General features: G+C 36.8%; 49 protein-coding genes (1 of these 49 running past the window's edge). 24 read left to right on the forward strand and 25 right to left on the reverse strand.

The window, feature by feature from the left end:
* The 8 genes from GNP81_RS15630 to hutC all read right to left on the reverse strand — a co-directional run.
* Positions 1-759, reverse strand: a 759-nt coding sequence (locus GNP81_RS15630; protein ID WP_155675067.1) for a HAMP domain-containing protein, incomplete at its 3' end; no start/stop codon positions are given.
* A 218-nt stretch (positions 760-977) separates the two neighbouring features.
* Positions 978-2,606: a methyl-accepting chemotaxis protein gene (locus GNP81_RS15635; RefSeq protein WP_155674393.1), complete on the reverse strand. Its 1,629-nt coding sequence runs from the start codon at positions 2,604-2,606 to the stop codon at positions 978-980.
* Between the two features lie 183 nt (positions 2,607-2,789).
* Positions 2,790-3,035, reverse strand: a complete 246-nt coding sequence (locus GNP81_RS15640; protein WP_054775833.1) for a DUF2164 domain-containing protein — start codon at positions 3,033-3,035, stop codon at positions 2,790-2,792.
* Positions 3,036-3,145: 110 nt separating this feature from the next.
* Positions 3,146-4,678 (reverse strand): histidine ammonia-lyase, encoded by a 1,533-nt coding sequence (gene hutH, locus GNP81_RS15645; protein WP_155674392.1) that lies wholly within the window; start codon positions 4,676-4,678, stop codon positions 3,146-3,148.
* 41 nt (positions 4,679-4,719) lie between these two features.
* Positions 4,720-6,414 (reverse strand): urocanate hydratase, encoded by a 1,695-nt coding sequence (hutU, locus tag GNP81_RS15650; RefSeq protein WP_155674391.1) that lies wholly within the window; start codon positions 6,412-6,414, stop codon positions 4,720-4,722.
* A gap of 18 nt (positions 6,415-6,432) precedes the next feature.
* On the reverse strand, positions 6,433-7,470 hold the full coding sequence (gene hutG / locus GNP81_RS15655; RefSeq protein ID WP_196587414.1) for a formimidoylglutamase: 1,038 nt from the start codon (positions 7,468-7,470) through the stop codon (positions 6,433-6,435).
* Positions 7,460-8,686, reverse strand: coding sequence for an imidazolonepropionase (hutI, locus tag GNP81_RS15660; protein ID WP_155674389.1), 1,227 nt, complete (start codon positions 8,684-8,686; stop codon positions 7,460-7,462). The genes hutG and hutI overlap by 11 nt, the downstream gene beginning before the upstream one ends.
* Before the next feature lie 183 nt (positions 8,687-8,869).
* Positions 8,870-9,571 carry a histidine utilization repressor gene (gene hutC, locus GNP81_RS15665; protein WP_155674388.1) on the reverse strand — a complete coding sequence of 234 codons (702 nt, stop codon included), beginning with the start codon at positions 9,569-9,571 and terminating at the stop codon, positions 8,870-8,872.
* A 160-nt stretch (positions 9,572-9,731) separates the two neighbouring features.
* Here hutC and GNP81_RS15670 point away from each other — a divergent pair, with 160 nt between their 5' ends.
* Positions 9,732-10,352, forward strand: coding sequence for a class I SAM-dependent methyltransferase (locus tag GNP81_RS15670; RefSeq protein WP_196587413.1), 621 nt, complete (start codon positions 9,732-9,734; stop codon positions 10,350-10,352).
* A 60-nt stretch (positions 10,353-10,412) separates the two neighbouring features.
* On the opposite strand, the gene GNP81_RS15675 is transcribed toward GNP81_RS15670, so the two are convergent.
* The 5 genes from GNP81_RS15675 to GNP81_RS15695 all read right to left on the reverse strand — a co-directional run bounded on the left by GNP81_RS15675 (position 10,413) and on the right by GNP81_RS15695 (position 16,679).
* Positions 10,413-10,892: a BamJ family beta-barrel-assembly machinery protein gene (locus GNP81_RS15675; protein ID WP_336495493.1), complete on the reverse strand. Its 480-nt coding sequence runs from the start codon at positions 10,890-10,892 to the stop codon at positions 10,413-10,415.
* Positions 10,893-10,916: 24 nt separating this feature from the next.
* Complete coding sequence (locus GNP81_RS15680; RefSeq protein WP_196587412.1) at positions 10,917-11,540, reverse strand: thiol:disulfide interchange protein DsbA/DsbL; 624 nt, start codon at positions 11,538-11,540, stop codon at positions 10,917-10,919.
* Positions 11,541-11,658: 118 nt separating this feature from the next.
* Complete coding sequence (locus GNP81_RS15685; protein ID WP_155657948.1) at positions 11,659-12,549, reverse strand: peptidoglycan binding protein CsiV; 891 nt, start codon at positions 12,547-12,549, stop codon at positions 11,659-11,661.
* 89 nt (positions 12,550-12,638) lie between these two features.
* Positions 12,639-16,094: a transcription-repair coupling factor gene (gene mfd, locus GNP81_RS15690; RefSeq protein ID WP_155674386.1), complete on the reverse strand. Its 3,456-nt coding sequence runs from the start codon at positions 16,092-16,094 to the stop codon at positions 12,639-12,641.
* 15 nt (positions 16,095-16,109) lie between these two features.
* Positions 16,110-16,679, reverse strand: a complete 570-nt coding sequence (locus GNP81_RS15695; protein WP_012535462.1) for a hypothetical protein — start codon at positions 16,677-16,679, stop codon at positions 16,110-16,112.
* 167 nt (positions 16,680-16,846) lie between these two features.
* Between GNP81_RS15695 and lolC the strand changes: the two genes are divergently transcribed.
* From lolC to gnd, 9 genes are all read left to right on the forward strand, one after another.
* On the forward strand, positions 16,847-18,055 hold the full coding sequence (gene lolC, locus GNP81_RS15700) for a lipoprotein-releasing ABC transporter permease subunit LolC (protein WP_155672729.1): 1,209 nt from the start codon (positions 16,847-16,849) through the stop codon (positions 18,053-18,055).
* Complete coding sequence (gene lolD / locus GNP81_RS15705) at positions 18,048-18,764, forward strand: lipoprotein-releasing ABC transporter ATP-binding protein LolD (protein ID WP_155674385.1); 717 nt, start codon at positions 18,048-18,050, stop codon at positions 18,762-18,764. The genes lolC and lolD overlap by 8 nt, the downstream gene beginning before the upstream one ends.
* Positions 18,764-20,008, forward strand: a complete 1,245-nt coding sequence (gene lolE, locus GNP81_RS15710) for a lipoprotein-releasing ABC transporter permease subunit LolE (protein ID WP_155672731.1) — start codon at positions 18,764-18,766, stop codon at positions 20,006-20,008. Before lolD ends, lolE begins: the two co-directional genes overlap by 1 nt.
* A gap of 166 nt (positions 20,009-20,174) precedes the next feature.
* A complete protein-coding gene (locus GNP81_RS15715) occupies positions 20,175-21,524 on the forward strand; it encodes a TackOD1 domain-containing metal-binding protein (RefSeq protein ID WP_155674384.1) in 1,350 nt (449 codons plus the stop codon).
* Positions 21,524-22,837, forward strand: coding sequence for a glycosyltransferase family 2 protein (locus tag GNP81_RS15720; protein WP_155674383.1), 1,314 nt, complete (start codon positions 21,524-21,526; stop codon positions 22,835-22,837). Before GNP81_RS15715 ends, GNP81_RS15720 begins: the two co-directional genes overlap by 1 nt.
* A 5-nt stretch (positions 22,838-22,842) precedes the next feature.
* Positions 22,843-23,889, forward strand: coding sequence for an HlyD family secretion protein (locus GNP81_RS15725; protein WP_155674382.1), 1,047 nt, complete (start codon positions 22,843-22,845; stop codon positions 23,887-23,889).
* A 137-nt stretch (positions 23,890-24,026) separates the two neighbouring features.
* Positions 24,027-25,529 (forward strand): glucose-6-phosphate dehydrogenase, encoded by a 1,503-nt coding sequence (gene zwf / locus GNP81_RS15730; RefSeq protein ID WP_155674381.1) that lies wholly within the window; start codon positions 24,027-24,029, stop codon positions 25,527-25,529.
* Positions 25,526-26,248 (forward strand): 6-phosphogluconolactonase, encoded by a 723-nt coding sequence (gene pgl, locus GNP81_RS15735; protein WP_155674380.1) that lies wholly within the window; start codon positions 25,526-25,528, stop codon positions 26,246-26,248. Before zwf ends, pgl begins: the two co-directional genes overlap by 4 nt.
* A gap of 37 nt (positions 26,249-26,285) precedes the next feature.
* Complete coding sequence (gnd, locus tag GNP81_RS15740; RefSeq protein WP_155674379.1) at positions 26,286-27,734, forward strand: decarboxylating NADP(+)-dependent phosphogluconate dehydrogenase; 1,449 nt, start codon at positions 26,286-26,288, stop codon at positions 27,732-27,734.
* Between the two features lie 73 nt (positions 27,735-27,807).
* Here the strand turns inward: gnd and GNP81_RS15745 are convergent, their stop codons facing one another.
* Positions 27,808-28,473 carry a DedA family protein gene (locus tag GNP81_RS15745; RefSeq protein ID WP_065623737.1) on the reverse strand — a complete coding sequence of 222 codons (666 nt, stop codon included), beginning with the start codon at positions 28,471-28,473 and terminating at the stop codon, positions 27,808-27,810.
* Between the two features lie 623 nt (positions 28,474-29,096).
* Here GNP81_RS15745 and GNP81_RS15750 point away from each other — a divergent pair.
* From GNP81_RS15750 to GNP81_RS15795, 10 genes are all read left to right on the forward strand, one after another.
* Positions 29,097-29,720 carry an outer membrane protein gene (locus GNP81_RS15750; RefSeq protein ID WP_155674378.1) on the forward strand — a complete coding sequence of 208 codons (624 nt, stop codon included), beginning with the start codon at positions 29,097-29,099 and terminating at the stop codon, positions 29,718-29,720.
* Between the two features lie 310 nt (positions 29,721-30,030).
* A complete protein-coding gene (gene tcpP / locus GNP81_RS15755; protein WP_011263335.1) occupies positions 30,031-30,642 on the forward strand; it encodes a toxin-coregulated pilus transcriptional regulator TcpP in 612 nt (203 codons plus the stop codon).
* Positions 30,639-31,028, forward strand: coding sequence for a toxin-coregulated pilus protein TcpH (gene tcpH, locus GNP81_RS15760; RefSeq protein WP_011263336.1), 390 nt, complete (start codon positions 30,639-30,641; stop codon positions 31,026-31,028). The genes tcpP and tcpH overlap by 4 nt, the downstream gene beginning before the upstream one ends.
* A 52-nt stretch (positions 31,029-31,080) precedes the next feature.
* Positions 31,081-32,772 carry a bifunctional diguanylate cyclase/phosphodiesterase gene (locus tag GNP81_RS15765; protein WP_155672740.1) on the forward strand — a complete coding sequence of 564 codons (1,692 nt, stop codon included), beginning with the start codon at positions 31,081-31,083 and terminating at the stop codon, positions 32,770-32,772.
* Positions 32,773-32,840: 68 nt separating this feature from the next.
* Entirely contained in the window at positions 32,841-34,115 is a 1,275-nt protein-coding gene (locus GNP81_RS15770; protein WP_236781359.1) for a sensor domain-containing diguanylate cyclase, read from the forward strand.
* Positions 34,116-34,234: 119 nt separating this feature from the next.
* A complete protein-coding gene (locus GNP81_RS15775) occupies positions 34,235-35,587 on the forward strand; it encodes a TackOD1 domain-containing metal-binding protein (RefSeq protein ID WP_155674377.1) in 1,353 nt (450 codons plus the stop codon).
* Positions 35,587-36,900 carry a glycosyltransferase family 2 protein gene (locus tag GNP81_RS15780; RefSeq protein WP_155674376.1) on the forward strand — a complete coding sequence of 438 codons (1,314 nt, stop codon included), beginning with the start codon at positions 35,587-35,589 and terminating at the stop codon, positions 36,898-36,900. Before GNP81_RS15775 ends, GNP81_RS15780 begins: the two co-directional genes overlap by 1 nt.
* A gap of 5 nt (positions 36,901-36,905) precedes the next feature.
* Positions 36,906-37,949, forward strand: a complete 1,044-nt coding sequence (locus tag GNP81_RS15785) for an HlyD family secretion protein (RefSeq protein WP_155674375.1) — start codon at positions 36,906-36,908, stop codon at positions 37,947-37,949.
* Between the two features lie 23 nt (positions 37,950-37,972).
* Positions 37,973-38,212: a hypothetical protein gene (locus tag GNP81_RS15790; RefSeq protein ID WP_155674374.1), complete on the forward strand. Its 240-nt coding sequence runs from the start codon at positions 37,973-37,975 to the stop codon at positions 38,210-38,212.
* A gap of 74 nt (positions 38,213-38,286) precedes the next feature.
* On the forward strand, positions 38,287-39,915 hold the full coding sequence (locus GNP81_RS15795; protein ID WP_196587411.1) for a methyl-accepting chemotaxis protein: 1,629 nt from the start codon (positions 38,287-38,289) through the stop codon (positions 39,913-39,915).
* 58 nt (positions 39,916-39,973) lie between these two features.
* Here GNP81_RS15795 and gltS read toward each other — a convergent pair whose 3' ends face one another.
* From gltS to GNP81_RS15835, 8 genes are all read right to left on the reverse strand, one after another.
* Positions 39,974-41,197 (reverse strand): sodium/glutamate symporter, encoded by a 1,224-nt coding sequence (gene gltS, locus GNP81_RS15800; RefSeq protein WP_005422625.1) that lies wholly within the window; start codon positions 41,195-41,197, stop codon positions 39,974-39,976.
* A 157-nt stretch (positions 41,198-41,354) separates the two neighbouring features.
* Entirely contained in the window at positions 41,355-42,452 is a 1,098-nt protein-coding gene (gene rodA, locus GNP81_RS15805) for a rod shape-determining protein RodA (RefSeq protein WP_005422639.1), read from the reverse strand.
* A 186-nt stretch (positions 42,453-42,638) separates the two neighbouring features.
* Positions 42,639-44,345 (reverse strand): RluA family pseudouridine synthase, encoded by a 1,707-nt coding sequence (locus GNP81_RS15810; RefSeq protein WP_196587416.1) that lies wholly within the window; start codon positions 44,343-44,345, stop codon positions 42,639-42,641.
* A 4-nt stretch (positions 44,346-44,349) separates the two neighbouring features.
* Entirely contained in the window at positions 44,350-46,050 is a 1,701-nt protein-coding gene (locus GNP81_RS15815; protein ID WP_155674371.1) for an RluA family pseudouridine synthase, read from the reverse strand.
* 134 nt (positions 46,051-46,184) lie between these two features.
* On the reverse strand, positions 46,185-46,421 hold the full coding sequence (locus GNP81_RS15820) for an RNA recognition motif domain-containing protein (RefSeq protein ID WP_005422642.1): 237 nt from the start codon (positions 46,419-46,421) through the stop codon (positions 46,185-46,187).
* A gap of 145 nt (positions 46,422-46,566) precedes the next feature.
* Entirely contained in the window at positions 46,567-47,490 is a 924-nt protein-coding gene (locus GNP81_RS15825; protein WP_155674370.1) for a porin, read from the reverse strand.
* Positions 47,491-47,663: 173 nt separating this feature from the next.
* Positions 47,664-48,539, reverse strand: a complete 876-nt coding sequence (locus GNP81_RS15830; protein ID WP_155674369.1) for a (2Fe-2S)-binding protein — start codon at positions 48,537-48,539, stop codon at positions 47,664-47,666.
* A 165-nt stretch (positions 48,540-48,704) separates the two neighbouring features.
* Positions 48,705-49,637 carry a LysR family transcriptional regulator gene (locus tag GNP81_RS15835; protein ID WP_155674368.1) on the reverse strand — a complete coding sequence of 311 codons (933 nt, stop codon included), beginning with the start codon at positions 49,635-49,637 and terminating at the stop codon, positions 48,705-48,707.
* A 108-nt stretch (positions 49,638-49,745) separates the two neighbouring features.
* Here GNP81_RS15835 and GNP81_RS15840 point away from each other — a divergent pair, with 108 nt between their 5' ends.
* Both GNP81_RS15840 and GNP81_RS15845 read left to right on the forward strand, forming a co-directional pair.
* On the forward strand, positions 49,746-50,741 hold the full coding sequence (locus tag GNP81_RS15840) for a DUF1254 domain-containing protein (protein WP_155674367.1): 996 nt from the start codon (positions 49,746-49,748) through the stop codon (positions 50,739-50,741).
* A gap of 9 nt (positions 50,742-50,750) precedes the next feature.
* Complete coding sequence (locus tag GNP81_RS15845) at positions 50,751-51,755, forward strand: DUF1214 domain-containing protein (RefSeq protein WP_155674366.1); 1,005 nt, start codon at positions 50,751-50,753, stop codon at positions 51,753-51,755.
* A gap of 71 nt (positions 51,756-51,826) precedes the next feature.
* Here the strand turns inward: GNP81_RS15845 and GNP81_RS15850 are convergent, their stop codons facing one another.
* On the reverse strand, positions 51,827-52,930 hold the full coding sequence (locus GNP81_RS15850) for an anhydro-N-acetylmuramic acid kinase (RefSeq protein ID WP_155674365.1): 1,104 nt from the start codon (positions 52,928-52,930) through the stop codon (positions 51,827-51,829).
* Between the two features lie 172 nt (positions 52,931-53,102).
* On the opposite strand from GNP81_RS15850, the gene nagZ reads away from it, so the two are divergent.
* Positions 53,103-54,098, forward strand: a complete 996-nt coding sequence (gene nagZ, locus GNP81_RS15855; RefSeq protein WP_155674364.1) for a beta-N-acetylhexosaminidase — start codon at positions 53,103-53,105, stop codon at positions 54,096-54,098.
* 78 nt (positions 54,099-54,176) lie between these two features.
* Here nagZ and pyk read toward each other — a convergent pair whose 3' ends face one another.
* Positions 54,177-55,622, reverse strand: coding sequence for a pyruvate kinase (gene pyk, locus GNP81_RS15860; protein WP_155672755.1), 1,446 nt, complete (start codon positions 55,620-55,622; stop codon positions 54,177-54,179).
* Positions 55,623-55,724: 102 nt separating this feature from the next.
* On the reverse strand, positions 55,725-56,405 hold the full coding sequence (gene queE, locus GNP81_RS15865) for a 7-carboxy-7-deazaguanine synthase QueE (RefSeq protein WP_155674363.1): 681 nt from the start codon (positions 56,403-56,405) through the stop codon (positions 55,725-55,727).
* A 183-nt stretch (positions 56,406-56,588) separates the two neighbouring features.
* Here queE and mlc point away from each other — a divergent pair, with 183 nt between their 5' ends.
* Positions 56,589-57,671, forward strand: the 5' portion of a protein-coding gene (mlc, locus tag GNP81_RS15870) for a sugar metabolism global transcriptional regulator Mlc (RefSeq protein WP_005422660.1). 132 nt of this gene lie beyond the right edge of the window; only the first 1,083 of its 1,215 coding nucleotides appear in the window; it begins with the start codon at positions 56,589-56,591; its stop codon lies off the right edge, out of view.

Consider the following 57,671-nt stretch of genomic DNA (forward strand, 5'->3'; position numbering starts at 1 on the left):
GATGTCTTGGCTTAATTGAGCAATTTCGTTTTCGCCATCAATATCAGTACGAACCGTTAAGTTGCCTTCTGCTAGTTTACGGATAACTAATTGAAGTTTTTGGATAGGGTGAACGATCAAGCCTGATAACCACCAAGATGTTACTAATGAAATAACAAAAACAATAAGAACAGTGATAATTGCATTATGTTGAACTTGTGTGTTTCTTTCTGTGCTTTTGTTTATTTCATTGGTAGAGGTATCATTAATTTTTGCAGATAGCGTATTAATTGACTCTGCCATGATATTCCCTAATTTGCTGTATTGAGCAATTAGTGAATTATAATTATCGCTTGTTGTAATGCCTTGTTCTTTTTGCTCTTGAAAGTTAAGGATCTTTTTAGAGAAATCTAAATAATCATGAACAGCTTTTTTAACTATTGCAGCGTCAGAGCTGAATGTTTTATGGGCAGAGATTTCAACAAGAAGTTCGTTTAGGATCTTCTCATTTTGGCTTAAATTCTTTAAGAATTCGATTCTACGCTCGTGATCATAGATAGCATAAACAGCACTGATACGCATTGGATACATATGGTCATCAATTTTTGCTAATTGATCTTTATAAAAAATAAATGAAGTCGTGTTGTTGTTTAAAATATCTTGTTCTTTATCTAGGCTTACTGATGTATACCAAAGAGAAAAGAATAGGGCTAACGCTGTAAATAAAACAGGCAGTAAAACTTGGACGCGAATAGACGTATTTTTAAGTGAAAATTGCATTTTCAGCCTCTGTAATTCGAAAAAATATCGTTAGATATGTCTCATTGTTAGAATTTTCTCGAAATATAGACCTTTGTCACATTCTTGTCGATTGAAATTGTAACTAAATGTGTATTTTTAATTGATCTAGATTAATTGAATGCAAATTCATTTTCTATAGATACAAAAAAGCAGCAAGAGGTTAACCTTGCTGCTTTAATTCATCATGGATGCTTACATTATAACTTAAAGAATGATAACTGTTCTTTTTGTTGTTCTGCTAGCTTTGATAGTTCATTACTTGCACTTGCGCTTTGGCTGATGCCCGTAACATTTTGATTGACTAATTCAGACATATTTACCACGTTGCGGTTAATATCTTGAGTTACTTGAGATTGCTCTTCAGCAGCCGTTGCCACTTGCGTATTCATATCATTGATGGATGCTATCGAATTGGTAATTTGAAGTAGGGCATCACTAGCTTTTGCTGTAAGCTCTTTATTTAATTCCAGTTTATCTAAGCTCGATTCCATGCTTGCATTCGCAAGTGTAGATTGCTCTTGAAGTGATTCAATAATCGTTTGAATTTCTTGAGTTGAATCTTGCGTGCGAGCTGCAAGCATACGAACTTCATCAGCAACAACCGCAAAACCACGACCAGACTCACCAGCACGAGCAGCTTCAATTGCCGCATTTAAAGCGAGTAGGTTAGTTTGATCAGATACGCCGCGAATAACTTCAACGACATTGTTGATCTGTTCAGATTGTTCTTTTAAGCGATTAACAACCACTGCCGCATCTGTTAGTGCTGACCCCATTTCTTCACTTGCTTTGTTACTTTGAGTAAAGATATCTAGTCCATTATGAGCCAATTCATTTGTTTCACGTGCTGTTTTATCTGCCGCTAATGCATTATCGCTCACGTTATTAGCTGTACTTGATAGTTCATTAACAGCAGAAGCGACTTGTTCGATTTCGCTTAGTTCTTGCTGTGAGTTGTTTTCCGCTTCAGTCATCACTGCCGCTAGTTCTGTTGATGCTGCTGCAACATCTTCACTGATGCGTGACAATGCTTCTACTGTAGTTTGTAGTTGAGATGCTGTGGTATTGATGTCTTTGCTCAATGTTGCAATCTCATTATCACCATCGGCATTAGCTCGTACTGTTAAGTCACCTTCAGCTAAGCGACGGATAATTAATTGAATTTGTTGAATTGGATTAACAATTAAGCCTGAAAGCCACCATGCAGTGATCATCGACATAATAAAGACAGCTAAAATAGTTAGACCTGCTGTGGTTTTCACTTGAGTGTTTTTCTCATAGCTTTCTTTCATTGCAATATCAGAAAACTCATTTACACGTTGAGAAAGAGCATTGATAGAAGAAACCATGCTATTACCAATATTACGGTATTGCGAGATAAGCGCATCGTAACTTTGAGAAACGGCCTGACCACTTTCTTTTTTATTTAGATATTCAATAACCTTATGGGAAAACTGAACGTAGTTATTGATATTAGTACGAACTAGATTAACTTCTTTAGCGAATGTTTTTCTTGCTTCTAGTTCATCCAGCAATACATTGATGTCATCTACTTTATTTCGTAATTCATTCGTGAAGTTTGCACGACGATCCGTATCATAAATGGCATAAACAGCGCTGATACGTAGGGGGTAAACTTCGTCATCAACTTTTGCAAGTTGGTCTTTATAGAAGACGAAAGAATCAGTATTGTTAGCAATAATATCTTGTTCTTTTTCAAGTGTAGAGGCAGTGAAACCTAACGAAATGAACAACGCAAGTGCGGTGAGTACAACGGGTAGTAAAACTTGAATACGTATAGACGTATTTTTTAATGAAAATTGCATTAAAGCCTCTTAAATTTGAGAAAATGGTTGTAAATTTACATTTATTTTGCATTTTCTCGAATTTTAGACTTTTGTCACACTTTTGTCGATGGTAAATGTAACAATTTATGGTTTTTTTTGTCTTTAGATTAGCTTTTACTGGTTAACCTGCTGTTTAAATAAGAGTACTTTATTTACATTTATTTAGTTTTCCGCCATTTCAATTTCATATATTTCATCAGCAATATCTTGAGTTTTACGTTCAATAATAGCTTGAGCATCGGCTAATCCCTGATTATAAAAGACAGGTCCTGTTTGCTTAATAATGAAATCTAATAAGAACTCCCCATCAAATTGGCCTAATTCATGATCAAGTTCTTGTTCAAAATAGCGCTGAAATTGTTGGATTAATTCGTCACGTTTGTTCTTAGGAATATCAATCGTTGGCATTGTACTTCCTTGATTTATTGAATGTATTGATATTGTACTGATAAAAAATGAAGACTCAAATTGGGAAAGAATACCCTTAGAGATAGTATTACCTCCAAGGGTATGAGTTTTTATATACTAGGAAGTAAGGTATCGGGCATTAAATGATTATATACGGCTTCTTTTAATAACGAGTTGGCTTTTTCGATATCTGGTGCGAAGTAACGATCTTTATCATAAAAATCAACACGTTCACGTAGCAGTTCTTTTGCTTTTTCTATTCTATTTGAGCTTTTGTTTGGCGCTCTAAAATCGAGACCTTGAGCTGCGGCTAATAGTTCAACGGCCAAAATACCACGTGTGTTTTCTGCCATATCGCCTAATCGACGTCCTGCAAATGTCGCCATAGAGACATGATCTTCTTGGTTTGCTGAAGTTGGTAAACTATCAATTGAGGCGGGGTGTGCTAGCGTCTTGTTTTCACTAGCTAATGCTGCAGCGGTTACTTGTGCAATCATAAAGCCAGAGTTTACACCACCATTATCCACCAAAAATGGAGGTAATTTGCTTAATCCATTGTCAATTAAAAGCGCCATTCTACGCTCTGATAAACTGCCTATTTCTGAAATGGCTAAAGCAAGATTATCTGCGGCCATGGCGACGGGCTCTGCATGAAAATTACCACCAGAAATAATGTCGCCATCATCCGCAAAGACAAGTGGATTGTCAGAGACTGAATTGGCTTCAATCTCTAATATATCAGCAGAGTTTCGGATCTGCTGTAAACAAGCTCCCATTACCTGTGGTTGGCATCGAAGTGAATAGGGGTCTTGTACTCGTTCACAACATTGGTGAGACAGGCCTATGTCACTGCTTTGACCTAAAAGGTGTCGATAAGCAAGTGCGGCATCCATTTGGCTGCGATGACCACGTACACGATGAATTCGTGGATCAAATGGTTTACGACTACCAAGAGCGGCTTCTACAGACATGGCACCACAGACAGTGGCTGAAGCGTAAAGGTCTTCAGCCGCAAATAAACCTTCAAGTGCAAATGCAGTAGAGGCTTGGGTGCCATTAAGTAGGGCTAGTCCTTCTTTTGGTGCCAGTGTTATTGGAATTAATCCAGCTATTTCTAATGCTGTTTTTCCTGTGATTACTTCACCTCGATAGCGAGCCTCACCTTCTCCTAATAGAACGGTACTCATGTGAGCTAATGGGGCAAGATCCCCAGAAGCACCAACAGACCCTTTTTTGGGTATGCACGGATAGACTTCTGAATTGACTAATTGTACTAAAGCGTCAATAACTAAAGGGCGAATACCTGAATAACCTCTAGCAAGACTATTTATTTTGAGTACCATCATCAAGCGAACAGTCGCATCCTCCATAAACTCACCAATACCAGCTGCATGAGAAAGCACGATACTTCGCTGTAGTGTTTCTAAATCTTTTTCAGCAATACGTGTATTAGCGAGTAAACCAAACCCTGTATTAATACCGTAAACGGTTTTATCTTCTTTAATTACTTGAGCAACAACATTTGCACTGATGAGCATATCTGGCAGAGCGTTAGGATCTAACGATAATTTTGTAGGGTGACGGCTAACTTCACGTAACTGTTTCAGGGATAACTTACCTGGAGTAATGTCTAATGAATACATAATTTTCTTCTCATTATAATTTTATTTTTATTAGTATTAATTTATTTGTTAGGTACAGATAACATAGGTAAATCTAGATTTTGCTCTTTTGCACAATTGATCGCTATATCATAACCTGCATCAGCATGTCGCATTACGCCCGTTGCCGGGTCATTATGTAATACTCGACTGACACGTTCAGTAGCTTCGTCAGTGCCATCACATACGATGACCATACCTGAATGTTGTGAGAAACCCATGCCTACGCCTCCACCATGGTGTAAGGATACCCACGTTGCTCCAGAGGCAGTATTGAGCAGGGCGTTTAATAATGGCCAATCGGAAACAGCATCAGAACCATCCATCATGTCTTCGGTTTCACGGTTTGGACTGGCGACAGAGCCTGAATCAAGATGATCACGACCAATGACGATAGGAGCTTTTAACTCTCCATTTTTTACCATCTCATTGAATGCTTTACCGAGACGAGCACGATCTTTTAGTCCAACCCAGCAGATACGTGCAGGTAATCCTTGAAATTGAATGCGTTCACGTGCCATGTCTAACCAATTGTGAAGGTGTGGATTATCAGGGATCAGTTCTTTTACTTTTTGGTCGGTTTTGTAAATATCTTCAGGATCACCAGATAGAGCTGCCCAGCGAAATGGTCCTATACCTTCACAAAATAGAGGACGAATATAAGCTGGGACGAATCCAGGGAAATCAAAGGCATTAGTGATGCCTTCTTCAAAAGCCATTTGTCGAATATTGTTGCCATAATCTACCGTTGCTGAGCCTGATTTTTGAAGAGATAGCATTGCCTCTACTTGAACTGCCATTGATTGTTTTGCTGCATTCACTACATTGATTTCATCTTTTAAGCGCATTTTTGCTGCGTGATCCATTGACCATCCCTGAGGTAAATAACCATTAAGAGGGTCATGGGCAGATGTTTGGTCAGTGGTAATGTCAGGAACAATTCCACGTTTTACAATTTCAGCATAGACATCAGCAGCATTACCTAATAAACCAACAGAAATAGGAGAGCCAGAACGTTTTGCTTCTTCAATGATAGAGAGGGCTTCACTGAGTGTTGTTGCTTTACGGTCTACATAGCCTGTACGGAGACGGTAATCGATACGAGATTCATCACACTCAACCGCTAGCATTGAGAAGCCAGCCATGGTTGCAGCAAGAGGTTGAGCACCTCCCATACCGCCAAGACCACCAGTTAGGATCCAGCGACCTTGTGTATCACCATTAAAATGCTGCTTTGCCATTGCAACAAAAGTTTCGTAAGTTCCTTGAACAATACCTTGTGACCCAATGTAGATCCAACTGCCAGCCGTCATTTGACCGTACATCATTAAACCTTGTTTATCGAGTTCATTAAAATGCGCCCAGTTAGCCCAATGTGGAACTAAATTTGAGTTCGCAATTAATACTCGTGGTGCATTAGCATGAGTTTTAAAAACTCCGACGGGTTTTCCTGATTGCACCATTAAGGTTTCATCATCTTCTAGACGAGTTAATACTTCGATGATTTTATCGTAGCATTGCCAGTTTCGTGCAGCACGGCCAATCCCCCCATATACCACCAAAGCGTGGGGGTGCTCTGCAACGTCAGGGTGTAAATTATTCATTAGCATTCGAAGTGGGGCTTCTGTTAACCATGATTTAGCCGTTAACTCGACTCCTGTCGGTGCAATGATAGTACGAGATTCATCCAGTCTAGGGTTAGATGATGTTTGTGTCATTATTGCTTCTCCTTGCTATTACATATTTGATTTCATGCCGTGAGCGATGGTCCAAACGAGCCGAGCAACTAAACGTGCCGTTTGATTATCAATATCAAAGGTAGGATTAAACTCAGCGAGATCCGCCAGTAGTAATTTGGATTCGCCGTGTTGGTTTTTAGCTTTTAAAATATCGGGTAACAGTGATTCTATAATCTCTAATGAAACACCACGCACTGCAGGAGCGCTAACACCCGGTGCGCATGATGCTGGAAATACGTCGATATCGATAGTGAGATAAAGAAAATCGTTTTGTTCAATGAATTCGGAAAGGGCTTGTTTAATTTGAGGTAAATTTGAGAGATTCATTTCAATATCATCGAAATAAAGCACATCTAACTGTTTCGCTTTGTGGTAAAGAGCTTGAGTGTTACTGCCTTTATTTAGACCTAAACATGCATAGTGGAAAGGCCAATGTTGAACATGACAAAATTCTGATATTTGGTGGAATGGTGTTCCAGAGTTGCCGTATTGTTTACTTGATTGAGACGCTGAAGTTGATGGTGATTGAGGTAAGTTCCTCAAATCAAAATGTGCATCGAAATTAATGATACCAATACATGGTGGAGTAATAGGTGATGTTAAAACAGCTCTGTTTTGTAAATATCGAGCAATGCCTTGAAATGATCCCCATGCTACTTCATGACCACCTCCGAGAACAATAACTTGATGCCTATTGGTTAAGGCTGATTTTATTTTGATCCCGAGTTGCTTTTGAGCTAATTCAAGGTCGCCATCATTACACTGGATATCACCTCCATCATAAACATCGCTTTGATGGTGCCAAGCTAAATTAGCTAATGCACGACGAATGACCTGAGGAGCGGCATAAGCTCCCTTACGTCCTTTATTACGAATAACGCCTTCATCACAGGCAAAGCCTAATAGCATTATGCCATCTTGATTTGTACTGTTTGCCCCTTTTACTTTTTGATGCCATCGTAAACCAAGTTCACCATCTTCATGATCTACTCTTCCGATCCAGTTTGTCATGTGGCTCGATGTATTATTTTTCATGAAAGATCTCTCCATCGACCACCCTCGCTATTAGGTCAGGTACCCCTAATCGATAGGAAAGTTCAGCTGGTGAATCCAACTGCCAAATGGCAAAATCAGCCTCCATACCAACCGCTATTTTCCCTCTGAAATGTTGTAACCCAAGTGCTTGAGCTGCATGACAAGTGACGCCACGTAATGACTCTTCTGGCGTTAATTTAAATAAGGTACAGGCCATGTTCATTATTGTTCGCAATGACGCAATAGGAGAGGTTCCGGGGTTAAAATCCGTCGCAATAGCCATTGGTACCTTATATTGCCTTAATAAAGGAATTGGGGGGAGTTTGCTTTCGTTTAGATAATAGAAGGCTCCGGGAAGTAGAGTTGCTACGGTATTATTCTTTGCTAATGCTTTAACACCATTTTCATCAAGGTATTCGATGTGATCGACAGAGTCTGCCCCCATAGAGGCGGCTAGTGCACTTCCTCCAAGATTGGAGAGCTGCTCTGTATGTCCCTTAATTCTTAATCCATGTTTGAGTGTCGCACGAAAAACACGTTCACATTGTTTGGGTGAAAACCCAATGCCTTCGCAAAAAACATCAACATGATTGGCAAGGTTCAATTTAACCACTTGAGGAATGATGGTGTCGCAAATTAAGTCTATATATTCATCCGAACGGTTTTTGTATTCTGGAGGAACAGCATGTGCAGCAAGAAGTGTAGAGGATACTTTCATGTCAGGTAACTCAGATATACGTTTCGCTACCTTAAGCATTTTTATTTCATCATCAAGAGTTAGGCCATAGCCAGATTTGATCTCAATGGTTGTTACACCGTCACGCTTAAGTCCTTCTAGGCGGTGAATCGCTAGGTGATAAAGCTCATCCTCACTTGTTTTACGTGTTGCTTGTACGGTCGATAAAATTCCGCCACCTTGTTTTGCTATCTCTTCATAAGGTACACCTTGTAAACGTTGCTCGAATTCATTTGCACGGTTTCCTGCAAAAATAAGGTGTGTATGACAGTCAATAAAGCCGGGAGTAACTAATGCGTGCGCACAATCAATAATATCAGGGTGGCCATGTAAAATAGACGGACAGGGTTCACCAACATATTCAACTTTCCCGTTTCTTACTCCTATCATGGCATCTTTCAGCACTTGGTAGCCATCAGAACCCGTCTGCTGTTTATCCACCATAGAAACAAGATGTAAATTAATAAAAACTTTGTCCATACGTCATGTCCATTTTTATCTGGTTGTCTTGATAAAAAACTATATGTATATACAAATAAATAGTCTGTTTTTTATGAAAAGACAAGATGGGATGTAATGGAGTTGTGATCAAAAGTGCAATTATTGACCATTGCACTTTTAGAATTGTGAGGAGGAGAATCGATGAAGCACGAGCTTAGAAAATTAAACTTTACTGCGAGACGTCAGTTTATATCTGTCACCGGGGTGGTATAGAAGTGCAATGCTAACTAATTTGTCTTCACTCCAAGTCCGGCGGTTCAGTAATAGACAGGGGGTTTTATTGTCCATATGCAAAAGTTCGGAGACGTGCTCATTTGGAATGATTGCCTCTACAGAATGTTCTATATCACTTAAAGGGCAAATCTGAACCAAATATTCATTCGGCGTTTGAGTTGTAAAATCTTGTTTTAGATAATCTTTTACAAATAACGGATTAACCCATCGGTCTTCTAATTGAATGGGGACATCATTTTCGTAATGAACAATTTGAGTAAAATAAATCGAAGTATCATTACGAACCCCAATCTTTAAAGCAATATCATCTTTAGCTATTACTTCTTCTTTTTTAATTACTTTACTACTGTAATGGTGGCCACGTTGGTGTACTTCTGTTGCTATATTACGAATTTCCATCAGAGGTGATTCAGCTTTTTTATGGCAAACAAAGGTGCCTAAGCGTGGTGTTCGCTCTAATAAGCCTTCATTTACAAGCTCTTTAATGGCTTTGTTTGCTGTCATACGACTGACAGAGAATTCATTAGCAAGATCTATTTCTGTTGGTATTTTATAGCCAATAGGCCAAGTTCTTGTTTGAATTTTTTCGTTCAGATATTGCTTTATCAGTAAGTAACGAGGTTGGCTCATAGTGTTCTACTTTTAAATTGACTATACAAATAAAAGCAACTTTTTGAGTAACTTTCAAGTTAAATTGTCATTTATTAGATCAGAGTAAGTTAGATGAAATCATTTCATACACAGAGTAAACTGTGCCTGAAACCAATTCAAAATGATTAGAGCATTATCAATGCATTTATTAGACAGATTAACGATTCGTCTTTTTCATGATGAAAGACAAAAGCAGTTTTCAGGTGATCATGCGAGAAGTTTAGGATGGAGCTCTACTGAATCGCAATTTTTGCGTTTTAAAACGATGACGCAAGTAATCAACTTTGAGCAAAAAACGGTGTTGGATTTGGGCTGTGGTTACGGTGATTTTAAAACATTTTTAGATATGAGTTGTTGTATTAAGAGCTATACCGGTGTTGATCAACAGAGCAGTTTTATCAAGCAGGCGAAATTATTATTTAAGCATCATACAAATTGTGAGTTTATTAAAGCGGATTTTTCTGCGACGACATTGCCAAAAGCCGATATCGTTGTTGCAAGTGGCTCTTTAAATTATCGAGCTAGAAATAAAACTTATCATGCAAAAGTGATTAAAGATATGTATGAGAGAGCGGAAGAGGCCGTTATTTTTAACTTATTGAATAGTGAATACTTTAAATCGTCGAGTTTATTAGAAGCGCATGACCCACAGCAGGTGTTGAAATACTGTTTAAGCTTTTGTCCAGACAGTGAATTAATAACCGATTATGCAGATGAAGATTTTACAATCGTAATGCGTCACTCCCATTGCAGTCAGTGAGCAGAAATAACGAATACAAAAATGGCTAATCGAGTGATTAGCCATTTTGTTGGTATCTTTTTAAGTTGATTTAAAATCAAGTAACTCAACATCGAAAATAAGCACTGAACCCGGTTGGATAGAGCCTGCTGAGCGGTTACCGTAAGCTAAATCACTAGGGATAAAGAAACGCATCTTTTGACCCACAACCATTAATTGAACACCTTCAGTCCAACCTTTGATCACTTGATTTAAACCGAATTCAATTGGCTCGCCACGCTCAACAGAGCTATCAAACACTTTTCCGTCGATAGTTGTACCATGGTAATGTACTTTCACTTTGCTTTTTGCTGTAGGGTGCTCAGTACCTGTCCCTTCTTCAAGAACAAGATATTGAAGGCCTGAAGCCGTAGTTTGAACACCTTCTTTTGTTGCGTTTTCAGCAAGAAAAGCATTACCAAGCTCAATATTTGCTTTCGCTGCTTTTGGATTATTCACAAAGTGTTGAAATAGCATATAACCCAATACGATTACTGCTAGTGTGATAATGATTTTAGACACATTATTTCCTTATATTTAAATCAATTATTTTTCTAATAGGTAACGGATTGTATCAGCGATTTTCTTAGGATCATCATGACCACCGATTAATACGTTGTATTTTCCGTTAACAACAAATGTTGGTACAGAGCTGATACCTGATTTTTCAGATAACATTTTCGCGTTATCTACTTTTTTGATCAGAATATCGCGTTGCTCTTCATTGAAATCGTAAGGGCTTACTAGGCCACGCGAAGTGAAGGCTTTAGAATACGCTTCTTGCTGTTCTGTTAATGTTGTACCTTCGCCCATCTGTGTTGCTGCGAATAAATCTTCCATGAATGCATGATCGGGTGTGCCATCTACTTGCATTTCAGCTGCATAGTAAAACATTGATGCGATGTGTGCTGATTGGTTAAAAGTAATGTGCATTTTACCAATGTCAGTTCCAGCTTCTTGGCTGATCACTGGTAAGAAGTTTTCCATATTACGGCAATGACCACAAGATAGGGCAAATACTTCAGTAACAGGAGCCATGCCATCATTTTCTAATGATGTTGATAGAACTTCGTATTGTACGCCTTCTTTTGGATCGTTATTGTCGCTACACGCTGTTAAGAAAAGAGCAGAAGAAAGGATTAGTAACAGTGGTTTGATAAAGGATTTCATAAGAATTCTCATAGTTTATGATTTCGAATGAAAATAGCATGAAATGGGACAAGTAGAAATGAAATAGGACAACAAATGTTGTCCTATTTTGGTAAATATGTGTAAAGATTTTATATAATTAGACTTTACGCACTTGAATGATCATTCCCATAAGAGGGTGGTCGATGTAGTGAGTTTCGCCACTACGCATCTGACGCTTCTCTTTCATGCGGTAAGATTTAAGAAATTCTTTAATCTCTGTATCTGGAGTTACATCTTCAAGGTGACCAAGTTGAATGTTTTCATTCATTGGTTGAGCTGGTTCTAATTCTGCTGCAGTAACTTCAACGGCTTCTTCGTTGTTTTCTTCATTTACAACAACATCTGTTGATTCTTCAACTACCGCTTCTTTTTCTTCAGGCGTATTTACAATAAATTCATGCTTACCTGGAACTTTAAGATCTAGCTCCGTTTTTACGTATAAATAATGTTGTACGTAAACTTGCATTGTTCCATCAAGCTCTAGAATTGGACCAGATTGAACCGTTGGTGTTTCTGGTGCTAGATTTTCATCACCTTCAACAAGCGCTGGTGTCGGTGCCGGAGCATCTAAAGGCACTAAAGATAAGTCTGCTTTAGCATCAGCAATGGTTCGGCCATCCGCAACAAAACGATCTGAGAAATCTTGACCTGCTTGAATATGGAAAATAGGAGAGCGAGAAGAGCCAGAATCGCCTTGACGCCAAGCCACATGCACTAATGGTTTAAAACCAGCATGATTCTGAAGTTTTTGATAAACGTCATTTAGCTTGTATTGCGAAATTAAAAAAGCCCCATTTTTGCTCATCATGGCTTTGTCACGATATGAGAAAGCACGATCCAAATTAATTGGATCTAAAACATCAGGCCAAGCCTCTTGATAAGATGATGGTTCTACGTTGCGTTTAAAAATAATAACTTCAATATCAAATTGGCGAGCAAAAGAAGGCCAACTTGCTAGTAAAATCAACGCGTAAATTATTTTTTTCATTCATACTCCGGTGAAAAAGGGCTCTAAAGCTTCAATCATCCATAAGTGAAGCTATAAATTTGGTTTTTCTTATAATTTAAACCTAATAACTAGATTCTATTTTCGTTGAACAGTTTGAGCAAGTCCATTACGTATTTAATTCGTGTTTGTCTCTCTGTTAAGTCTTTTATAAATTTGACTTTGGTTGGGCCATCTAGAGCAAAACCCGTAGGATCTTTCTGTAATAATGACACAAGGAACATAGGGTTTATGTCAGCAGTAGGTTCAAATTCAATGTAACCACCATTACCATGTGCTTCTAATTTCTTCACTTTTAATGAAGCGGCTAACATTTTTACTTCAGAGCTGATTAATAATGTTTGCGTTGCTTCTGGTAGAGTGCCGAATCGGTCAATGATTTCTACTTTCAGTTCATCTAATTCACCGTTGCTCGATACACTTGCAATACGTTTGTATAGAGATAGGCGAGTATTAACATCTGGTATGTAATCTTCTGGAATTAACGATGGCAAACGTAGTTCAACTTCGGTTTGTTCACGTAGTAGATCATCTAAAGAGGGCTCTTTACCTTCTTTTAATGCTTCAACGGCTTGCTCTAACATTTCCATATAAAGCGTAAAGCCAACGGATTGAATTTGACCACTTTGACCATCACCCAACAATTCACCTGCACCACGAATTTCTAAATCGTGTGTTGCTAAGGTAAAGCCAGCACCTAGATCTTCAAGTGAAGCAATTGCGTCTAAACGCTTTCTTGCATCTTTGCTTAACGCTTTAGGATGCGGTGTTAATAAATACGCGTACGCTTGGTGATGCGAACGACCAACACGGCCTCGTAATTGGTGTAGTTGTGCTAAACCGAGCTTGTCAGCTCTATCCATAATAATGGTGTTGGCTGTGGGTACATCAATACCGGTTTCAATAATGGTGGTACAAACAAGTACGTTAAAGCGTTGGTGGTAAAAATCCCCCATGATTTTTTCTAGCTCGCGCTCACGCATCTGACCATGAGCCAAAGTAACACGAGCTTCTGGGATCAGTTTTTCAATCTCTTCTGCTGCATTTTGAATCGTATCAACGTTGTTGTGCAGTACATAAACTTGGCCACCACGCTTAATTTCACGCAGGATGGCTTCTTTAATCACATCATCTGCTTTTTCACGAACAAACGTTTTGATAGCTAAGCGTCGAGCTGGTGGTGTAGCAATGATAGAGAGATCACGCATGCCACTCATTGCCATATTCAATGTACGTGGGATCGGTGTTGCTGTTAGCGTTAAAATATCAACGTCGGCACGCATGGCTTTTACTTTTTCTTTTTGACGCACACCAAAGCGGTGTTCTTCATCAACAATAAGTAGGCCTAAATCATCAAATTTGATGCTATCTTGCAGTAATTTGTGCGTGCCGATCAGAATATCCACTTTACCTTCGGCGGTTGCAGCTAGGATTTCTTTTTGCTCTTTGGCCGATTTAAAGCGAGAAAGCACTTCAACACGAATAGGGAAGTTTGCAAAACGATCTCGGAAGTTTTCAAAGTGTTGCTGAGCAAGTAAGGTTGTCGGAACTAATACGGCAACTTGTTTTTCATTGTGCGTTGCTAAGAAAGCAGCACGCATGGCAACTTCTGTTTTACCAAAACCAACATCACCACACACAAGGCGATCCATGGCTTTGGCTTGGCACATATCAGATAACACCGCATTAATTGCTATGTCTTGATCGTGGGTTTCTTCAAATGGGAAGCTAGCTTTAAAATCAGCATAGGCTTCGCGATCTTGTTTGAAGGCAAAACCCGGTTTAATGGCGCGTTTTGCGTATACATCCAACAGTTCAGCGGCAACATCACGTACTTTTTCTGCGGCTTTACGACGAGCTTTGGTCCACGCTTCACCACCTAATTTATGAATAGGGGCAGTTTCATCAGCACCGGCTGAATAGCGGCTGATGAGGTTTAATGAAGAAACAGGAACGTACAATTTTGCTTGGTCTTGGTACTCAAGCATCATGTATTCTGCTGGCATGTCACCAACATCTAAGGTTTGAAGTCCCATGTAACGACCAATACCGTGGTCTAAGTGAACAACTGGTTGTCCAATTTTTAGCTCAGCAAGGTTGCGAATAATGGTGTCGCTGCTAGCAGATTGCTTATCACCACGACGGCGGCGCTGTATGACACGCTCACCCAATAAATCACTTTCACAGATGAAAGCTACGCATGGATCTTGAAGAATAAAACCACGCTCGGCAGAGCCGATAACCAAGGTCGCTTTGTTTTTATGCGACATGGCTTCTTTCATGGTTTCACAAATAGCAGGCTTTAGTTTAATGCGAGCTAACAGTTCCAATAACGCTTCACGGCGACCTTCTGATTCAACAGAGAAGATAACCTGTCCGCTGAATTTCTCGTAAAATTGACGAAATTGAGCAAACGGTTCTTTATTTTGATGCTGAATTGCAATTTCAGGTAGCTCAAGCAGATCAGGATTAAAACGACCTGCTTTTTCTTTCTCTGGTTCTTTAGACAGTTTTACGCGCGGATAGTGTTTAAATAAAGCAAACATATCAGCGGTATTTAGCCAAAGTTCATTAACAGGAAGAAGAGGGCGAAGTGGGTCAACTCGACGCTGCTCGTATCGATACTCTGCATCGGCTAAGAAATCGTCTGCAGCCTTTTCAATGTCACCAATAGTAACCAATAATGTGTTGTCTGGTAGGTAATCAAACAAGGTTTCTGTTTCATCAAAAAACAATGGTTGCCAATATTCGACACCAGCAGGCCATGCACCTTTACTGATTTGTTGATATACCGATTCTGGTTCACGTCGCGCATCAAAGCGTTGACGCCAACGAATACGAAAATCTTCTATTGCTTCATCATCAGTTGGAAATTCATGAGCAGGCAATAGGTTGATCGATTTAACTTCTTCAATTGTACGTTGATTTTCAGGATCAAATTGACGAATTGAATCAATTTCATCATCAAAAAAGTCGATTCTAAATGGGTGACCATTACCCATAGGGAAAAGATCAATAATGGAACCACGGCTTGCATATTCACCATGACTCATTACTTGATCGACATGCAGGTATCCAGACTTTTCTAATTGCAGCTTTAATTTGTCGAATGATAGACGATCACCAACATTAACCACTAACGCATGTTTGTGTAGAAATGATTGGGGAGACTGACGTTGCAGTAATGTACTTACTGGAACGATCAGAGTCCCATTCTTCTGTTGTGGAAGATGGTACAGACGCGATAGACGATCTGAAATGATATCCTGATGCGGCGAAAAACTGTCGTAAGGCAAGGTTTCCCAATCAGGAAAAACATCTACTGCATTTTGAGAAAACTGGTTAATTTCATTTTGCAGACGAAATGCCAATTGAGGCTCAGTAACAGCAATGATGATAGGTCCTTGATGCTGCTGCTCGATCTCAGCAATCGCGAGAGCAAGAGAAGAACCAGTAAGATTACCAACAGAGCGAGTATCATTCGCTTTGGTTGGTAACGAGAGAGACAGTAAATTTTTAATAGGCATCAGGATATTCAATTATTAAGTTAAGTTTCTTTCTTGTGCGCGAAGTTTTAATATTTTCTGTTGCTGGAAAAGTGCCGCTTTGATCAATAAGTCTTGATCGATATCACGGAGCAATTCATAAGCCATTTCGATGTTAAAACCGTTGTCAGTTTCAGTGCACTGCGTCACCGTAGCGTAGCAATAGATAGCTGAAGGCGGGTGTTCTAAAAACAACTTAACTTTGGCTTTTTGACCGATAGTTAATGCAGAGTCTGTTTGGTAAGTAAACTTACTTGCACCAAAGCTTAACGTTTTATGGCGATAATCAGCGTCATCTTGTTGAATTAACAAGTAAGAAAGAAGTAGGTTAAGTTTTTGATTTTGATTATTTAAATAGTTAGCTAGACGCTTTCCATCATCTTGTTTTAAAAAAGACAATTCGCTTTCAGACACATCGTCTAAGGCGCTGCATTCTTGAGCAACACGAAATGGAGCGGGGATTTCTCGCTCAAACGTTTCCATGTTTGGTAGTGAAGTATCAACAGCAAGTGGCTCTACATTGATGGTTAAATCATAGTGAACCGAAAAATATTCATCGTGCGACATAAGCGTCCCTCTATTTATTATTCATTAATTATGGCGAACTCACTGAGTATCAGCAAGTGTTTAATCTTTTTGAATGAGAGGAAGAAGTGTAAAAAAGGAATAAATACCAGTATTTTACGTGATAGACTATAGGATTATAGCTTGTATATGCGCGATTGAGAGAATTTATGTTTCATCCAGTATCAGTATTTATAGGATTACGGTATTTAAGAGGTCGTTCTGGCGATAGATTTAGTCGCTTTATCTCTTATATGTCCACAGCCGGTATCACCATAGGCGTGCTTTCTTTGGTGACAGTATTGTCTGTGATGAATGGTTTTGAAGGTCAATTAAAAGACCGTATTTTGGGTGTGTTACCGCAAGCGGTTATCTCTAGTACAGATAATCAAATTACGCCATTAGATGAAGAGCGTGAGTATGCAGCAAGTTTGCCTCATGTGACTCAAGTTACCCCCGTTGTACGTGGTGAAGCCATCATTCAAAGTGCTCGTGGATTAAGTGCGGGAATGTTGGTTGGTATTGATCCGAATGAATACGATCCTATCGCTTATGAATTAATTTCAGGAAACGTTCGCCAATTGGCCGCGGGAGAATACGGCATTTTCTTAGGTTCAAAATTAGCGCGAGAATTAAGCGTTCGTTATGGTGATACGGTTCGTATTATGGTGACTAATGCGAGTCAATATACACCGTTAGGACGTATTCCTAGTCAACGTAATTTCAAAGTTGTTGGGGTATTTAATACCGGTTCTGATGTTGATGGCCAGTTAATGGTTGCCAATATTCAAGATACCGCTCGTTTAATGAAGCTGAAAAAAGGCAACATAACGGGTTGGCGTTTGTTTTTTGAAGACCCATTTCAAGTGACTGAATTAGCGAAAATGCCATTAGAGCACGACATGACATGGAGTGATTGGCGTGATCAACGTGGTGAATTATTCCAAGCAGTAAAAATGGAAAAAAACATGATGGGATTGATGCTAGGGTTAATCGTCGCTATCGCTGCGTTTAATATTATCTCAGCGTTGATTATGGTTGTTATGGAGAAACAAGCGGAAGTTGCTATTTTAAAAACTCAAGGCATGACGAGCAATCAGGTGTTGGCGATCTTTATGGTTCAAGGTGCAAGCAGTGGTGTTATTGGAGCGATTGTTGGCGGTACGCTAGGAGCTCTTTTCGCTAGCAATATTAACGTTATTCTTTCTACTTTAGGATTGTCATTATTTACCGTAGGTGGCTCATTACCAGCAGAGGTTGAACCATTACAGGTCTGTGTAGTCATTATCCTAGCAATTTTATTAAGTTTATTAGCGACCGTATTCCCATCTTATCGAGCGGCAGTCGTACAACCAGCAGAGGCATTAAGATATGAGTAATCCATTATTAGTTTGTCAGGGTATTCGTAAGATTTACCAAGAAGGCACAATGGAAACTGAAGTGCTTAAAGGCGTGGACTTTCAGATTAATGAAAGTGAGCTAGTGGCGATTGTTGGGTCATCAGGCTCTGGTAAAAGTACATTGTTGCATATATTAGGTGCACTGGATGAACCAACGGCAGGTACAGTACATTTCCAAGAGAACGAACTGACTAAGTTGAGTGCAAATAAACAAGCGAAAATTCGTAATCAACACATTGGTTTTGTGTATCAATTTCATCATCTATTAGCTGATTTTAGTGCGTTAGAAAACGTAGCAATGCCGTTGTTAATCGGTGGTGTAAATAAGAAAGAAGCAACGAAGCGTGCCACTGAATTACTAGAGAAAGTAGGGTTAGCCCACCGCATTGAACACCGTCCGTCAGAGTTGTCTGGTGGTGAGCGTCAGCGTGTTGCGATTGCTAGAGCCTTGGTGAATAAACCCGCTCTAGTATTAGCGGATGAGCCAACAGGTAACTTAGATCATAAAACGGCATTAGATATTTATAATTTAATGCGCGAGCTTAACCAAGAGTCAGGCACGGCGTTTTTAGTTGTCACTCACGATAATGAATTAGCCGCAAAATTGGATAAGCAACTAAGTATGCAAGATGGTCGCTTTATTACAGAAACCGTACGTTCAAATTTAGCTCAAGAGATGGAGGCGTAATGTTTTCACCGCTTTCTCTTTTTATCGGTAGTCGTTTTGCACGGGCGAAGCAACGAAACAAAATGGTGTCCTTTATTTCGATTTCATCGACTTTAGGTATCGCGATTGGTGTAGCTGTCATTATCATTGGCTTATCTGCTATGAATGGCTTTGAGCGTGAGTTGCAAAATCGTGTTTTGTCAGTTATTCCACATGCAGAGCTTGAAGGTGTAAAAAAACCGGTGACTGATTGGCAATCTATGATGATCCAAGCTAAAAAACACCCAAAAGTTACTGGGGCGGCGCCTTATGTACGTTTTACTGCTTTATTAGAAAGAGGCAGTAAATTAAAAGCAGTAGAAGTAAGAGGTGTTGAACCTTTACTTGAAAATTCAGTATCTAAATTACCTGAGTATATTGATAAAACGGCTTGGAATGCGTTTGAAGCCAATAAACAAAGTGTGATTTTAGGTAAAGGGGTGGCGGACACGCTTAATGTAAAAGTTGGGGATTGGATAACAGCGATGATCCCTGATGAGAATGCGGATAGACAATTGCGTTCTCCAAAGCGTCAGCGTTTACAAGTGGTTGGTTTACTTTCTCTTGGTGGTCAAGTTGATCATGGCTTGGCGATTGTTCCTCTGAAAGATGCACAGCAATACATTAATTTAGGTGACAGTGTCACTGGTGTGTCATTGCAAGTGAGTAGTGTACTTAATGCTCAAGATATTGTGCGTGAAGTGGGAGGTACATTAAGTGAATACGTATATTTACGCAGTTGGATTCAAAAATATGGTTATCTGTATCGAGATATTCAATTAGTACGTTCTATCATGTACTTGGTAATGGTGCTTGTTATTGGCGTGGCGTGTTTTAATATCGTATCTACTCTAATGATGGCGGTGAAAGATCGTTCTGGTGATATTGCTATTCTTCGTACTATGGGGGCTAATGATGGCCTTATTAAACGTATATTTGTGTGTCAGGGGATTTTCTCTGGCGTGACAGGGAGCATTGCTGGTTCTGTTTTAGGATCGGTTGTCGCATTGAATTTAACCCCAATGATTAAAGCGCTTGAATCTCTTATTGGTCATCAGTTTTTATCTGGTGATATCTATTTTGTTGATTTTCTGCCGTCGCAATTGGTGTGGAGTGACGTGGCGATTGTCACTTGTACTGCGATCTTATTAAGTAGTATTGCTACTTGGTATCCTGCTCGTAGAGCGAGTCGATTACAACCCGCAGCTGTATTGAGTTCAAAATAAATATACAGTTTTAGTATTAGCAAAAAGCCCTTAGATATATTCTGAGGGCTTTTTTTATGTGATTTAAAAATTCCTAACTATACTTATAGGATATTTAAACTAGGTATATAAGCAATAAGGAACTGCATTATAGAATTTAGTTAATTCATATTGATAGAGGTTAGATATGGATATACATGATAATAATCGTATTTCAATGTATGTTATTGGAAATGATATTCCAATTAATTGTCAGGACCTTGATTTTATATATGTTAATAATTTAGATGAATTAACATTAGATTCCCCAGCAGTAATAATTTTAGCTTTAGAACCTAAAAAACAGAATCAAGCATTACTCTCTTTACATCAAGATTTTCCTCTCTGGAATAGCCAAGTCTATGTTTTACAAGAGAGTACATTGACTGAATACCTCTCTGATGGCATTTTTGACCCTTTAAAAATTACAGAACAATGGAAGCAGCACCAAAGTAAATTATCTTTAATAAAAGAAGAACCTAGCGATAAATTACTTGCGTGGTTATGGCTTGGATTGGATCGCAGGTTATTACCTTTGTGTCAAAGTGAGAAAAGAGAACTTTATTATTATCCATTATTACATTGTTATTTTGGTGAGGGCTATGAACCTTATCATTATTTTCAATTAGAGGAAAAAAGAGGGTATTTAGAAAAGCTTAATACCGTAGATAAAATAAGATTATGTTCATCTTGTCATAGCGGACATTTAAATTACATCGAGACTTGTCCTGACTGTAAGAGTACAAACATCGAAGAAATATTATCACTGCATTGTTTCACTTGTGGTCATGTGGGCAAAGAGCAACGATTTGTTAAACAAGATAAACTTCAGTGCCCAAATTGTTTTACTAAATTACGTCATATTGGTGTTGATTATGATAGACCGTTAGAGCGTTATCAATGTCGAGATTGCCAATTATCATTTTCTGAATCGGTAGTGAGAGTTCGATGTCTTTCTTGTTTCCATATGAACGAAACCAGTGAGTTAATAGCAAGGCCAATTAATCAATTTAAAGTCGGTGAGCAGGTTAAAGGCCTTATGATGTATGGTCGTCGACCGATAGAGCAAGCGCTCTCGCTTAACGGATTAATTGACCAAAATTCATTTCATAATTTGTTGGTATGGATAAATAAGTTAGCAATAAGGCATGAACAGCACCATTTATTATTAGGGGTTCAATTATCTGGAATTGATAGCTACTCAAAAGAGTTTGGTGAGATAAAGCGGATACAGTTAATCGATGAAATATCATCTCATTTTAATGGGTTACTGAGAGATACAGACATTTGCTGTCAATACAACTCAGAGCTGATGTTACTTCTTATGCCAATGACACCAAGAAGCTCACATAAAATTATTGAAGATAAAATCGCTAATATTGCCAGTGATATTGAGTCTGAACTGGTGACTCTTCATTTGTACATCTGGGAATTGCCTGATCCTTCATTGAATAATAGTGCTTCAGTATGGTTAGCTGATTTGCTTAAGGATATATGATGGCTGAATTTCAATATATTCTTTATTTAATAACCGGTACATTGACGACATATTGGGAGTTAATGTTAACTTTCTTGCCTATATTATTGCTTGTTGAAGTTCCTCTTTTATTGCTCATTTTTATTGGCATTTTACATTGGTCATGGGGAGCGAATGAAGTAAGAAAACATGCACATCCATCAATCAGTTTTATTGTTACTTGCTACGCAGAAGGTAAAGAGATAGAAAAAACCATTGTTACTTTGGTTGAGCAAATCTATCCAAACCACATTGAAATCTTAGTTGTAATTGATGGTGCAAAAGAGAATAAAGAGACGTATAGAACAGCCATTTCTTTGATTAAAAAATACAAAAATATTCCGAATAAAACCATTAAAATTCTTCCTAAATGGCAACGTGGTGGACGTGTATCGACTCTTAATGCTGGGCTATCAGAAGCAAAACATGAATTGGTTATCAATGTGGATGGAGATACCTCTTTTGATAACAACATGGCGCTTAAAATGGCACGAACATTTGCTAATCCCAATGTTATTGCTTGTGGAGGAGCGTTAAGGGTAAGAAATCGAGAGAGCAGTTTCTGGACAAAAATGCAGTCACTCGAATATATGATGTCGATGCAGAGCAGTAAAACAGGGATGGCAACATGGGGTTTATTGAATAATATTTCTGGAGCATTTGGTGGTTTTAGGCGTTCGGTATTGAAACAAGTTGGTGGCTGGAATACACATACAGCAGAAGATCTTGATTTAACGATTCGTTTAAAGCAGTACAAAAAACGATATCCAGGAACTCGACTTAACTTTTCTCCTAGAGCTATTGGGCATACCGATGTCCCTGATACATTTAAAGGTTTAATGAGCCAAAGATTACGTTGGGATGGCGATCTTCTGTTTGTGTATTTACGAAAACATAAACATGGATTACGCCCAAAATTGTATGGATGGGGAAGTTTTGGTTACACCTTAGTTTATGGTGTTTTACAAGCGGTATTATTGCCTGTATTAATGACACTGTTTAATTTTTATATATTTATATTTTATCCAACATCTGTGGTTCTCGCAGTGTTAAGCTGTTTATATGTCATTTATTTAGTATTTATTGCTACTACTTTTCTTATCTATCTCAGCTTGATTTCCGAACGAATCCAAGAAGACCGTGAAATGCTTTTATGGTTATTGATATATCCTTTCTATGCATTGTTTATGCGGTTTGTTACTGCATTTGCGATGATAAATGAAATTGTTAGACGAAGTCATGAGGAATCTAGCATGGCTCCATGGTGGGTACTCAAACGTGGTAAGAGGTTTTAACGATTATGGATGTTAAATTTCATTTAGAAAAAAAGAATAAACCGACCTCGAATAACGGTATGAAAGTGATGTATGGAATGGAGAAACGTGGTGCGTATCGTTTTAGATGGTATCTGATACTAGCTATTATTCTTAGTCCCATATTCTTTATGATTTACACCTTTGCAAAACAACATTTATTTACCGTAGCTCCTGGAATAATTACCACAGGGCCTGTGATCATCACAGCATCTCAAAATGGATCAGTAAAATTAATTGATGTGAAAGACAGTGAGTTTGTTCTTGAAGATCAATTGCTAATGGAGTTGGATGCGCCCATTTTAGAGCAAGAAATTGAATTTATAGAAAATGAATTAGAGCAATTAAACCAAGAACAAACGCAAAAAATTACAGAAGATTTTGGTCCATATATTAGTGCTATTGGGGCAGCAAAGCTGAATTTAAAAAAGATAACGAAAATCAAAGTTAATTATGACCAATATGCAAAAGAGGGAAAAGTCTCACAAGTGGATTACGCCGCAATTGTTGGTATTTATAACACTGCACAAAATAACCTCACTAACGCTTATATTGCATTGAATCAAGCTGAAATTGCACAAAAGCAACGCTTACTAGCTGGAGGTGTTGCTCAAGTTACTCGTGAATTAAACCAAGCATTAACAACGAAAAAAAATCAACTTGACGCATTGTCAATTAAAGCACCATATATGGGGTTGGTGATTGATATTAATGCATTAAAAGGACAACAAATTAGCATTGGTGATCCTCTGATCACAGTATCACCAGATGTTGCTCCTTATGTTATTAGTTATTTAGACCCTAAGCACATTGAAAAAGCAAAACTAGGTGCATTGGTAACGGTTAAACTTCCTAATGGTAAAAAAATAGAGGCGAGAGTGTCATCTGCTATTGGTCTAACGTCAAAACTTCCTATTCAGCTAGCAAAACCTTTTGAAGGAGCTAAAGCTTTACTTAAGGTTAAAATTACGTTTTTAGGTGGCTTATTAGAAAAAGAGTGGGTAGAAGGTATGCCCGTAGAGGTGTATTTTTAGTTTTTTCCTTAAGTTAGTGTAATTAATGAACAACATTAGTTTTTACCTATCAATACAATAACTAAAACTGATTAGTAATAAAGAGAAGTTGTTCTTATCATACAGAGATACTTTGCTGTGTATCGGATAAAAAAATAATGACAATTTCGGACAACAATACCATCGTAATTTTTGGCGCTTCGGGCGATCTTACTTATCGAAAGTTGATCCCGGCTTTATATCATTTGTATGCCAGTAACCAACTTCCTTCTACGTTTTCCATTTTAGGTGTAAGCCGAACTCAATATGATGACGAGTCATATAGAGAAAAAATGAAACAATCATTAAGAGAATTAGAGAAAACGGATCCTGAAATTTTAGATGCGTTTTGTCATCATTTGCATTACCAAGCACTGAACACATCAGACGTTGATGAATATTCAAAGTTGGTGTGTAAATTAGATCAACTTGCTGATAAATACCAATTAGAACAACAAAATACACTTTTTTACTTAGCAACACCGCCAAGTCTTTATGGCGTGATCCCATCATGCTTAGCTGCTCATGGATTAAATGATGAATCTAATGGCTGGAAACGTTTAATCATCGAAAAACCATTTGGTTATGATTTGGCGTCAGCATTAGAACTTGGTAAACAAATTCATCAGTATTTTGAAGAGCATCAGATATATCGTATTGACCATTATCTTGGTAAAGAAACGGTTCAAAATTTATTAGTACTGCGTTTTTCAAATGTGATGTTTGAACCTCTGTGGAACCGCAATTTTATTGATTATGTTGAGATCACAGGCTCTGAGTTTCTTGGAGTAGAAGAACGTGGTGGTTACTATGATGGCTCTGGTGCAATGCGCGATATGTTCCAAAATCATTTGCTACAAGTGTTAGCAATGGTTGGGATGGAATCTCCATCAGCAATTAATGCGGATTCGATGCGTGATGAGATTGCTAAAGTACTACAAAGTCTTCAACCACTGACAGAGCAAGATCTACGTAATAATCTTGTATTAGGTCAATATACGGAATCGGAAGTAAGAGGACAGTTTTTACCGAGCTACCGTGATGAACAGGGTGTTTCGGATGACTCTCGCACTGAAACTTATGTCGGTTTGAAAATGTTTATCAATAACTGGCGATGGAATGGGGTGCCATTTTATGTCCGTACGGGTAAGCGTCTTCCAACTCGTGTGACAGAAGTTGTTGTGCATTTTAAAAAGACACCACATCCTGCGTTTGCAGAAAATGCTCCTGAAAATAAATTAGTGATTCGCATTCAACCTGACGAAGGCATTCAAATGCGTTTCGGCTTGAAAGAGCCCGGTTCAGGCTTTAATGTGAAAGATGTATCAATGGACTTCCATTATCAATCACTGGCAGAGACACAAATGCTGACAGCCTATGAACGTTTGCTATTAGATGCGTTAAATGGTGATGCTACATTATTTGCACGAAGTGATGCAGTAAATGCATGTTGGAAGTTTGTTCAACCGATACTCGATTTTAAACAAGATCCACAAGCCTTATTTGGCTATGCATGTGGCACTTGGGGACCAAAAGAAGCCGATCAATTATTGGAACGTGATAATAGAAAGTGGCGTTTTCCTTGTAAGAACTTAACAGATACGGATTACTGTGAATTATGATTAACCATAAAATATTTGACACACCACAAGATGTAGTAAAAACGCTAGCTGATGAGCTAAAGCAATTGGGTGAACAAGGAAAACCTGTTCACATTTCATTATCTGGTGGTAGTACACCAAAGATGCTTTTTTCACTTTTAGCATCAGAGGCTTACGCTAAAAATATTCAATGGAATAATTTGCATTTTTGGTGGGGGGATGAGCGTTGTGTTTCTCCTACTGATCCCGAGAGTAATTACGGAGAAGCCAATGAGTTATTGTTCTCTCGTATCGATATTCCGTTAGAAAATATTCACCGCATTGAAGGGGAAAATGAACCTCTAGAAGAAGTGAATCGTTTCTCTAATGAAATGAGAAAATTCATTCCGTTAGAAAATGGGATCCCAGTTTTTGATTGGATTTTATTAGGCGTAGGAGCAGATGGTCATACTGCATCATTATTTCCTAATAAGACAGATTATAACGATACAAACTTAGCGGTTATTGCGACTCACCCAGAGTCAGGACAACAAAGAGTATCGAAGACAGCAAAAGTATTAGAAACAGCTAAACGTATTAGCTATCTAGTGTTAGGTAGTGGTAAAGCTGAAATTGTTCAAGAAATTCATACTAAACCAGCAAATGAATTGCCATATCCGGCAGCAAAAATTCACTCAACCTTGGGTGAAACTGAATGGTTTTTAGATATAGATGCAGCGGCTCGCATTATTAATAAATAGAAGTTTGAGCATAACGCAAATTTTTGGAGTAAAAGATATGAAAGGTGATATTGGCGTAATTGGTCTTGCAGTAATGGGCCAGAACCTAATTCTAAATATGAACGATCATGGTTATAAAGTGGTAGCACATAACCGAACTGCTGAAAAAGTAGATGAGTTCTTACAAGGTCCGGCAAAAGGGACAAATATTGTTGGTGCATATTCGCTTCAAGAGTTAGTCGACAAATTAGAATCACCACGCAAAATTATGTTAATGGTACGAGCAGGTGATGTTGTTGATTCATTTATCGATAAGTTGGTTCCTCTATTAGATAAAGGTGACATCATTATTGATGGTGGTAATACAAATTTCCCAGATACTAACCGTCGTGTTGCTGCATTAAAAGAGAAAGGTATCCACTTTATCGGTTCTGGTGTTTCTGGTGGTGAAGAAGGCGCACGCTTTGGTCCTTCGATTATGCCTGGCGGTTCACCAGAAGCATGGCCATTTGTTAAACCAATTTTCCAAGCCATCTCAGCAAAAACTGAAAATGATGAGCCTTGTTGTGATTGGGTTGGTAACGATGGTGCTGGCCACTTTGTAAAAATGGTTCATAACGGCATTGAATATGGCGATATGCAGCTTATCACAGAGGCATATCAGTTCATGAAAGATGGTCTTGGTATGACACACGATGAAATGCAATCTGTTTTTATTGAGTGGAATAAAACCGAACTAAATAGCTACTTAGTAGAAATCACTTCGGACATATTAGGTTATAAAGATACAGACGGTGAACCATTAGTAGAGAAAATCCTCGATACTGCCGGCCAAAAAGGCACTGGTAAGTGGACAGGAATTAATGCATTAGATATGGGGATCCCATTAACGCTAATTACAGAATCTGTATTTGCACGCTGTTTATCATCATTAAAAGATCAACGTGTAGAAGCAGAAGCGTTATTTGGTAAGAAAGAATCAATTGTTGAAGGTGATAAACAAGTTTGGATAGAAGCATTACGCCAAGCACTTTTAGCATCGAAAATCATCTCATACGCACAAGGCTTTATGTTGATGCGTGAAGCGTCAAACGAGAATGGTTGGGATCTAAATTACGGTAACGTGGCATTGATGTGGCGTGGTGGTTGTATTATCCGTTCTGCATTCTTAAGTAATATTCGTGATGCGTACGATATTGATCCTGAACTTTCCTTTTTAGGTTCAGATAGCTACTTCAAAGGTATTCTAGAAAATAGCATGTCAGCATGGCGAAAAGTAGCAGCAAAATCAATGGAAGTAGGTATTCCAATGCCATCAATGACATCAGCATTGACTTTCCTTGATGGTTATACAACAGCTCGTCTTCCTGCAAACTTGCTGCAAGCACAACGTGATTATTTCGGAGCTCATACTTACGAGCGTGTAGATAAACCAAAAGGTGAGTTTTTCCATACGAATTGGACAGGTAAAGGCGGTGATGTATCGTCGACAACGTATAACTCGTAGCTGTTATCTTTCATCGATAAAATAAAAAAGCCCCTAACTTGTGTGAGTTAGGGGCTTTTTATATCGAATTAATTTAACAGATTTTTTTTCGACGGTATTTTTTTAAACAGTAACCACTGATAAAGCTACATACTGCAATCGCGAGTGTGATGACCGGTGCCGCCATTAATGCCATGGTGATATATTTAGATAGTTTTTCAGGTAAAAATGATAATGAATAACCGAAACCGGTTAATAATAAAATCCAAATAATCGCGCTCATCCAAGCAAAATAATGGAAGCGAGACGCTTGCTGCATTCGAAGTCCCATCATCAATGGCAGAAGAGGGCGAACAACAGGAATAAAGCGAGCAACAAAAAGAGCAATTAATCCATGCTTAGTTAATAAAGAGTCAACTGTTTGTAATCTGTGTGCTGGAACAGCATTAATCCATTTCTGAATTGTTGGAAATTTATGTAACCAACGACCTTGTAGAAAAGCCAATTGGCTACCAATTGCCGCAGCCATGATTAGACCAGCAACAATCACTGGATAGCTAATTACATTTGCAGCTGCTAGAGAACCAGCAAGAATAACAACGCTATCACAAGGTAGTGGAGCCGCTGGAATAAAAGCACTTTCTAACCAAATAAATAGAATCAAACAAAAGTAGATCATCGTCATACTTGCTGGGTTTTGCAGAATTGTGAAATCTTGTTGCCATAAAGCCGTTAGAATCGAAATAAATGAATCAAACATCGCCATTCTCCAGACGAAAATTAAGCCGAAACTTGTTGTGACAGATAGGTCGAGAGTAAGGTAAGTGATAGATAAAGTCACTAAGAATTTTCACTGTCATAAAAAGTTCACATAAGGTAGATAAACTAGATGATTCAACAAGTTGGATCAACATTTCCTTACAAATGTGCGTAAATTGTTACTAATAGATGGTAGGCTTATATTTTTGGTGAAGCAATAGAGGCACTTATCGAAAATTAATTATGTTTATATATTTGTTTTTAGGAATAAAATTAATGACAATTATTATATGTAATGCAATGTTGCATATAATATCAAAAAATATATTTTTATATAAACATTGCTAGCCCCTTAAGTTGTTGTATTTAATGGCTTTTGTTGTATTGGTAATTATTCTTCAACTGTTCCCTCTAATTCAAACAATATAATTAACTAAGTAATTACGTATAATTTGATTGATTATTCGTATGGAGTATATTTCTCTCACCTAACTAAACCAATTAATCAAATCAATAATAATAGATTTATTGTTAGTTAGATTTTGTTTCATATAACCATGTTTACTTCAAATTAATGAAGAGAGCATTAAGTAGTGTTAATCATTAACTACCGGAAATAAAAAGATGAAAAAAATATATTTAGCTGCGTTTGTATTTGGTGTTTTTTCTGTATCGTCTTCAGCTGAAATGATGCCTTATGTTGGGGGAAATATTGGTATTGGTGGTATTACTTCACCAGATGCTGATATTGACAATATGAACTATTCTCAAGAATCAGGAAAGTTGGCTTGGAGCTTGAATACTGGTCTATTATTTAACTCAGAAATGAATAATAAATTTCAATACGGTGCAGAAGTGAGTTATTCGACTTATGCAACAAATGAAAATCGTTTTGAAAATTTGAAGTTTGACTATGATGGCTACAACATTGCTGCATTAGGTGTAGCAAAGTACAACTTCAATAATAAGTGGAGTATTTTTGGTAAAGCGGGTGCAGCTTATACAGTTCAAGAGCTAACAAGTAATGTAAACGTTTTTAATAAAAAAGAATCGAAAGTATTGCCAAAAATCGGTTTAGGTGCATCGTATAACATTACAGATAACTTTGCGATTAACGCTAGCTTCGAGCATATCTTTGGTGATGACTTAGCCGAGTTTACGAATAAACCAAATAACCATCAATTGTCGGACTACACAAATGTAGGATCGGTAAGTACCATGTATATTGGTATGGGTTATTCATTCTAATTATTTATAGTCTTATTTTTTAAGTTTAGATTCTACCTTGTAAATAAGACGTAAACTAATTAACAATGAAGTAGGGTATTGCCTATTTCTGTTATGAAATAGGCTGCTCTATATTTGCTCAAAAATTAAGTATAAACAGCATTTCTGTATTACGTTTGTTTTTTTTGTGTTTATACTTTGTTTTTTATTGGTTTTGGTTTTGAACAAAGTTAACGAATATAGATAAGTTGGTCTCAATATATTGACAATAAAGATGAATAGGTTTATTTATGACTTGTATTTAATTCGATAACTGTTAAGTCAGGATGATATGGTTTTTAAACTCAATGAAATCTATTGGGATCCAGCAACAAAAAAATTGTACGATACGCTAGAAGATGCAGTTAATGGTAATAACGAATATGGTTCAACAACGCCTTTAGTTTCTGCAATTCTGACTTTGTTAATAAAAGAACATCCTTCTATTTGTAAAAATGAACATATTAAAGATGCTCTTTGGGGAACTCAGTGGATATCAAATGAAAGCATTCCTCAGTTAATTAAAAGAACAAGAGTATCAATAAAAGATACGAATAGACATGTTATCGAAAATGTAAAAGGCAATGGTTATAAAATAAACAATGTAGAAGAGATTAGAATAAATTCAAATAGCATACAATGCACAGAGAAAAAAACGTCACATTCTAAACTAAAAGAAACATCTATTTTTTTATTTTCAATCATCATTTTCATTTTATCTAGTTCAGCATTAATCTTTTGTATAGAAAAACATGTGTTTTACGATCTAATTCCTTTAGAAGAGATAAAAAAAGTCAAAGATTTTGATTTAATTAAAATCTCTGAAGATAAATTTTTAATTAAGACTAAAGACCAAGAGTGCGAATTGAACCTTAAAAATAAAATTGCTCGATGTAAAATATGAAAAGTCAAATATCGAAAACATTAATTGTTTTTTCTGTAATTAATTTACTCATAATAATAATATGGCATAAATTTTATCGAGTAGATTTAGTTGGTACAATAACAATAAATGAAAAACAAGTTAACTATGTAAAGTATGAAAAATATTTAGATTCTGTCAATGTAGTTAATACTAAGTATAGTGATGATATAGCTGTTCCTGCAACAAGTAGCGCAACAAAGTATTTTGTCGATTATAATTTATCTCAAGGTAAATTATATGCATACGATGGAACGAATTATTATATTTTAAATATATATTCATTAGGTGATTCTTGTTTTGTAACTCTTCCAGCTGGAAGTGGTAGTCTCAAAAAAATTGGTTTTTCTTGCAAATACAATAATTAATTTATTATCAATAATTTGATTGTTATTTATAGAGTGTGTTTAGGGTACATAATTGAATTCAACAATTTCTTTCTTATATCAACCAAAAGTACAAAATGGAAGTATTATTAGTGTTGAAGCTTTATTAAGAGTTCCTGGTGTTACAAATATTGAGAGCTACGTTTCAATGGTAACAAATAAACCTTTGTTTGATTATACAATAATAAGGAAAGTATTATCAGATAGAAGGGAATATCACGAAAACATTGGTTGCTCCTTCCCTGTGTCTATAAATATTTCGATACAGAGTTTAGAATCAGATTATTTTATTGATAAAACATCTAAGTTGCTGAAAAATGAACAAAATGTAACGTTGGAGATAACTGAAAATGACAGTTATTTATCTTTAGAACGTGTTAAAGAATCGATGGGAATACTTAAATCATTAGGTGTTAAGTTTTCTTTAGATGATTTTGGAAAAGGCTTTTCAGATATTGAACAAGTATTGTCATTAGATCTTGATGAAATTAAAGTAGATGGATCTTTAGTTAATGATATTGAAAACAATTTTTATAAGTTTAGACATTTAAAATATACATTAGACGAATTAGAAGATATCAGTAATTTTAATATTGTTATTGAGCGAGTTGAGAATAAAAAACAAGTTAACTTAATTGAATCTCTTGGAAAAAAAGTATCATACCAAGGATATTATTTTTATAAACCAATGAATTTGTTTGACTTAACAATCGCGACACCGGAACCTCATAAAGAAGAAAAACATGAACCTAAGTTATTGTTAGAAAAATTGATTTATGAATTGATCAAAACCGATAATGATAATGAGTGCGCACAGATAGTTAATGATATTCACTCTGTAGATATATTTAATAATCTTGGTTCTAAGGTTTGTGATAGTTTAACTATAAAAGAAGTAAAAAAAAGTATACTGAAAAAATACAATAAGATAGCGCTTAACCCGAATAGTCCTGAAAATTTGTTTTTCAAATCCTATCTTAATTGTATGAGTCGCTTAGTTATAATTCGAGATTCTGAAGGTAATGCTTTGTTCAATAATCAAGCCCATATTAATTTTATGAATGTGGACTTAGTAGGGATGCCTCTAGAAAGCATTTATGAAAAATTTGAACAATACGAAGGTTGTATAGCAATAGATAAGGAGTTAATTGAATCAAAATCCAACTTCTTAGCGGTAAGAGAAGTTGTCGACTTTGATGGTCAAACTAAATCGTATTATACGTTTAGGCAGAAAATTAATCATTATGGAAAAACACTAATAATTACTATTGTTTATGATGAAGATGACAGGGATTCGTTTCCTAGAGATGCCTTAACAGATTGCTTTGATAGAACCATCCTGAACAGTTATTACATGAATCAATTTAACATGGTTGCTTTCATTGATATGGATGGGTTTAAAAAGGTTAATGACAACTTCAGTCATAAGCTAGGTGATGACTGCTTAAGCAAATTTGTTATGTATTTAAAACATGAATTAAGAAAAGAAGATCTTATCATTAGATATGGTGGTGATGAATTCTTGATTTTTACTCAATGGGATGACCGACATACATTTGAAAGTCGCTTAAATCTGATAAGAAATAAAGTCGAAAAGCTGTTTAAATCAAACAACATAGACTTGTCATTTTCATATGGCATTGAAGATTTATCAAAAGGTATGGAAATTGCGATTAATTGTGCGGATGAAAAAATGTATGCTGATAAAAGCAGAAAATTACAGTGAGTTCTACTAGGTATAAAGCATTAAGATTAAAAAGAATCGGCATTGTAGTGATGCTATCGTTTGTTTATATGAGTGTTGGATATTTTATTTTTGAATTAAGTAATAACCTTACTGAAGAAAGAAATAAGACGAATATGCGACACTTATTAAAGAAATATGAAAGTGAAATTTTAATAAAAGTAAATGAATACTTAACTTTATCAAAGGTTTATAAGTATATGCTTTTTAAGAATGATTCTTTTATATCAAAAAACGACTTCACTTCAATATCTAAGAACTTAATCGAAAAAAATAAGGTGATTAAGAGTTTACAATTAGCTCCTAATGGCACTGTAAAATATGCATATCCTGAGAAAGGAAATGAAAATGTGTATATTGATTTGTTTTCTGATAAAAAAAGAAGGGGAGATGCTATTTATGCCAGGGATAATAGAGTAAGTATTATGTCTGAGCCACTTGAGTTATTTCAAGGTGGAATTGGGCTAATAATTAGAACACCTATTTTTGTCGGCAAAGATTTTAATACTTTTTGGGGTTTTAGTATCGTAATACTTAAGGTTAATGATTTCTTAAATACTTTATCATTACCTGAATTATGTGATGGTGGATACAACTACAAACTGAGTGTTATACAAAAAAATAGTAGTAATAAAATAGTTGTCAGTGAATCATCATCTGCTGATTTGGTAAATACGGTTGAACATCAATTTAGTGTATTAAATCAGAATTGGCTAATATCAGTTGGCTCTCCGGATGATTGGATTGATGAGCTTGAATATAAATACAAAATTTATATTTTAGTTTTCTTTGTTTTTGCTTTATCGCTCATAACCTATATGTTTAATAGTTTATTGATAAAAAAAGAAAAGATGTATGAATTGTCTTATGTTGATTCATTAACAGGCCTTTATAATCGAAGGGCTTTTGATAAAGATGCTAAAAAGAGTTTCAAAAGTTCAATCTTATTTTTCTGTGATTTGAATGGTTTTAAAAAGGTCAATGACATTTATGGCCATGAAATCGGAGACCAACTACTCATTGAAGTATCTAAAAGGATGCGCTCTTTTATAGGAAGTAAAGGAAGCGTATATAGATTGGGTGGTGATGAATTCTCAATACTCTTAAACAAAAATGATAATGTTGATATCGATTTATTTATTAATGATCTATTTGAAATAATATCTAAGTCTCTGTCACTTAGTGATTTTGTAATAAATATAGGCATTAGTACAGGTTACAGTGCTTATCCAGTTGATGGATTAATTCTAGAGGATTTAATCCGTATAGCTGATAAAAGAATGTATAAAGCAAAGTTTCATTTTAAAAATAGAAATAAAGTATAAATCTAAAATTCTGTTTCTTATTTATTTTATATAGATAGTCATTTCCTTTTTTGGGAATGACTATTTTTTATCAAACGTTAATACCAATTATTTTGGTTTGCTGCACAAATGGTTATTTTATGAAGATGGAAAGTTCAGTGTCTATTCCTGTTTATGTTATTGGTGAATCTAAATCTGTATATGGAAGTGACATTAATATAATTCATGTAAAGAGTGCTGATGCGCTTTTATTACACGAGCCAGCTATTTGTATTGTGTCATTACCACCAGAAGAACAAGATAGAACATTAGAATATCTGCATTCTAAATTACAGTTATGGAATTGGCATATATATGTATTAAAAGCGAGTAAGTTAAGCTCTCATCTTTCGGATGGAATATGGACACCGACTAATGTGGCAGAGCAGTGGATGCTACATAAAGCGAAGTTAGCTCTGATAAAAGAAGAACCCCTGGATAAACTTCTTGCTTGGCTTTGGTTAGGTACAGAAAGGTGTTTAAAACCATTGTGTGATAGCAGTAAACAAGAACTTTATCACTACCCACTGATTACTGCGTACATTGGATATAAAAATGCATCCAATAATTATCTCCAATTAGAAACTAAAAGAGGATTTCTAAAGAAAGAGTATACAGTGGATCGAGTTCGATTATGTCCATCTTGCAATAGCGGTCATCAAAACTATATTGAAACATGTCCATCATGTAAGAGTGTCGATATAGAAGAGATAGTTTCACTACATTGTTTTACTTGTGGGCATGTAGGGAAACAAGATCACTTTATGCAACGTGGGAAATTAGAGTGTCCTACTTGTTTAACCCAATTGCGTCATATTGGGGTGGATTACGACAGACCGCTTGAAAGCTATAAGTGTTTGGATTGTGATTATAGTTTTTCAGAATCGGTTGCTCGTGTTCGTTGTTTGTCTTGTACCGACAGTAATGAGATTGATGATTTAATCACCCGTCATATAAGTACGTATAAAGCAGGCGATCAGGTTAAAAATTTAATGATGTATGGACATCAATCTTTTCATCAAGAGCTAACACTAAAAGGGCTCATTGATGAGGATTCTTTTGATAATTTGCTTGTATGGATAAATAAATTGGCAATCCGTCACCAGCATTCACATATCTTATTAGGGATAAAGCTCGCGGGCATTGAAGAATATTCTGCTCAATTTGGGGAAACGAAATTGATGCAGTTGATTGATCAAATATCAAATGATCTTAACTCGATACTGCGTGATACCGATATTTGCTGTCAGTATCGATCAGATATGATCCTATTATTGATGCCAATGACACCAATTGATTCATTACCAGTTTTACAAAAGAAAATTGAACTCATTGCTGAAAAAATCGAATCAGAGTTAGTGCTTCTGAATGTTCATATATGGTCTTTGCCTAATGTATCCCTTCAGGATGATGCTGCAAAGTGGTTAGTTGATGAGCTTGGTACTATTGAGTAATGAGTGAATTTGAATACATTTTTTATTCAATAATAGGGATGATAAGTGAAGATACAGAATTAATATTTATATTATTTCCAATCATGATCTTAATCGAAATGCCTCTATTTATTTTAGTTGCGAGTGGTGTTTTGCGTTGGTCTGTTAATTTATCAGAACTAGAAGCAACATCATGTCCTTCAATTAGTTTTATTATTACTTGTTATGGAGAAGGGGAAGCCATTAGTGAAACGATCGATACACTTGTTGAGCAGGTTTATCCGAATAAGATAGAGATTTTAGTTGTAGTGGATGGCGCCAAGCAAAATGCAGAGACTTATCAAGCAGCCTTATACGGTGCTAAAAAACATCAACATAAACAAATGCGAACAGTTAAAGTCATTGCTAAATGGCAAAGAGGTGGCCGTGTATCTACATTAAATGCTGGTTTATCGGAAGCAAAAAATGATTTAGTCATTAATGTTGATGGAGATACTTCATTTGACAACAACATGGCATGGGAAATGGCTAAACAGTTTTCAGATCCAAATGTTTTAGCTTCTGGAGGGGCACTTCGAGTTCGAAATTGGGATGCTAATTTATTAACTAGAATGCAATCTCTTGAATATATGATGTCCATGCAGACGGGTAAAACTGGAATGAGCAATTGGGGAGTCTTAAATAATATTTCCGGTGCTTTTGGTGCATTTCGGATTGAAGTGATTAAACGAGTTGGTGGTTGGGATACCCATACGGCTGAAGATCTCGATTTAACCATGCGGCTAAAACAATATAAAGGACGACACCCAAATAGTCGTTTGGCATTTACTCCTCATTCGGTTGGGCATACAGATGCGCCTGATACGTTAAAAATATTGTTAATGCAGCGATTACGATGGGATGGTGATTTACTTTTTCTCTTTTTAAGAAAGCATAAGCAGGGGTTAAGTCCGAGCTTGTTAGGCTGGGGTAACTTTGTTTATACATTAGTTTACGGTGTAATTCAAAACGTGGTTCTACCATTATTAATGGCATTATTTAGTTTATACGTTTGTTTAAGTTATCCAATTACATTTGTACTATCAATGCTTTTGTTTATTTATCTAATATACATAATATTTATTGTGTTAACTTTTTCAATTTATATTGGTCTTGTTTCAGAAAGACCTAAAGAAGATATTAAATTATCAATATGGTTACCTCTATATCCTATATATGCTTTTTTTATGAGGTTAATAACTGCATTTTCAATGGTAAATGAAATAACAAGAAGAAGTCATGAGGAGTCGAGTATGGCGCCTTGGTGGGTACTTAAACGTGGAAAAAGATTTTAAATATTATGAAAGTAAAATTTCACTTAGAAAAAGATAAACAGCCAACATCTGATAATGGAATGAAAATAATATATGGGAGTGCTAAGAGAGGTGGATATCGATTTCGATGGTATTGTATTTTAGCATTAGTGTTAAGTCCTATATTAATAATGGCATACGTTTTTTTTCAACAATATATACTTACTTTAGCACCAGGTGTCATAACAACAAACCCAGTTATGATAACTGCACCTCAAGATAGCGTGGTTACTGCTATAAATGTCAAAGAAGGTGATGAAATTACACATGAACGAAATATTTTAGAGTTAAATGACACCGTGTTAGATTCAGATATTCAATTTATTAAAACTGAATTAACTAATTTAAATAAAAGAAAATCCAAAGCACTGTATGATCTAAAACCTTATTTGTCAGCTATTGTAAATGCGAAAGATAATTTAGAAAGTATAAAGAAAATAAAACTTAATTATGACAAGTTCATTAAAGAAGGGAAAGTATCACAAGTTGATTATGCCAATATCATCGGTATGTACAATAGTGCGCAAAATACGTTAACTAGTGCGGACATAGGATACCAAAAGGCACTATTAGATAGTGTGCAAGTTGAACTAGCTGGTGGTATTGCTCAAGTAGTTCGTTCATTAAATCAAGAGTTAGTTACTAAGTTAAGTCAGAAAAAACTACTAAGTATTCATTCTCCATATGACGGAAATATCATAGAAATTAATACGGTAGTAGGGCAAAGAATAAAAAAGGGTGATGTATTAGCGACGATTGCATCTAAGGCTGATCCATTTGTCATAGCGTACTTAGAACCTAAATTTATTGAAAAGGCGAAAGAAGGTAGTGTCGTTACCGTCATACTTCCAAATCGTGAAAGACTAAAGGGTAACGTATCTTTAGCTATCGAAACCACAACTAAGTTACCTGCTCAGTTGGCCAAACCGTTTGAGGGGCCAAAATCATTGTTAAAAGTTAAAGTGACATTAAGAAAAAAAATAACTAAAGAACAATGGGTTGAGGGTATGCCTGTACAAGTTTCTTTTTAAAATTATTATAATGGAGGTTGTAAATGAAAGTCGATTATATTTATTTAACAAACAAAATATTAGACTCGTGTGAAATTTTAAGGTTTGCTATTGAGAAAGATAATGAGTTATATAAAAATAACAAAGATATCATAATAAAATTAATAAGCCTTAATGACTGGCTTATTAGTGAATTATCAAACTCTAATCTTAAAAATGAACAGCGTGAGTTAATGCTGCAAAATTGTTTAACACTTAGTGAAATACTAAAAAAGTTAGATTAGTTCTATAAAATAAAAACACTTACTATTATAAATTAGGATTCTAATGTTCTATTAGGATTATGGACGCGTGTAATATGAAAAATATCTCATTAAGAAATAAAATTCTATTTCTTGTGGCATTTAATGCAACAGGTTTATTTGTGGCCCTTAATATTATTTATATGAATTATGTAGATAATGATAAGACTGAACAGTTCTTATTTAGACAGGTCATTCAGTCATCTGAAATCTTTGATAATTTTGAAAAGAAATTAATTTCACTAAGAAGAACCGATTTAGCTCTGATTTCTATCAGATTTGAAGATGAAGAAGAAGTGAAATTAAGAGATAAATTAATTTATGATATTAATTCACTTTTAAATTCTTATAGTGAGTTTGATTTAGATGTAATAAAAAAGGAAAAAACTCAACTAGCCACATTAAACAATGAGATTAATGCGTATGTTAATTACATCAATGATATTAGAGAGCGTCGTCTTTCTGAACCAAGAGCCAAGCTAGTAGCTGATAGTTTAGATGTTTATGAGGAAATTAATAATAATATTAGTTACTTATCTAATAAAATAAATATTTTCCTTGAAGAATACAGACAGACCTCTAAGCAAGAACGATTGAACACGCTGTATTTTGCAATCTTTGTTATTGTATCCATAACACTGGTATCAATTTTAAGTGGTTTGTACATCTCAAAAGATTTAAATCGACGTATCGCATTAATTAACTCATCATTAGAGCAATTTATTTCGTTGGATTTAAGAAGTGGGAAAGTGTGTGCCTTTATAGATAGTCATGATTTTATCAATGATGAAATCGGTAGCATTATGATGTCTATTCGTTCGTTCCGACTGAAAATTGTTACCGTAATTAATGCAGTTAAAGAGAGTATTGACGTTAGCAACGATGCATTTAGTTTGATGAATGAGCAGTCTAAAGAAAATGAAAAAGCGATTGTTCAGCAGCTTAATTCTGTTGATATGTTAGCGACTGCAATCAATGAAATGCAATGTGCTTCAAGTGAAATTACAAATAATATCAATAACTCTGCGAATTTTACTTCTGACGCATCTAAAGAGTGTAATCAAACTAAGCAAATGGTTTCCAATACCTCTGAAGTTATTAATCTCGCCTCAAGTGAGATTGATGAATGTAATGCCTTAATTGCGGAATTACGTAATGACAGTAACAAGATCTCAAGTGTTTTAGATATGATCAGTAACATAGCAGATCAAACAAACTTGTTAGCTCTAAACGCTGCAATTGAAGCGGCAAGGGCTGGGGAGCAAGGAAGAGGTTTTGCTGTAGTTGCTGATGAAGTTCGTGTATTAGCACAGAAAACACAACACTCTACAATTGAGATTAATAACATCATTTCAAACTTACAGGCTAAAACTCATGATGTAAGCGAAAAGATGGAATTGAGTCAGACGACAATTAAAGAGTGTGTAGAACAATCGACAATATCTCGAAATAATATTGAAATTGTAGATAACAACTTAAACTCAATTTCAGATATGAGTCATCAAATATCAACAGCAAGTGAAGAGCAGAGTTGCGTTATTGAGGAAATTAACGGTAATGCAATTAATGTCAGAGATATGTCTCAAGTGTGTATGGACGTTTCTAGTGTGATTTCTGAACAAGTTAAGAACATGAATAAGAGCATTTCTAATTTGTCGAAAAACGTAGAGCAGTTTAAATTATAGTGATGAAACTAAAGCTATAAGGCGTGGTGCCTTATAGCTTTTTTAGTTACCGATCTATTTATCCAATAAAACTAATATAAGCTTGTAAGATAATTAAGTTCGTAATATCAATGAAGAATGCACCTACAATTGGAACTACCATGAAAGCTTGAGGTGACGGTCCAAAGCGAGATACTAAAGAACCCATGTTCATTACCGCTGTTGGCGTAGCTCCAAGTCCAAATCCACAATGTCCGCCAACCATGACTGCAGCATCATAATTTGACCCCATGACTCTAAAAGTAATGAAATAAGAGAACAGGGCTAAAACAATCGTTTGAATCGTTAAGATAATTAAAAATGGAATCGCAAGATCAAAGATATTCCATAGTTTTAGACTCATTAACGCCATTGCTAAAAATAGTGATAGTGAAACGGTTCCAAGGATATCTACGGTTTCGTTATCAATCTTCTTAACTTTCGTTACTTCACAAATATTAGTAATGAAAACACCAATAAATAATGCATAAACAAAATCAGGAATTTTAAGCCAAGCAATATCGAAACTGTTTACGAAATTACTTAAATGCTTAGAGCCAGTAACACAGATAAGCAAGATGAATAAGATTTCAATGACCTTTTTGGCTGTCACTTTGTCTTCTTCACGTTCGTTATAGGTAATTAGCTCAGGAAAACGGTCATGAGTATTTGTACCTGCGCCGTATTCAGATTCTAATTTATGTTTTTGAATTAATCGTTGTGCGATAGGGCTACCAATTAAACCACCCATAATTAGACCAAACGTTGCTGACGCCATCGCAAGTTCAAGTGTGTTTAATTGATAAGCATCAGCAAAGGTTTGTGACCAAGCTGCACCCGTACCGTGCCCGCCAGATAAAGTAATAGAACCTGCGATTAAACCTAGCAGTGGATCTAAACCCATAGCAGAAGCAAGCCCAACGCCAACGGCATTTTGTATGATGATATAAAATGAAGCGACGGCTAAAAATAGGAAAACTTTAGTGCCACCCTTAAGCAATTGAGTGTAATTTGCTGCAAGCCCAACGGTACTAAAAAACATTAGCATGAAGGTGTTTTGAAGAGGCAGAGAAAACTCAAGGCTAATTCCTTGGAAGTGCAAAGCCGTAATTGCAAAAGCAACAATTAATCCACCGACAATAGGTTCAGGGATATTATATTTTTTGAATAGGTCAATTTTTGAGTTGATGAAATGACCCAGAAAAAGCACAGCGATAGCTATTAGAAATGATTCTAACGCGCCGATTGATAGTGAGTTTGTCATAATAGCTCGAAATAAATATATCAAACCAAGAGGTGTGACGGGAAAGATCGAGATTATGCCAAGTTATTGATAATGTCACTATAAATATTCACTGTCATAAAAAGTTCATAATTCAAATGGGGGAATAATGAACGATTTATGACAAGAAAAAATAGCGTTAGATTCTATCTGGACGGTTCGGTTTGTATGGTTTGTATAAACACAATGACATGACAATACCAAAGCAAATACCTTGGGTTATCATTGCTGTACCACCATAACTGAAAAATGGAAGTGGACTGCCCATTACAGGAAGTAAACCACTGACCATGCCCATATTAATGAAAGCATACAAGAAGAAGCTTAATGCAAAGGTACTACTCACCAAACGAGTAAAGGTACTTTCACTTTGATAAGCTAACCAAATTACACGTCCGGTGATGAATAAATACAGTGATAACAGTAGAGCACAGCCGAAAAATCCCCATTCTTCAGCATAGGTAGAAAAAATGAAGTCAGTGTGGCTTTCAGGAATAAAACCCAGATGTCCTTGTGTCGCATTCATCCAACCTTTACCACGTATCCCGCCAGAGCCAATAGCAATTAAAGATTGAATAATTTGGTAACCAGCTCCAAGGGGATCCGACTCAGGGTCAAGAAACTGAGTAACACGCTTTTTCTGATACGCTTCCATAACGAATATCCATAAAAGCGGGACGGCAGTCGCTACGGTTGCTAGAAAAGAGCCGATGATTTTCCAACTCATACCGGCAAAATACAGAACAAATAGGGCATAGATAACAGTAAAAATTGCCCCATCAAGGTCAGGTTGAATAAAAATTAAACCTGCAGGCACAGCAGTAACAAGCAAACAAATTCCAATTTTTTTTAAATCAGGACGTGTGGCTTCCGCTGCTAATATCCAAGCAACCATGAGAGGTATTGCAACTTTAACTAATTCTGAGGGTTGAAATCGAATTGGTCCTATTACCAACCAGCGTTGTGAGCCGTTAGTACTATCACCAGCAATAATTACCCCAATGAGAAGAACAACAGCTAGCCCATATAGAAAAGGTGCTGAGCGTTGATAATGCATAGGGGATATGCCTGACATTACGACAATACAACCAATGGCGATCATAGCTCGTACTAAGTGACGCTCTAACATAGGTTCACTAAAACCACTTGCGCTCCAAACGGTTAAAGAGCCAAGTACAATTAATACTAAAATTGCAGCAAGTAAAGCGTAGTCGATTCGTGGTTTGTAGTCATACATAATGTTAATTCATCAGACAGAGTGAAAAGGCACTGTGTTTGCGGTGTTGATAAGGAGGACTAAATTAACCTCTTTATAAATAAATGCAATATATTAATGTCGTAATGAAAGGGATAACCCAACATTTCTCTTAATGGTGGGTTATTTTATGCAGTTAGGAGACAAAAATAAGTAAAGCATTATTGGTTAGAAATCTTCAGGGCACGAGAATTCAACCGTCTCATGGGTTATCGGGTGTTTGAATTTTAAATATCCAGCATGTAAATGCAGTCTGTTTGCTTTAAAGCCATACAGATCATCACCAACAATCGGGGTATTTAATCCCGCTTGATGAGCACAATGAACACGCAACTGATGAGTTCGGCCCGTGTGTGGGTAAAGATGCACTTTGGTTCGTTTACCTACTTGATCGATGACTTGGTAGTGTGTTTCTGCTTTACGGCCACTTTTATGACAGACCATTTGGCGAGGGCGATCTTCCATATCACCGGTTAACGGTAAGTTAATTGTTCCACTTTCGGTATCAATATTACCTTCAAGTAGTGCTGTATAACGTTTTTCAACCGTACGTTCGATAAATTGTTTCTGAACCTGTTTATTCGATTCGGCAGTCAATGTAAGAACCAATAAACCTGAGGTCGACATATCTAAACGATGAACAATTAGTGGACCTGTTGCATTAGGATAACGGGCTTGAATGCGTGCATGAACAGAATCTGAAATGTATTTCCCTGATACGGATAAAAACTCGGCGGGTTTATTGACGACAACAAGCGTATCGTCTTCATATACGATTTCTAGCTCTTTACCATAAGACGGTGTTTGTTCTAATGGGCTGTCGTCGATGCTGATTCCTTCAAGCATGTGCTCTAGAATTTCAAAGCATTTACTTTGGCATACAGGATATAAGTTTTTATGCTGACGAATTTGGTCATAAGGCGATGCTCCCCACCAAAATTCCCCTAGCGCTAAAGGTGTATAACCCAATGTAAATGCAGCTTGTAGAAGCTTAGGGCAGTTTTGCTCACTTGAATTGGCAATAGGTTCTTGTTTCAGTTGGTCTGAATCACTGTGTTTAAATAATTCGAATAGGCTTTTGGTTACGCCATTAGAATTGAGAAATTGCGTTGTTTTCAATGTATCAACATGAAGTTGTTGTACTAAATTATCATACGCTAATTTCGCTTGTGAAATGCGAGACTCATTTTCGTTGTATTGAGTAGAGAGCGTCAAAAGCGTGTTTTGCCAATCTTGCTTTAATTGTTTAAATGCGCTTTTTTCTCGGCTACTTTGATTACCTAGCTCAGAAATAAGAGTGCGTAAATCATCAGGATCCAGAGGAGATAAGGAATTAGATTCTGCCTCAACGCGCTGCAGTTTACGTTGCTTTTTAGCGTCAGCCATAGCCTGTTGAAACAGGGTTATTTCGTGTTCCGCTTGCTGTTGGTTAACGGACAGTTTTTCTTTTAGCTCAATAAACTCTGGGTCATTTTCTAATTTCTGAATATGACTTTTTAGATGTTGTAACTCTGTTCTTTGCTGAGAACAAAGAGAATCGTGATTTGTTTTATCAAAAATAGCATCAACAAAAAAATCAGGACAGTGATCTAATTCAGGTTGCTTTTCTGCATCTTGAGTGGCAAAAGAAGCAAGATAACCAATTTCGTCTTGTTGGTTTTTAACGACCAATACGCCAAACATTTTCCCGTTAACGCTACAGCCGTGTTGCCACTCATTTTGAGTATATAAATAGTGTTGCAGATCATCCATTGCTAATTTTGCTAATGGATGAGGCGCATAATAATACGGGAACGTAAAGTGTTGAGGCAGAGCAATACCGTCAATATCATCGGATAAACGAATAAATTTGTGGGTTAATTTATTGTTACACATAACATTAAAATTCCGCTTCGACATTAAATTCCATCGGTTCTTTAGTGATAGGATGAGTTAATGACAAATAGCCTGCATGTAGGTGCAAGCGATTTGCTTTTTTTCCATATAAACCATCACCGGTGATTGGCATATTTAAACCAAGATAATGAGCACAATGCACTCTAAGTTGATGAGTTCGACCTGTTTTCGGGTAAAGGTAAACTTTGGTTTTATTCTCTTTGCGTTCAATAACTTGGTAGGTTGTTTCCGCAGGTTTTCCATGCTCAAAACACACCAGTTGGCGAGGGCGATCATATAAATCACCACGCATAGGTAATGTGATCAAGCCTTCATCGTTTTCTAAAATTCCATCAAGCAGAGCCGTGTAGCGCTTTTCTACCGTACGATTAATAAATTGTTGCTGTAAACGTTTATGTGCTTTTGGCGTTAGGCCTAAAACCAGTAATCCAGATGTTGCCATATCTAAGCGATGAATGATTAGCCCACCCGTTGCATTAGGGTAACGTTGTTGTATCCGTGTATAAACCGAATCTTGGATGTTTTTACCTGGCACAGATAAGAAATCAGCTGGTTTATTTACTACAACCATAAATTCATCTTCATAGACGATTTCAAGATCTTTCCCTTCTGCTGGGTTGATAAGCAGTGGGTTATCATCCATTTCTATCCCATCAAGCATATGGCCTAAAATTGGCTGGCATTTACTCTGACATGATGCATAGAATTTTTTATGTTGGCGGATTTCAGATTTTGGGGCAATGCCCCACCAAAATTCCGCCAGTGCAAGTGGCGTGAAACCATGTGCAAAGGCATATTGAAGTAATTTAGGTGCAGCGCATTCGCCAGAACCGGCTGGTGGGATCTGGTTTGGTGTGTCTTTGAAAATATCGTTTAGATCTTTCTCAGTACCATGGGTATTTAAAAACTTGTATTGCTGAAATAATTTCTTTTGTAATCTGTTAGATAGAGTTTTTCGCTTGGTTTTTAATTCATTAAGCGCGCCTTCTAACTCATTAAGTTGGCATTGAAGGGCGCTTATTTTTTCATCCCACATGAATTTAATATCACGTAAGGTATTTTTTTCTTTAACGCTTTCTTTGCCAAGTACTACTTTGAGTTGTTCTAATTCATCTGCGCTTTTTTGCGTACCATCTTGAGCTGTGATTTCAGCCGCTGCTCGTTGTGCTTTACGAGATTTTCGTCCTTCAATCATCAATTGGCGTTGCATTTCTATCTGTTGTAGTGAAGCATTAGTTTCGGATTGGATAGCGGCCGTTAAGTGAGATAATTGTGGATTAGCTTCGAGCAGCTTAATGGTTGCGTTAATCTCTGTGATTTCTGCAAGCTCTGTTTTGAAAAAACCGTCTTCTTCCAGCATATCAAATACAGGTGGTACAAAATGAGGTAGATGATTACTATCCGCAACTTTGCCAGAGAAAGCGGATAAGTAGCCAACTTCACCCGTTGGTGCTTTCACTAATAATACGCCAAACATTTTACCAATCGCATTACTTTTATCACCAGATAGGCCGAAATTATGATGCCATTCTTGTTGCGTTTCTAGGTGACGTTGTAACTCCTCTGCTGCAAGTTCACATAAAGGGTGTGGCTCATAGCAAAAAGGGAAAGTGAATTTTTCAGGAAGTGTATAACTATCGATAGATTGAGTAAATGAAGTAAAACAAGGATTGGAGATAGGCATAATAGTTTTATATTTGAAAGCAAATGAATAGGGGTAAAGAAGAGTGCGTGGTTTGATATTATATCAAACCACAGCAATACCAATGACCATTAATGGATGAATAGCGATTGATGGTCATTGATAAAAGCAAATGATTATTCAGCTGCTTTTACGCGGATTTTAAGTTTACCAAACTTTTTGCCATCTTCAGCGGCGATTGCTGCTAATGCTTCTTCTTCGTCAAGCATTTCAACAAAACCAAATCCTTTTGATTCACCTGTAATTTCGTCTAATACTATTTTGCAGTATTTGAATTCTCCGTGTTTTTTAAACATTTCACGTAGTTCAAATTCAGACATAGTACGAGGAAGATTGCGAACAAGTAATTTCATGATTAACCATATAATAGTGATTTAAGAGTACGTTATAGCAGAAATTCGGTTCTGGGTATATGCAAAATAGAAAATCCGAAACAGCGATGAAGCCATTTCGGATTTGGTTTTAGCCCTCCACCCAGAGCGCTAAAATTCATAAAACTTAGAAATCGTAGCGTAGGCCAAATTGAATTTGATCATCTAAATCATCAATTTGTTCAAATTTGTATCCTGCATATGTGCGGAAACTTTTGTTTAGTTTGTAGATAGCTTCAATAGCAACGTTGTTTTCAGTGTCTTTGCTATCAACTTCTTGGTAGTTATAAACGCCTTGGAACACCCACTTATCCATTTTATAAGCGGCGGCTAGCTCGTAACCGGTAGCATCGGTTTTGTCGATTTCACCTGTTGTGAATAAACCTGAAACCATGAATGCATCAAGTGTATAGCGAAGGGCAAGGTTAATTTGGTCGGCATCCAGCCCAGCTTGTTCACCAGAGGTATAGCCTAAACCCAAATCTAAGCCAATTGGTAGGGCATACATGCCAGATAGGCCAAAACTATCACTTTTCTTAGTATTACTTGCAATGTAGTTTGCTTGCACGGTTAGAGCATCGAATTCACCAGAGTAGACAAAGTTATTCTCACGTTTATCTTTGTTACCGTCCGTTAAATCTGCTGCATCACCACCAAATGTAGCTAAAATATCGGTGTAATCAGTAAGCATTACTTGTGCAGAATCTTGCTGTCCGTATGAGAAGTTGCCAAATGCAGTACTTAGGCCGGCAAATAGATAACGAGTATTAACTAGATTGTTTTTTCCATCAGCAATTTCGACTTCATAAGTACCAAACGCACCTAAATCTTCATTAATTTTGGTTTTGCCTTTTAGATTGATGCGTGCACGACTCTTGTCTTGAAACGAGCTATCGGTTGCTGATTCATTATTGTCAGAAATATTTGCTCGAGCTTCGGCTCTGCCACCAACTTTTAATAGAGTGTCATCCTGATCATAAACCGTTGCTGCTAAAAGAGGGGTTGATACAAAAGATGAAACGATAGCCGTTGATAGTAGTAATTTTTTCATTAGATTCCATACCTTTAAATTAACCAAAACACTCCGTTTTGGTCTCGTTATTTGCTTGGGATCTAAGATAAAAAAATCATATTAAAGATTGATGTAGGTTTTATTTAACATTTATAAAACTAATGTGTCATCTGTGTGACAGAGTTGAGATGACACATTAGTACGAGAAAGGATTATGAAGGGATACGTTTACTGTTTTTCTTGATACGTTCTTCATCAGATAGCAGGTGGCAAGTAGCACATTTCTTCTTACCGTCTATTTTGTATTTTAAACAACAGGTTTCACGCTGAACGTACAAAATGGCTCGTTCTTTTTTCTCTGCTACATGAATATGCGCAAGATCTTTCCCTATATCAGGCATGATATTAGATAACCATTGCTGTGCATTAGGGAGTATTTGTTTTGCAAGATCCGCAGAAAGTCCTTTTTCGGTTAAGCGCATAAAGAAGACACTGACAGCCAGTGAAATGCTTCCCCAAAATGGACGGTGTTTTAATCGTTCTTTTTCAAATAATACACTTAAACCACCTCCAATTTGCTGAATTAGGTGAGTAAAAGCGTCATCCAGTTGTTCGTGGCTTGCTACTACTGTTGATTGTAAACTTGATGCTAACGGATCACTCTCTAAGCAAACAAAATGACAATTATTATTGATTTGTAAGGACTTTATTTTTTCTCCGTTAGGAGTCGAAATGAAAATATCATTAAATTGAATAACAGGAACTCGGTTAAACTTTAAACGAAGCGCCACCAAACTCGTGAAGAATTGATTGTTAAACGATTTTAGCCACATAGAGGCAGCAACATTATGATTAACTTCTGTTTTCTTTGAAAATAACTCAATAGCATTAGTTAAATTAGTAGATAACCAGGTATTAAGAGGCTGGTGTTTATCATCCAGTTTGCCTTGATTTATTGCTTTAAGCTTAAAGTTATCGTCAGCATCATGCAGCCACGCCAATTGGTCTTTTAAAGAATGGCATGATTCTGATGATTTTTTGCTGCGCCAAAGTGGCTGTAGTTGAGCTGAAATATGCATAGTTGTCATTGGTTATAATACTTATTAACTTTAGTAATTCATGTTTATTTCAAGAATAAACTTAAAGGTACACTACACTCATATTTGAATTAGGTGAAGATAACTCTTCAAAAAATAGCACATTTTTTATCGTCTCTAACTAATTGTAGTTGGTGTTTATAGAAACCACCATATTCAACTTAGACTTAAAATAATGGCTTTTATGTCATCTTCAAGTTGTCGGCTTATCATTGTTTGTTCTGATGAGTTAGCGGTATATAAAGCAATTTGGTTTTTCGGGATACAAGTTTCAATTGATGGAGAGAATTCAACCAAAGTTAATGAGCTTGGTAGAGAGGGCTGAATTAAGCTGTGAATTGGCATAACGCTCTCTGTTTTTTCTAAAGTAGATAAGCAAACCGACATAATGTCACTTTTCAATGCAACCTTAGGAGTTAAGTTCGCTTCTTTGAGTAAACGTTCTACGTGATTTTGTTGTTTAACATAGTCAGGCATGAGATTCATCACTAATGGATATTTCGCAATATTTTCCATTGTTATCTCTTGCTTAAGGAGGGGGTGTGCGGTTGATAAACACAAATTGAATTTAACGTCAGTAATGGGGTGCTGGACAATATGTTTCGTTAATGTGAGCGGATAATAGTTGATCCCTAAGTGGATCATTTGTTTCTTAATATGTAATTCCGTGTTCCAACTCCAGTTAACTAATTCTAATGAGGCATTAGGAAGTTTTTCTTGAACATAATTTCTAATAAGTTCAGCGAAGGGAAAAGTTAACGATGGATTAATAGCAATAGAAACCGTACCTGAATATGAGCCATAGTTATTATTCGAGTCAGTATCATAGAGTGATGCTAATTCTTCCAGTAAACGAGGCAGTTTTAATTGGATCTCTTCGCAAAATGGCGTTGCTTCTAATCCTTTATTTGAACTAATGAATAACTCGTTATCAAATTGTTCTCTTAGTTTTTTTAAGCCTTTACTGATTGCTGATTGAGTCACAAACAGGCGCTCTGCTGCTTTTCTCGTATTTTTCTCTTTCCCTAAAACTTGTAATAGAAGTAAGAGGTTTAAATCGACATTCATTAATCGTTTGTTATCAATCATAATTCTGCATAAGTCTAAAATGGAATTGATTTGAGTCTAATAATTCCCTGTGGGAACTGCAATGTATTTTTTATAATCAATACCTGTTTAACATTAGGTAGGTAAATTATGAAAAAACTGAGTTTATTACTTCTGGCTTCCACCGTATCAAGTTCACTATTTGCATCAACCTTGCTCCCTGTTACGGAAAGTAATTATGAAAAAGCTGAGTCTGATTTATCGTTCAGTAATATCACTAAGTTAGTTGGGTCAAATGCTTGGTTTCATTTTCCGAAGCTAACGCCATTAGATAATCAAACAGTGGTACGAATGAACAGAGATACGATTTATTCAGGTTATGTTGCAGATGTTTCTAAAGGAGGAACCGTCACTATTCCAGATACTAATGGTCGTTATTTATCAGTGATGATTGTGCAAAATGATCACTATATCGATCAGGTATTTACTAATCCGGGAACTTACGAGATTAAATCGGATACCGAATTTGCGATGATAGTGGCAAGAACGCAGATAGATCCAAATGATCCGAATGATATAAATAACGTCAAACGAATTCAAAATCAGATTAAAGTAAAAACAAATTCACACAATCAACATAAATTGCCAAATTATGATTTTAAACAACTGATTTCACTACGCCACAAATTGGTTGATGAGGGTAAAACATTCGGTAGCTTGAATGGAATGCAAGGGGCAAGAGGTACTGTAGATAAGAGAATGCATTTATATGGAACAGCTCTTGGGTGGGGGCTACTTCCAGATAAAAATGCACAATATTTATCTTATTACAGTCAAGGACAAGCAGCGGATGCTACCAAGTGTATTACTGCTACTTACAAGCAACCACCAGTGACTGGAAACGGTTTTTATTCAATCACTATTTATAATAAAGAGGGTTGGATCGCCAATGAACATTCTGTTTTAAATAAAAATAATCTTAAGTTCAACCAAGATGGTTCTTTTACTGTTAATTATGGCAATTGTCCTGAAAATGCCATTAATCATGTACCAGTAACCAATGATTGGGACATGTTAATGCGTGTGTACGAGCCGGATATGAACGCATTAAAACAATATAAATTACCCAAAGTTACCATCAAATAGGTGGAAAATATGAAATATTCTTATTTAACACTGGCAATAATGATTTGTACGCCGGTATTTGCAAACACCACAGTTACGAATGATAATTTTATTGAGGCAGAAACGAATACCTATTTTTCTGAGTTAATGACTAAAGTGCCAGTCAATACTTGGCGGCATGCACGTAATATATCAAGTAAAGATTTTCAATTTGTTATTCGTGAGAACCAAGATATTTTGTATTCTCATGCTGTAGTTGACGTATCAAAGGGGGCGACGCTTTCTGTCCCTCAATCTGGTCAATATCAGATAATCCAAGTCATTGATGAAAAACATTATACGGTTGCTGTTATTTATCCCGGAGAATCATTAATTATTACTCCGAATATGTTATCTAAAGGAACTCACGTTTTTTTAAATGCTAGAACAGGGATCATGACACCAGATAGTGTTGGAGTGAAAAAAGCAAATCTTTTACAAGACCAGCTAAATATTGAAGCAAACTCTAATAATCCTTATGTAGATAAAGGCTTTGATAAAATATCTCAAGATAAATTACGTAGCCAGCTTGAAAAACACGTACCTGAAGTAAAAGCATGGCTAGGGTTTGGAAGTGTCACTAATAAGATGCTTGATCCTAAGCAACGTTTATACGTAGCAGCCGCTGGATGGGGAGGGCTACCTGCAAAAGATGCCTTTTATTTTCCAGTGAAGGGTACTGGCAATCAAGAATGTCGCTCACTTACTTTTGAGGCCCCGCCACTTAATTACGAAAAAGGCGGTTTTTGGTCGATTACCACTTATGATGATAAAGGTTGGATCGCAAAAGACAATTTTGCACTTAATAATTTTCAGGCTAAAGCTAACAACGATGGAAGTTATACATTGCATTTTAATTGTGGCTCGAAAGCTTTAAATAACATTGATACTATTGATGGTAATTGGCAACCTATGTTTAGAGCATATTTACCACGTTCATTTGATGAAATATTGAAGTATTCACAAGATTTTACGACTAATGTAACCTTCAAATAAATGAAGCAAATACAAAAAGGTCTGCGTTAAAATGCAGACCTTTTTAATAAAGATTTTAATTATTCTTTAAATTAATTAGCCGGGTAGATTACACCTAAACTCGCATAACGAGAAGCACCTGTCACATCAGGTTCATTACTTGGCAAGCCATGAATTCTTTGATGAGCAAGCCATGCAAAGGCCATTGCTTCCATATTGTCACTATCTACATTGTAGTCGTTAGTGGTGGAAACTGCCCAATTAGGTAAATGATATTGCAGCCGTTCCATTAAAAACTGGTTATGAGCTCCGCCACCACAGACTAATAGCTTAGTGTCATTGCCAACTTGGAATCGGATCACTTGATCAACAATAGTTACCACGGTGAATTCTAATAGCGTTGCTTGAACATCTTGTGGTTGATACGGTTTATTTTCGATGTATTGTGCAAACCAATCCAAATTAAACAGCTCTCGACCCGTACTTTTTGGATATGGACGTGCAAAGTAGTCATGTGTTTTTAGTTGGTTGAGCAGTTCATCTATAATTTGACCAGAACGAGCCCATGCACCACCTTTATCGTAACTTTCCCCTTTATGCTCAGTGATCCATGAGTCCATCAACATATTGCCAGGACCTGTGTCATAACCAATAACAGGAGAGTCTTTTTGTAAAATAGAGATATTAGAGATGCCGCCAATATTTAGAATTATATTGGTGCTGTCTGGCTTTCCAAATAAGGTGTGATGAAAAGCAGGAACCAATGGAGCTCCTTGGCCTCCTAATGCCATGTCTTTTCTACGAAAATCGGCAATTGTATCAATACCTGTTTTTGCTGCAATAATATTGCTATCACCAAGTTGCATCGTAAAAGGGTATTCTGCGTCAGGCGAGTGAAACACCGTTTGACCATGACTGCCAATTGCTGTGATGTCAGAGGGAGCAATATTTAAAGTATTTAGTAAATGCAGAGTGGCATCGGCAAAAAGATGACCAAGACGGTGATCTATTTCACCAATCACTTTTAAATTGGTTTGTTGCCCCGTGCATACAGCAAGTAAATCCGCTTTTAGTTGTGGATCCATTGGATAATCAGCATGACCAAGTAGATTGATTTTTGTACCGTTGGTTTCAACGATGACGGCATCCACACCATCTAAACTGGTTCCAGACATTAAGCCAATGTATTTTTCCATGCATATACTCCATAACTACGGATTTATTAACGCTTTTATTGTGCCATAAAGTCATAAGATTATATCTATATTACTCACACTATTGACATAAAATTGCCATATATGAGATTTCAAAATGATAACGAGCATGATACTTTAAGCCTATAAAAATTAAGATGATTTGGAGAATGCTATGGGCCCGTTATGGCTAGATGTTGAAGGATATGAAATTGATGCAGAAGAGCGTGAGTTGCTTCAGCACCCAACCGTTGGGGGATTGATTTTATTTGCTCGAAATTATCATGATCCAAAACAGTTAGCGGCATTGACTGCATCCATTCGTAAAGCAGCAGGTCGACCGATTCTTATCGGTGTCGATCAAGAAGGTGGGCGTGTTCAGCGCTTTAGAGATGAGTTTACTCTTATTCCACCAGCACAAGCCTATGCTGAAATGGATAACGGACTTGAACTGGCTAAAACGGCTGGTTGGTTATTATGTGCAGAGCTAGTCGCTCATGATATTGACCTTACTTTTGCGCCTGTTTTAGATAATGGGTTTGATTGTAAAGCTATTGGTAATCGTGCTTTTGGCGATGATATTAATACGATTGTTAAGTACAGCACAGCATTCATGCAAGGTATGAAATCGGCAGGAACCTCAACGACGGGTAAACATTTCCCAGGTCATGGTGGTGTTATTGCTGATTCGCATCTAGAAACACCTTACGATAATCGTAATAATATTTTTGAGCTTGATATGGCAATCTTTAAAGCTCAAATTGAAGCGGGAATTTTAGATGCAATGATGCCTGCTCATGTTATTTATCCTGAATACGATTCATCACCAGCAAGTGGATCATCATATTGGTTAAAAGACGTGCTTCGTAAGCAACTTAACTTCAATGGTTTAGTCTTTTCAGATGATCTAAGCATGGAAGGGGCAACCATCATGGGTGGGCCAGCAGAGCGTTCCCAACAAGCGTTAGATGCAGGCTGCGATATGCTATTGATGTGTAATAACCGTAAATCAGCAGTAGAAGTATTGGATAATCTTGCTATTCAGTCCGTAGCTAAAGCGAATGCATTATTAAAAACACAGCATTTTGATAGAAACACATTACTAGGCACAAGAGAATGGAAAGAAGCGAATGACCTTATCACTCGTGCTTATGATGGTTGGAAATCATAGCCAAGTATAGGGTTTGGAAAAGATAAAAAGCCCCGATGTTGATTAAACATCGGGGCTTTTATTTTATGCGGTGTTTAATTACTCAACAGTAATTATACGCATACAGTTTGTTGAACCAACGATATCCATAACGTCACCTTGAGTGATGATTACTTGGTCGCCAGTTGATAGTAAGCCTTTTGATTTTAGCGTGTTGATCGCTGCATAAGTTGATGGAAGACCAGAATCTGCTTTCTCATCAAAGAATACTGGAGTCACACCACGGTAAAGCGCTGCACGGTTTAGTGTACCTTCGTTGCGTGATAGAGCAAAGATAGGTAGACCAGAGCTTAGACGAGACATCATAAGTGGAGTACGACCAGACTCAGTAAGTGTGATCATCGCAGTGATGCCTTCCATGTGGTTTGCTGCATACATAGTAGACATTGCGATCGTTTCTTCTGGTGTAGTGAAGCGACGGTCTAAACGGTGGTTAGATACGTTAACTGTAGGTACTTTTTCAGCACCCATACAAACGCCAGCCATTGATGTTACTGTTTCAACAGGGAAGTCACCAGCTGCTGTTTCAGCAGAAAGCATTACCGCATCTGTACCATCAAGAACGGCGTTAGCAACGTCCATTACTTCAGCACGAGTAGGCATTGGGCTAGAAATCATTGATTCCATCATTTGTGTTGCAGTAATAACGGTACGGTTAAGACTACGAGCACGGCGGATTAGTTGTTTTTGAACACCAACTAACTCTGGGTCGCCAATTTCAACACCTAGGTCACCACGTGCAACCATAACAACATCAGATGCAAGGATAATGTCATCCAGTGCTTCTTCAGACGCTACTGTTTCAGCGCGTTCAACTTTAGCAACTAATTGCGCTTCAAGACCAGCATCACGAGCTAGACGACGAGCGTAGTTCATGTCTTCGCCGTTACGTGGGAAAGAAACCGCTAGGTAATCAACCTTCATTGCAGCAGCTGTAATGATGTCAGCTTTGTCTTTGTCTGTTAGAGCGTCAGCAGAAAGACCACCACCTTGCTTATTGATGCCTTTGTTGTTTGATAGAGGGCCAGCAACTGTTACTTCAGTGTGAACTTTGTTGCCTTCAACAGCAGTTACACGTAGTTGTACACGACCGTCATCAAGAAGAAGAACGTCACCAGTAGTTACATCTTGAGGCAGTTCTTTGTAATCAAGACCAACGGAGTCTTGGTTACCTTCACCTTTAGGTAAATCGCTATCTAGTGTGAATTTATCACCAATAGCTAATTGGATTTTACCTTCTTTAAACGTAGAAACACGGATCTTAGGGCCTTGTAAGTCACCTAGAATAGCAACGTGAGTACCAAGTTTTGCAGCGATTTCACGAACTTTTCTTGTACGTTCGATATGATCTTCTGGGCTACCGTGAGAGAAGTTCATACGAACAACGTTTGCGCCAGCGGCAATGATTTTTTCTAGGTTATTATCACGATCTGTTGCAGGGCCAAGAGTGGTAACGATTTTTGTTCTACGTAGTCTGTTAGACATATAATCTCCAAAGTGGATGTTGTTTTATTTTTACTTATGCTTAAACATATATCGGCAATAGTGACAATTCCATGACTCAAACAGGGTAAATGTAAAAAATTCTCACGCAATCGCTAAATATTTGTGCGTTTGGATAGAAAGTCGCCAATTTCTTTTGATACAGGTTTCAATACAAAGTTCGGTAGCTCTTGGTTTTTGGCTAATTGGTTGAAGAGCGATAGTGACATCTTTGAGTAACTCAACACCTTCTAATAATGCATCAAGTTGTTCAATATCTTTTGTTGTACCAACTGGGTGTTTAATCTCATTTGCACGAGATAGGGCGACTGGCAGAACAGGTAATTTACCTTTCATGTTGATTTTTGGTGACACTGTCACCCAAGTGTTCTCTGAAGCAATAATAGGGTAAGTACCACTGGTTTCTATTTGGCAGCGATAACCGTGCTGCTCTAGTTCTTGAGTCAATGAAGTTAAATCATACATACATGGTTCACCACCAGTAATCACCATGTGCTTTGCGGTATAACCTTGATTTTCCAACATTTCAATTATTTGAGTGCTCGACAGTTCTGTCCAACTAGGGGTATCTTCCGTTTTTGCTAAAATGGTTTGTAAATCCGTTTTATCACTTAATTCGACATCCCAAGTTTGCTTTGTATCACACCAAGAACAACCAACAGGGCAACCTTGTAAGCGTAAAAATATAGATGGAACACCGGTAAATGTTCCTTCACCTTGAATGGTCTCGAATAACTCGTTAATTTTAAATAATGGTGCTGACATAATTATTTTACTCAAATAAAAAACTATAAAATTTGGCGTTAAAATTCGTTGTGAAGTCGCATTTTTCGTAAATATTTCATAATCTTCGTGATGGATATCACGTAGGCAAATACTTAAGCTTCACAATTTGTTCGCAAAGTAAAAAAATTCAATTAATTGATATATTTTTTACTGGAGATACGTATGTACGTGGCCCAACCCGGACACATTGATCATTTAAAACAAGTAAATGCGGGCCGGGTGTATAAGTTAATTGACCAACTTGGCCCTATCTCGCGAATCGATCTTTCTAAAGAGAGTAATCTAGCGCCGGCTAGTATTACCAAAATCACACGCGAACTTCTTGACGCACACCTTATCAAAGAAACTCAAGTACAAGAAGCAAATAGTCGTGGTAGACCTGCAATTGGGCTTGAAGTCGATAATGAAGGTTGGCAATTTTTATCTCTACGACTAGGACGAGGTTATTTAACCATCGCTTTGCACAGTCTTGGTGGTGAGCAGATCATTGAAGAAAGACAGTTAATCAAAGAGATTGAGCAAGATGAGCTACTTGCCAAGTTATTAAATGAAATTAACGTGTTCTTTCAAAAACACTCTAAGATTTTAGGACGAATTACCAGCATTGCGGTGTCATTACCGGGATTAGTGATTTCTTCACAAGGTTTGATCATTCAAATGCCTCATTACAATGTGAAAAATTTACCATTGGGCCCTAAGATCTATGAATCTACAGGCTTACCAGTATTCATTGGGAACGATACAAGAAGTTGGGCGTTAGCTGAAAAGTTGTTTGGTAATTCAAAAAACATCGACAACTCTATCTTAGTCTCTATTCACCATGGTGTAGGTGCCGGCATTATTATGAATGGGGAAGTGCTGCAAGGTAGAACAGGCAATATTGGTGAAATGGGACACATCAAGATCAACAAACTTGGTGCTCGTTGTCATTGTGGTAATACAGGTTGCTTAGAAACCGTAGCAAGTGCAAAGGCGATTCGTGATCAAGTAAAAAACTTGATTAATAATGGTCATCAAACCGTCTTAAAAGATCAGACGATTACGATTGAAAACATTTGTCTTGCCGCAAACCAAGGCGACGTATTAGCAAAACAAGTCATTACTGAGCTTGGACATAATTTGGGTGAAGCCATAGCTATTATGGTAAATCTATTTAACCCAGAAATGATATTGATAGGTGGGGAAATTAACCTTTCGAAAGACATTTTGTACCCAATCATCATGGATTCTATTCAAAACCAAGTA

The organism is Aliivibrio fischeri (assembly GCF_009727955.1).
GTDB classification, from domain to species: Bacteria; Pseudomonadota; Gammaproteobacteria; order Enterobacterales; family Vibrionaceae; genus Aliivibrio; species Aliivibrio fischeri_A.

What these genes read in the sequence shown, in the direction of transcription:
- GNP81_RS15635 (WP_155674393.1), bottom strand. Translation starts at nt 2,606, where the DNA reads ATGCAATTTTCATTAAAAAATACGTCTATACGTATTCAAGTTTTACTA.
- GNP81_RS15640 (WP_054775833.1), bottom strand. Translation starts at nt 3,035, where the DNA reads ATGCCAACGATTGATATTCCTAAGAACAAACGTGACGAATTAATCCAA.
- hutH (WP_155674392.1), bottom strand. Translation starts at nt 4,678, where the DNA reads ATGTATTCATTAGACATTACTCCAGGTAAGTTATCCCTGAAACAGTTA.
- hutU (WP_155674391.1), bottom strand. Translation starts at nt 6,414, where the DNA reads ATGACACAAACATCATCTAACCCTAGACTGGATGAATCTCGTACTATC.
- hutG (WP_196587414.1), bottom strand. Translation starts at nt 7,470, where the DNA reads ATGAAAAATAATACATCGAGCCACATGACAAACTGGATCGGAAGAGTA.
- hutI (WP_155674389.1), bottom strand. Translation starts at nt 8,686, where the DNA reads ATGGACAAAGTTTTTATTAATTTACATCTTGTTTCTATGGTGGATAAA.
- hutC (WP_155674388.1), bottom strand. Translation starts at nt 9,571, where the DNA reads ATGAGCCAACCTCGTTACTTACTGATAAAGCAATATCTGAACGAAAAA.
- GNP81_RS15670 (WP_196587413.1), top strand. Translation starts at nt 9,732, where the DNA reads ATGCATTTATTAGACAGATTAACGATTCGTCTTTTTCATGATGAAAGA.
- GNP81_RS15680 (WP_196587412.1), bottom strand. Translation starts at nt 11,540, where the DNA reads ATGAAATCCTTTATCAAACCACTGTTACTAATCCTTTCTTCTGCTCTT.
- GNP81_RS15685 (WP_155657948.1), bottom strand. Translation starts at nt 12,549, where the DNA reads ATGAAAAAAATAATTTACGCGTTGATTTTACTAGCAAGTTGGCCTTCT.
- mfd (WP_155674386.1), bottom strand. Translation starts at nt 16,094, where the DNA reads ATGCCTATTAAAAATTTACTGTCTCTCTCGTTACCAACCAAAGCGAAT.
- GNP81_RS15695 (WP_012535462.1), bottom strand. Translation starts at nt 16,679, where the DNA reads ATGTCGCACGATGAATATTTTTCGGTTCACTATGATTTAACCATCAAT.
- lolC (WP_155672729.1), top strand. Translation starts at nt 16,847, where the DNA reads ATGTTTCATCCAGTATCAGTATTTATAGGATTACGGTATTTAAGAGGT.
- lolD (WP_155674385.1), top strand. Translation starts at nt 18,048, where the DNA reads ATGAGTAATCCATTATTAGTTTGTCAGGGTATTCGTAAGATTTACCAA.
- lolE (WP_155672731.1), top strand. Translation starts at nt 18,764, where the DNA reads ATGTTTTCACCGCTTTCTCTTTTTATCGGTAGTCGTTTTGCACGGGCG.
- GNP81_RS15715 (WP_155674384.1), top strand. Translation starts at nt 20,175, where the DNA reads ATGGATATACATGATAATAATCGTATTTCAATGTATGTTATTGGAAAT.
- GNP81_RS15720 (WP_155674383.1), top strand. Translation starts at nt 21,524, where the DNA reads ATGGCTGAATTTCAATATATTCTTTATTTAATAACCGGTACATTGACG.
- GNP81_RS15725 (WP_155674382.1), top strand. Translation starts at nt 22,843, where the DNA reads ATGGATGTTAAATTTCATTTAGAAAAAAAGAATAAACCGACCTCGAAT.
- zwf (WP_155674381.1), top strand. Translation starts at nt 24,027, where the DNA reads ATGACAATTTCGGACAACAATACCATCGTAATTTTTGGCGCTTCGGGC.
- pgl (WP_155674380.1), top strand. Translation starts at nt 25,526, where the DNA reads ATGATTAACCATAAAATATTTGACACACCACAAGATGTAGTAAAAACG.
- gnd (WP_155674379.1), top strand. Translation starts at nt 26,286, where the DNA reads ATGAAAGGTGATATTGGCGTAATTGGTCTTGCAGTAATGGGCCAGAAC.
- GNP81_RS15745 (WP_065623737.1), bottom strand. Translation starts at nt 28,473, where the DNA reads ATGTTTGATTCATTTATTTCGATTCTAACGGCTTTATGGCAACAAGAT.
- GNP81_RS15750 (WP_155674378.1), top strand. Translation starts at nt 29,097, where the DNA reads ATGAAAAAAATATATTTAGCTGCGTTTGTATTTGGTGTTTTTTCTGTA.
- tcpP (WP_011263335.1), top strand. Translation starts at nt 30,031, where the DNA reads ATGGTTTTTAAACTCAATGAAATCTATTGGGATCCAGCAACAAAAAAA.
- tcpH (WP_011263336.1), top strand. Translation starts at nt 30,639, where the DNA reads ATGAAAAGTCAAATATCGAAAACATTAATTGTTTTTTCTGTAATTAAT.
- GNP81_RS15770 (WP_236781359.1), top strand. Translation starts at nt 32,841, where the DNA reads ATGAGTGTTGGATATTTTATTTTTGAATTAAGTAATAACCTTACTGAA.
- GNP81_RS15775 (WP_155674377.1), top strand. Translation starts at nt 34,235, where the DNA reads ATGAAGATGGAAAGTTCAGTGTCTATTCCTGTTTATGTTATTGGTGAA.
- GNP81_RS15780 (WP_155674376.1), top strand. Translation starts at nt 35,587, where the DNA reads ATGAGTGAATTTGAATACATTTTTTATTCAATAATAGGGATGATAAGT.
- GNP81_RS15785 (WP_155674375.1), top strand. Translation starts at nt 36,906, where the DNA reads ATGAAAGTAAAATTTCACTTAGAAAAAGATAAACAGCCAACATCTGAT.
- GNP81_RS15790 (WP_155674374.1), top strand. Translation starts at nt 37,973, where the DNA reads ATGAAAGTCGATTATATTTATTTAACAAACAAAATATTAGACTCGTGT.
- GNP81_RS15795 (WP_196587411.1), top strand. Translation starts at nt 38,287, where the DNA reads ATGAAAAATATCTCATTAAGAAATAAAATTCTATTTCTTGTGGCATTT.
- gltS (WP_005422625.1), bottom strand. Translation starts at nt 41,197, where the DNA reads ATGACAAACTCACTATCAATCGGCGCGTTAGAATCATTTCTAATAGCT.
- rodA (WP_005422639.1), bottom strand. Translation starts at nt 42,452, where the DNA reads ATGTATGACTACAAACCACGAATCGACTACGCTTTACTTGCTGCAATT.
- GNP81_RS15810 (WP_196587416.1), bottom strand. Translation starts at nt 44,345, where the DNA reads ATGTGTAACAATAAATTAACCCACAAATTTATTCGTTTATCCGATGAT.
- GNP81_RS15815 (WP_155674371.1), bottom strand. Translation starts at nt 46,050, where the DNA reads ATGCCTATCTCCAATCCTTGTTTTACTTCATTTACTCAATCTATCGAT.
- GNP81_RS15820 (WP_005422642.1), bottom strand. Translation starts at nt 46,421, where the DNA reads ATGAAATTACTTGTTCGCAATCTTCCTCGTACTATGTCTGAATTTGAA.
- GNP81_RS15825 (WP_155674370.1), bottom strand. Translation starts at nt 47,490, where the DNA reads ATGAAAAAATTACTACTATCAACGGCTATCGTTTCATCTTTTGTATCA.
- GNP81_RS15830 (WP_155674369.1), bottom strand. Translation starts at nt 48,539, where the DNA reads ATGACAACTATGCATATTTCAGCTCAACTACAGCCACTTTGGCGCAGC.
- GNP81_RS15835 (WP_155674368.1), bottom strand. Translation starts at nt 49,637, where the DNA reads ATGATTGATAACAAACGATTAATGAATGTCGATTTAAACCTCTTACTT.
- GNP81_RS15840 (WP_155674367.1), top strand. Translation starts at nt 49,746, where the DNA reads ATGAAAAAACTGAGTTTATTACTTCTGGCTTCCACCGTATCAAGTTCA.
- GNP81_RS15845 (WP_155674366.1), top strand. Translation starts at nt 50,751, where the DNA reads ATGAAATATTCTTATTTAACACTGGCAATAATGATTTGTACGCCGGTA.
- GNP81_RS15850 (WP_155674365.1), bottom strand. Translation starts at nt 52,930, where the DNA reads ATGGAAAAATACATTGGCTTAATGTCTGGAACCAGTTTAGATGGTGTG.
- nagZ (WP_155674364.1), top strand. Translation starts at nt 53,103, where the DNA reads ATGGGCCCGTTATGGCTAGATGTTGAAGGATATGAAATTGATGCAGAA.
- pyk (WP_155672755.1), bottom strand. Translation starts at nt 55,622, where the DNA reads ATGTCTAACAGACTACGTAGAACAAAAATCGTTACCACTCTTGGCCCT.
- queE (WP_155674363.1), bottom strand. Translation starts at nt 56,405, where the DNA reads ATGTCAGCACCATTATTTAAAATTAACGAGTTATTCGAGACCATTCAA.